Source organism: Roseibium sp. MB-4, assembly GCF_053005265.1.
Genome location: NZ_JBRKQB010000001.1, coordinates 1,079,646 through 1,137,316 on the forward strand (window position 1 = coordinate 1,079,646; position 57,671 = coordinate 1,137,316).

At 56.7% G+C, this 57,671-nt stretch carries 49 protein-coding genes (2 of these 49 cut by a window edge); 22 read left to right on the plus strand and 27 right to left on the minus strand.

Annotated features, from left to right (window positions below; translation table 11 throughout):
* A protein-coding gene (locus tag ACVDG4_RS05065; RefSeq protein WP_447234238.1) for an amidohydrolase family protein crosses the window boundary here: on the minus strand, positions 1 to 155 show its start. 733 nt of this gene lie to the left of the window's left edge; 155 of the gene's 888 nt are visible here — the first part of the coding sequence; it begins with the start codon at positions 153 to 155; its stop codon lies off the left edge, out of view.
* A gap of 178 nt (positions 156 to 333) precedes the next feature.
* On the opposite strand from ACVDG4_RS05065, the gene ACVDG4_RS05070 reads away from it, so the two are divergent.
* Positions 334 to 1,728, plus strand: a complete 1,395-nt coding sequence (locus ACVDG4_RS05070) for an aminotransferase-like domain-containing protein (RefSeq protein ID WP_447234239.1) — start codon at positions 334 to 336, stop codon at positions 1,726 to 1,728.
* A gap of 154 nt (positions 1,729 to 1,882) precedes the next feature.
* A complete protein-coding gene (locus ACVDG4_RS05075) occupies positions 1,883 to 2,308 on the plus strand; it encodes a DUF983 domain-containing protein (RefSeq protein ID WP_209176019.1) in 426 nt (141 codons plus the stop codon).
* Between the two features lie 207 nt (positions 2,309 to 2,515).
* Here ACVDG4_RS05075 and ACVDG4_RS05080 read toward each other — a convergent pair whose 3' ends face one another.
* Both ACVDG4_RS05080 and ACVDG4_RS05085 read right to left on the minus strand, forming a co-directional pair.
* Positions 2,516 to 3,718: an HlyD family secretion protein gene (locus ACVDG4_RS05080; RefSeq protein ID WP_447234240.1), complete on the minus strand. Its 1,203-nt coding sequence runs from the start codon at positions 3,716 to 3,718 to the stop codon at positions 2,516 to 2,518.
* Positions 3,711 to 4,298 (minus strand): hypothetical protein, encoded by a 588-nt coding sequence (locus tag ACVDG4_RS05085; protein WP_447234241.1) that lies wholly within the window; start codon positions 4,296 to 4,298, stop codon positions 3,711 to 3,713. The genes ACVDG4_RS05080 and ACVDG4_RS05085 overlap by 8 nt, the downstream gene beginning before the upstream one ends.
* 324 nt (positions 4,299 to 4,622) lie before the next feature.
* Here ACVDG4_RS05085 and ACVDG4_RS05090 point away from each other — a divergent pair, with 324 nt between their 5' ends.
* Positions 4,623 to 5,675 carry a hypothetical protein gene (locus ACVDG4_RS05090; RefSeq protein WP_447234242.1) on the plus strand — a complete coding sequence of 351 codons (1,053 nt, stop codon included), beginning with the start codon at positions 4,623 to 4,625 and terminating at the stop codon, positions 5,673 to 5,675.
* Positions 5,676 to 5,684: 9 nt separating this feature from the next.
* Here ACVDG4_RS05090 and ACVDG4_RS05095 read toward each other — a convergent pair whose 3' ends face one another.
* From ACVDG4_RS05095 to ndk, 5 genes are all read right to left on the minus strand, one after another.
* Positions 5,685 to 7,781, minus strand: a complete 2,097-nt coding sequence (locus ACVDG4_RS05095) for a molybdopterin-containing oxidoreductase family protein (RefSeq protein WP_447234243.1) — start codon at positions 7,779 to 7,781, stop codon at positions 5,685 to 5,687.
* Between the two features lie 109 nt (positions 7,782 to 7,890).
* Entirely contained in the window at positions 7,891 to 8,328 is a 438-nt protein-coding gene (locus tag ACVDG4_RS05100; RefSeq protein ID WP_306146910.1) for an EF-hand domain-containing protein, read from the minus strand.
* A gap of 86 nt (positions 8,329 to 8,414) precedes the next feature.
* Positions 8,415 to 9,548 carry a YHYH protein gene (locus ACVDG4_RS05105; protein WP_447234244.1) on the minus strand — a complete coding sequence of 378 codons (1,134 nt, stop codon included), beginning with the start codon at positions 9,546 to 9,548 and terminating at the stop codon, positions 8,415 to 8,417.
* Between the two features lie 545 nt (positions 9,549 to 10,093).
* Positions 10,094 to 11,308 (minus strand): hypothetical protein, encoded by a 1,215-nt coding sequence (locus ACVDG4_RS05110; RefSeq protein WP_447234245.1) that lies wholly within the window; start codon positions 11,306 to 11,308, stop codon positions 10,094 to 10,096.
* 533 nt (positions 11,309 to 11,841) lie between these two features.
* On the minus strand, positions 11,842 to 12,264 hold the full coding sequence (gene ndk, locus ACVDG4_RS05115; RefSeq protein WP_133950293.1) for a nucleoside-diphosphate kinase: 423 nt from the start codon (positions 12,262 to 12,264) through the stop codon (positions 11,842 to 11,844).
* A gap of 233 nt (positions 12,265 to 12,497) precedes the next feature.
* Here ndk and ACVDG4_RS05120 point away from each other — a divergent pair, with 233 nt between their 5' ends.
* On the plus strand, positions 12,498 to 13,373 hold the full coding sequence (locus tag ACVDG4_RS05120; RefSeq protein WP_447234246.1) for a DUF4344 domain-containing metallopeptidase: 876 nt from the start codon (positions 12,498 to 12,500) through the stop codon (positions 13,371 to 13,373).
* Between the two features lie 120 nt (positions 13,374 to 13,493).
* Complete coding sequence (locus ACVDG4_RS05125) at positions 13,494 to 15,377, plus strand: ABC-F family ATP-binding cassette domain-containing protein (protein ID WP_447234247.1); 1,884 nt, start codon at positions 13,494 to 13,496, stop codon at positions 15,375 to 15,377.
* 22 nt (positions 15,378 to 15,399) lie between these two features.
* On the opposite strand, the gene ACVDG4_RS05130 is transcribed toward ACVDG4_RS05125, so the two are convergent.
* Positions 15,400 to 17,346, minus strand: coding sequence for a DUF1963 domain-containing protein (locus ACVDG4_RS05130; RefSeq protein WP_447234248.1), 1,947 nt, complete (start codon positions 17,344 to 17,346; stop codon positions 15,400 to 15,402).
* Positions 17,347 to 17,642: 296 nt separating this feature from the next.
* On the opposite strand from ACVDG4_RS05130, the gene ACVDG4_RS05135 reads away from it, so the two are divergent.
* Positions 17,643 to 18,347, plus strand: coding sequence for an HAD family hydrolase (locus tag ACVDG4_RS05135; RefSeq protein WP_447234249.1), 705 nt, complete (start codon positions 17,643 to 17,645; stop codon positions 18,345 to 18,347).
* A 262-nt stretch (positions 18,348 to 18,609) separates the two neighbouring features.
* On the opposite strand, the gene ACVDG4_RS05140 is transcribed toward ACVDG4_RS05135, so the two are convergent.
* From ACVDG4_RS05140 to ACVDG4_RS05155, 4 genes are all read right to left on the minus strand, one after another.
* Positions 18,610 to 19,005, minus strand: a complete 396-nt coding sequence (locus tag ACVDG4_RS05140) for a rhodanese-like domain-containing protein (RefSeq protein WP_447234250.1) — start codon at positions 19,003 to 19,005, stop codon at positions 18,610 to 18,612.
* Between the two features lie 9 nt (positions 19,006 to 19,014).
* Positions 19,015 to 19,725, minus strand: a complete 711-nt coding sequence (locus tag ACVDG4_RS05145) for a class I SAM-dependent methyltransferase (protein ID WP_447234251.1) — start codon at positions 19,723 to 19,725, stop codon at positions 19,015 to 19,017.
* Positions 19,722 to 20,174: a DNA polymerase III subunit chi gene (locus ACVDG4_RS05150; protein ID WP_447234252.1), complete on the minus strand. Its 453-nt coding sequence runs from the start codon at positions 20,172 to 20,174 to the stop codon at positions 19,722 to 19,724. Before ACVDG4_RS05150 ends, ACVDG4_RS05145 begins: the two co-directional genes overlap by 4 nt.
* 457 nt (positions 20,175 to 20,631) lie before the next feature.
* Entirely contained in the window at positions 20,632 to 22,131 is a 1,500-nt protein-coding gene (locus ACVDG4_RS05155; protein WP_447235085.1) for a leucyl aminopeptidase, read from the minus strand.
* 236 nt (positions 22,132 to 22,367) lie between these two features.
* On the opposite strand from ACVDG4_RS05155, the gene lptF reads away from it, so the two are divergent.
* From lptF to rsmA, 6 genes are all read left to right on the plus strand, one after another.
* Positions 22,368 to 23,555 (plus strand): LPS export ABC transporter permease LptF, encoded by a 1,188-nt coding sequence (gene lptF / locus ACVDG4_RS05160; protein ID WP_447234253.1) that lies wholly within the window; start codon positions 22,368 to 22,370, stop codon positions 23,553 to 23,555.
* Positions 23,552 to 24,646: an LPS export ABC transporter permease LptG gene (gene lptG / locus ACVDG4_RS05165; RefSeq protein ID WP_133950320.1), complete on the plus strand. Its 1,095-nt coding sequence runs from the start codon at positions 23,552 to 23,554 to the stop codon at positions 24,644 to 24,646. Before lptF ends, lptG begins: the two co-directional genes overlap by 4 nt.
* 5 nt (positions 24,647 to 24,651) lie before the next feature.
* Positions 24,652 to 27,024, plus strand: coding sequence for an LPS-assembly protein LptD (locus tag ACVDG4_RS05170; RefSeq protein ID WP_447234254.1), 2,373 nt, complete (start codon positions 24,652 to 24,654; stop codon positions 27,022 to 27,024).
* A gap of 154 nt (positions 27,025 to 27,178) precedes the next feature.
* Positions 27,179 to 28,099, plus strand: a complete 921-nt coding sequence (locus ACVDG4_RS05175; RefSeq protein WP_447234255.1) for a SurA N-terminal domain-containing protein — start codon at positions 27,179 to 27,181, stop codon at positions 28,097 to 28,099.
* A 5-nt stretch (positions 28,100 to 28,104) separates the two neighbouring features.
* On the plus strand, positions 28,105 to 29,139 hold the full coding sequence (gene pdxA / locus ACVDG4_RS05180; protein WP_447235086.1) for a 4-hydroxythreonine-4-phosphate dehydrogenase PdxA: 1,035 nt from the start codon (positions 28,105 to 28,107) through the stop codon (positions 29,137 to 29,139).
* Positions 29,140 to 29,154: 15 nt separating this feature from the next.
* Positions 29,155 to 30,006, plus strand: coding sequence for a 16S rRNA (adenine(1518)-N(6)/adenine(1519)-N(6))-dimethyltransferase RsmA (gene rsmA, locus ACVDG4_RS05185; RefSeq protein WP_447234256.1), 852 nt, complete (start codon positions 29,155 to 29,157; stop codon positions 30,004 to 30,006).
* Positions 30,007 to 30,046: 40 nt separating this feature from the next.
* On the opposite strand, the gene gmk is transcribed toward rsmA, so the two are convergent.
* From gmk to fabD, 7 genes are all read right to left on the minus strand, one after another.
* Complete coding sequence (gene gmk, locus ACVDG4_RS05190; RefSeq protein ID WP_447234257.1) at positions 30,047 to 30,742, minus strand: guanylate kinase; 696 nt, start codon at positions 30,740 to 30,742, stop codon at positions 30,047 to 30,049.
* 7 nt (positions 30,743 to 30,749) lie between these two features.
* The gene (locus ACVDG4_RS05195) at positions 30,750 to 31,643 is read right to left on the minus strand and encodes a YicC/YloC family endoribonuclease (protein WP_447234258.1); all 894 of its coding nucleotides are present in this window, start codon (positions 31,641 to 31,643) and stop codon (positions 30,750 to 30,752) included.
* Between the two features lie 69 nt (positions 31,644 to 31,712).
* A complete protein-coding gene (mltG, locus tag ACVDG4_RS05200; RefSeq protein ID WP_447234259.1) occupies positions 31,713 to 32,816 on the minus strand; it encodes an endolytic transglycosylase MltG in 1,104 nt (367 codons plus the stop codon).
* A 112-nt stretch (positions 32,817 to 32,928) separates the two neighbouring features.
* Entirely contained in the window at positions 32,929 to 34,194 is a 1,266-nt protein-coding gene (fabF, locus tag ACVDG4_RS05205; protein WP_447234260.1) for a beta-ketoacyl-ACP synthase II, read from the minus strand.
* 89 nt (positions 34,195 to 34,283) lie between these two features.
* Positions 34,284 to 34,517, minus strand: coding sequence for an acyl carrier protein (locus tag ACVDG4_RS05210; RefSeq protein WP_008194310.1), 234 nt, complete (start codon positions 34,515 to 34,517; stop codon positions 34,284 to 34,286).
* 248 nt (positions 34,518 to 34,765) lie between these two features.
* Positions 34,766 to 35,503, minus strand: a complete 738-nt coding sequence (fabG, locus tag ACVDG4_RS05215) for a 3-oxoacyl-[acyl-carrier-protein] reductase (RefSeq protein WP_447234261.1) — start codon at positions 35,501 to 35,503, stop codon at positions 34,766 to 34,768.
* 79 nt (positions 35,504 to 35,582) lie between these two features.
* Positions 35,583 to 36,527 carry an ACP S-malonyltransferase gene (gene fabD / locus ACVDG4_RS05220; RefSeq protein ID WP_447234262.1) on the minus strand — a complete coding sequence of 315 codons (945 nt, stop codon included), beginning with the start codon at positions 36,525 to 36,527 and terminating at the stop codon, positions 35,583 to 35,585.
* Between the two features lie 224 nt (positions 36,528 to 36,751).
* Here fabD and ACVDG4_RS05225 point away from each other — a divergent pair, with 224 nt between their 5' ends.
* The 10 genes from ACVDG4_RS05225 (at position 36,752) to ACVDG4_RS05270 (ending at position 46,710) form a co-directional block, all read left to right on the plus strand.
* A complete protein-coding gene (locus ACVDG4_RS05225; RefSeq protein WP_447234263.1) occupies positions 36,752 to 37,486 on the plus strand; it encodes an MOSC domain-containing protein in 735 nt (244 codons plus the stop codon).
* 245 nt (positions 37,487 to 37,731) lie between these two features.
* Positions 37,732 to 38,181 carry a 30S ribosomal protein S6 gene (gene rpsF / locus ACVDG4_RS05230; RefSeq protein ID WP_133950344.1) on the plus strand — a complete coding sequence of 150 codons (450 nt, stop codon included), beginning with the start codon at positions 37,732 to 37,734 and terminating at the stop codon, positions 38,179 to 38,181.
* 6 nt (positions 38,182 to 38,187) lie between these two features.
* A complete protein-coding gene (gene rpsR / locus ACVDG4_RS05235) occupies positions 38,188 to 38,436 on the plus strand; it encodes a 30S ribosomal protein S18 (protein ID WP_133950346.1) in 249 nt (82 codons plus the stop codon).
* Positions 38,437 to 38,566: 130 nt separating this feature from the next.
* Complete coding sequence (gene rplI / locus ACVDG4_RS05240) at positions 38,567 to 39,151, plus strand: 50S ribosomal protein L9 (RefSeq protein ID WP_447234264.1); 585 nt, start codon at positions 38,567 to 38,569, stop codon at positions 39,149 to 39,151.
* A 358-nt stretch (positions 39,152 to 39,509) separates the two neighbouring features.
* Positions 39,510 to 40,994, plus strand: a complete 1,485-nt coding sequence (locus ACVDG4_RS05245; RefSeq protein WP_133950350.1) for a replicative DNA helicase — start codon at positions 39,510 to 39,512, stop codon at positions 40,992 to 40,994.
* Between the two features lie 177 nt (positions 40,995 to 41,171).
* A complete protein-coding gene (gene alr, locus ACVDG4_RS05250; protein ID WP_447234265.1) occupies positions 41,172 to 42,314 on the plus strand; it encodes an alanine racemase in 1,143 nt (380 codons plus the stop codon).
* A gap of 15 nt (positions 42,315 to 42,329) precedes the next feature.
* A complete protein-coding gene (gene radA / locus ACVDG4_RS05255; RefSeq protein WP_209173612.1) occupies positions 42,330 to 43,724 on the plus strand; it encodes a DNA repair protein RadA in 1,395 nt (464 codons plus the stop codon).
* Positions 43,725 to 43,793: 69 nt separating this feature from the next.
* Positions 43,794 to 44,408: a CvpA family protein gene (locus ACVDG4_RS05260; RefSeq protein ID WP_133950356.1), complete on the plus strand. Its 615-nt coding sequence runs from the start codon at positions 43,794 to 43,796 to the stop codon at positions 44,406 to 44,408.
* Positions 44,409 to 44,492: 84 nt separating this feature from the next.
* Entirely contained in the window at positions 44,493 to 45,965 is a 1,473-nt protein-coding gene (purF, locus tag ACVDG4_RS05265; RefSeq protein WP_133950358.1) for an amidophosphoribosyltransferase, read from the plus strand.
* A 16-nt stretch (positions 45,966 to 45,981) separates the two neighbouring features.
* The gene (locus ACVDG4_RS05270) at positions 45,982 to 46,710 is read left to right on the plus strand and encodes an SDR family NAD(P)-dependent oxidoreductase (protein ID WP_447234266.1); all 729 of its coding nucleotides are present in this window, start codon (positions 45,982 to 45,984) and stop codon (positions 46,708 to 46,710) included.
* Positions 46,711 to 46,734: 24 nt separating this feature from the next.
* On the opposite strand, the gene ACVDG4_RS05275 is transcribed toward ACVDG4_RS05270, so the two are convergent.
* From ACVDG4_RS05275 to ACVDG4_RS05305, 7 genes are all read right to left on the minus strand, one after another.
* Positions 46,735 to 50,505 carry a LamG-like jellyroll fold domain-containing protein gene (locus tag ACVDG4_RS05275; RefSeq protein ID WP_447234267.1) on the minus strand — a complete coding sequence of 1,257 codons (3,771 nt, stop codon included), beginning with the start codon at positions 50,503 to 50,505 and terminating at the stop codon, positions 46,735 to 46,737.
* A 1,177-nt stretch (positions 50,506 to 51,682) separates the two neighbouring features.
* Positions 51,683 to 52,483 (minus strand): inositol monophosphatase family protein, encoded by an 801-nt coding sequence (locus ACVDG4_RS05280; protein WP_306146876.1) that lies wholly within the window; start codon positions 52,481 to 52,483, stop codon positions 51,683 to 51,685.
* A gap of 85 nt (positions 52,484 to 52,568) precedes the next feature.
* A complete protein-coding gene (gene der, locus ACVDG4_RS05285) occupies positions 52,569 to 53,996 on the minus strand; it encodes a ribosome biogenesis GTPase Der (RefSeq protein WP_209173605.1) in 1,428 nt (475 codons plus the stop codon).
* A gap of 160 nt (positions 53,997 to 54,156) precedes the next feature.
* Positions 54,157 to 55,509, minus strand: coding sequence for a BamB-related PQQ repeat family beta-propellar protein (locus tag ACVDG4_RS05290; RefSeq protein ID WP_447234268.1), 1,353 nt, complete (start codon positions 55,507 to 55,509; stop codon positions 54,157 to 54,159).
* On the minus strand, positions 55,506 to 56,183 hold the full coding sequence (locus ACVDG4_RS05295) for a tetratricopeptide repeat protein (protein WP_447234269.1): 678 nt from the start codon (positions 56,181 to 56,183) through the stop codon (positions 55,506 to 55,508). The genes ACVDG4_RS05290 and ACVDG4_RS05295 overlap by 4 nt, the downstream gene beginning before the upstream one ends.
* A 208-nt stretch (positions 56,184 to 56,391) precedes the next feature.
* Positions 56,392 to 56,967, minus strand: a complete 576-nt coding sequence (locus ACVDG4_RS05300; RefSeq protein ID WP_447234270.1) for an NnrU family protein — start codon at positions 56,965 to 56,967, stop codon at positions 56,392 to 56,394.
* Positions 56,968 to 57,088: 121 nt separating this feature from the next.
* Positions 57,089 to 57,671, minus strand: the 3' portion of a protein-coding gene (locus tag ACVDG4_RS05305; RefSeq protein ID WP_447234271.1) for a Gfo/Idh/MocA family protein. The gene runs 551 nt beyond the window's last position; 583 of the gene's 1,134 nt are visible here — the last part of the coding sequence; its start codon lies beyond the right edge, outside the window; its stop codon occupies positions 57,089 to 57,091.

Sequence of the window (57,671 nt, forward strand, 5' to 3'; positions counted from 1 at the left end):
CTTTGCCATGCCGGTTCCTTGTAATGGACATGCGCATCGAACAGCGGAACATCCTTGATCGCTGCACCGATTGGCGGCCCATCGGGTCCAGCTGCATATGCCGTTGAGAATGCGCAGAGCGCCAGGATGGCAGTGGCAGTCGATTTGAATCCCAAAACGTCTTCTCCCGGCGTTATCAATCTGGCCCTTCAGTATAGAGCCCTGACGAAATGCTGGAAGGCGCACCGCGTTCGAAAAACATCTCACCCCGTTTCACCGAACTACCGCGGGATGACAAAAATGATGGGCTGCGCTATACAGTCAATATGCAGTCAATTTGGAAAGTGATCGACAATGACCGACTGGTGCCCCGACCTCAGCCGCAGCGCAGCGCCCCGCTATCTCGCGCTTGCCGACAGCATCGAGGAGGACATTGCATCGGGCGTCTTGAAAACCGGAGACCGGCTGCCTGCACAGCGGCGGCTGGCCGTTCAGCTCGGGCTTGACTTCACCACGGTTGCGCGAGGTTATAATGAAGCGCGCCGCAGAGGCGTCATCTCCTCGCTCGTTGGCAGCGGCACTTTTGTCTCAGGTGACAAGAACACGCTCCCGATCGGCGTGCTGCCGCAAAATCCGACGCGGTTGGCTGCTCCTGATTTTTCCATGAACCTGCCGCCTGAGCCCAATGCCCCCGAGCTTCAGGCGAAGATGCAGAAGAGCCTTTGCGTGCTCTCTGCCGATCTTCCTAGCCTGATGCGCTATCAGACCTTTGAGAGCTCAGAGCAAGACGTAGAAGCGGCCAGTCTCTGGCTGCGCCAGGCTGGCCTGGCGCCAGACACTGACTGCATTTTGATTGCCCCCGGAGCCCAGGCAGCACTTGCCGTGATCCTGACGACATTGACAAATTCGAGCGATCATATCGCGTGCGAGACTATCACCTATCCAGGCATAAGATCTCTTGCGGCCCAAATGGGTCTGCATCTGACCGGGCTGGACATGGATGACGACGGAATTGTGCCGGATGCATTGGAAAAGACGTGCAAAACAGGTGACCTGAAAGCGCTTTACCTCAATCCAACGATCCAAAACCCGACCACATACACAATGCCGGAGGAGCGGCGCCGCGCAATCGCAAGTATCGCGGCCCGGTATGGTGTGCCGATCCTGGAAGATGATCCTTACAGCCCCTTGCTGCCCTCCGCTCCATCGCCGCTGGCGGCACTCGCCCCCCGGAACACATGGTACATCGGCTCCTTGTCGAAGACCCTCGGCGCGGGTCTTCGTCTTGCCTACGTGCAAGCGCCGACAAAGAAGGCCGGTTGGCACGTCTCCCGTGCGTTGCGCACAAGCCAGGTGATGCCTGCCCCGCTCACCGTTGCGCTTGCAACGCAGTGGATCCTGGACGGAACAGCGACCGAAATCTGCGCAGCTGTCGCAAGCGAAAGCGCGGAGCGGCAAAAGCTTGCCGCGCACTGTTTTCAGGACCTAGCGCATCGCACAGACCCAAACGGTTTTCATCTGTGGCTCTCACTTACCAACGGCTGGACCCGCTCAAGTTTTGCAAGCCAGCTGCGCAGCCTCGAGATCGGCGTGACGGAAAGTGATGCGTTTACAGTCGCCGGCTCATCGGCAGAGGCTGTACGCCTGTGTCTGGGCGGCCCTGTTCCGCGCGCCAATCTGAACACGGCACTGGAGACGATCGCGAGCCTCCTGGACAGCTCCCCGGAACAGGCGTCCGCCTATTTCTGACTGGTCGAGTTCCCGGCAGAACCAAAATGCCGCACCGGCCCTGCTTGCGAAACAGGTTCATTTTTGAGATATTGACTGCAGACAAAATGGCGTCAATTTTAAAATTGACTGCATATAGCGGACAGGAGAAGACCTGACCGGAAAGGCTTCAAACATGAGCACACAGCATCACTGGCCCAAACTGCCACCGCTTCAAACCGGCATTCGTGGCCGCTGCCCCCGCTGCGGTGAAGGCAAGATTTTTGACGGCTTTCTCACCATGGCCAAGGGCTGCAAGGTGTGTGGTCTCGACTACAGTTTTGCCGACCCGGCCGATGGCCCGGCCTTTTTCGTGATCTGCTTTGGTTGTATCCCCGCAGTGGCCTTCGGCATTTGGCTGGAAATCGCGTTTACCGCGCCATACTGGGTGCACCTCGTCACAACCTTGCCTCTGATCCTGTTGACCTGCATTCCCATGCTGAGACCGCTCAAGGGCTGGCTGATCGCAAGCCAGTATTTCTACAAGGCCCAGGAAGGCCGCCTGGTGACGGCCGACGACGTCGAACCAGACACCAACTCGACCAGCAAAGCCACGAGCTAAAAAAGATATGCAGCGGCGCTTGGCCTCCCGCATTCAAAGGTGGCCATGCGGCCGATTTAACTGCGTTTCCTTAGAATACATCACGATCGGGAATGCCGTTTCGATACCTTCCCACAGGCATTGAACCGGCTGCACCGCCCATCCGGCCCCGCCCCACCCCTCAATCCCGAGGGAGGGGGCCGGACGGGATTTTATGCTGTTCAATCCCTAGTGTCCGCCGCCGGCCAATCCGACACCGGTGACCAAAGCGATCCAAACTTTGATCCGCAGTCCCCAAGCCTTGATGATCCCGAGCCCGCTCAACACGTGGCCGGCCAGACCATGACCAAAATTGCGATCATAGGTCTGCACGATACATCCACTGCCGTTGACCAGAAGTTGCTCGTGTTCCGGGTGAACCATCTCAAGAAGCACAGTGACTTCGCCCCGGACCGAAAACTGGGAAGGTTCCAGCAAACGGCCGGTTGCTGTTATCTGGCCCGCAGCGATCTCCGGCTGGATCGCGGCAATTCGCGCGGGAAGAACGGAATCGACCATCGCAACATTGAAGTTCGTGTCACATGCAACCTCTGCCGGCATGCCGACATAAAGGACCGATCGAGCAACCTGAGAAAAGCCGGCAAGGACACGTCTCGGATGCTCCGGATCCCGGTCCGGTATAATGATCATGGCCGGGTTGGTCGCGATCTGGGACGCTCTGGCTCCCACATGCAGGGTCAATTGATCGATCATTCCGTCTACCTGAGAGCGGACAACGGTTTTCTCGAGTTCGACTTGCGCCTGCTTTAGCGCCGCTTCGGCACTGGCCCGCTGAGCCGGGATAACTTCTTCAAGCTGAAGGTTGGCCTCGTCGAGCATCGCCTGCGCCTGGGAAACCTTGGCCTGAGCCGCATCCCTGTCGGCAACAGCCGCTTCATAACGGGTCGCCGTATAAGCAGCAGACTGGCGGACCCGCAGCTCCTCCTGATCTTCAAAGACCTCGATGGCCTGCTGCAACACCGCCTCTTCGCGATCCAGAGAAGCCTGTGCGGACCGAACCTGCGCTTGCGCAAGAGCAAAAGCCTTGTCAATTTCGGCCAACTTCAGCTCAGCGGTCCGAACCGCAGCCTGTTCCGTTTCGTCGCTCACGGTAAAGAGAACCTGTCCCGGCTCCACCCTGGTTCCGTTGTCGACGGAAATCTGGGTCACGGTACCGCCATTCTCGCTGACAACGGGAACTGTGCGGAACGGTACAAACCCCGTGTAGGACTTTGGGTAATAATAAAAGACAGTGAAGAACACTGCGAACGCCAATGCCAGCCAGGCAAAGAGCGCAATGTGAACATTGTAGAGTGTGATCGGAATGCCGCGCCAGCGCAAATAAAGGATCCGCAGGACGAACGGGATTGAGGTAACGGTCAACTCAATCATTGCCAGTTCCTCCTTTGGATTTACCTGAAGGTGTTACTGGTGTTGGGGGCGGTGTATCTGGCCGTTCAGGTTCAAGATCATCAGCCTCTGCTGTCACTGTTTGGCCGGCGGCTTGTTTGGGGGCGGTTCGGACCCGTTTTCCATCCCGGTCGTGCTCACCAAGATGCTCATGCTGCAGCTCTTCGAGCATGATTCCCTCAAGCTCCCCCTTCAGCGTGTGTTCTTTCATCGGCTCAAACCAGAGCATCAGATCCCGTGCGAGAGCCGTCGCAATCAAGGAGAGCGGCAGGAGAATACTGAAATGGCTCAAAGGCGGAAAAATCTCGTACGCAAACGCAATCATCAAGAGGGTCGGAATTGTGGTCTGAAGGGGTGTTCCTTCATTGTGCTTCTCCGCGAACCGATCGAACCGCGCGTACATATGGAAGACAGCAAACAACAAAAGAAACAGGAGCACGAGCGCAGAGAACGCCGTTGTGTCCGTCTCACCGGGGCTTGACCACCATGGAACTGTCTGCCCCGCGACATCAGACGATGATGCCCTGGCTGGAATTGAAAGAAGTGCAATAAAAAGCAGCAAAAATACCCTGCAAATGAGTTGGCTTGGTTTCATATATTGCCACTCCAATCAGATAAAAAACGTTCGGTATGAAATCGGCAAGCCTCGTCCTTTAGGCCTTTCTAGACAATGACTCTGAGAGTTTGAAAATCAAGATTGTATTCTTGGTTTTACAAACCGTTTATCAGTCTTTTGGTGTCTTCCGCGCCTAATTCTGAATAACGAGACCCAATAAGTACGTTCGCGATTTTCAGATGAACGCTTTCGTGTGAAACAGCAAACACATGACTCTTTGCTACTTTAAGTTATATTATATTCGCAGCTCGCCTCTTTATGGAGACAACTATGGCTCGACTTATAACCGCCTTCATTTTCCTAATGCTCGCCCCACAACCGATTTTCGCGCAAGAAATAATCGATCGTGAGTTTTACCGAGGGTACTTCAGTGACCCAAGCATCATTGTATTGAACACATTCCGACCCATGAAAGCTGGTGACTTAGTCAAAATATTTGGACCTCAAAACTATCGAGTTCACAGTCTTTCCAATTGCATCAGATCAAATCGTAGCACTTCACCGCTTCGGCAAAAAAGAACACTCGCTGTCAAAACAACTAGTCAAAACATCGATTGGTATGAGAGTTTTACCATAAATGGCGGAGTTCTCGGTTTAGGAGGATCCTACGAAAACACTATTTCCCGGCAAGACACCGCAACTTATTCGGGTTCAGGAAACCAGTCCGCATTCCGAGCTTATGCTAGCGATCTGGCGATTGGTCTCTTCGACATACCAACAGTCATAGATGCATCCAAGTGCCCCAAATATCTTAATTGGGCAGGTGCTACTGGTGGGTGGGTAATACCGGAGACGGTGTACTGGTTCGAAGGAGATCTCGGAGTTTCCTCAACAATTACGCTTAAGGCTCAGCAAGAGTTTTCGCTAACGCTGGATGCAATTGCACCACTGGTTCGACAGGTCCCCTGGGCATCAGCTGTACTCAAGTCGACATCATTGAGCGGGAAAAACGTCGACGAGTTTTCATTCACCACAGATATGAACGCGAATTTTCCGGGATCTGATAAAGACGTGGAGCCGACTGCTCTTGCACTACGTCCGCTATATATTAACCCCGAAATCGCATCGGAAATCAGTCGATTGTTCCGAAAACATCTTGAAGAAAACATTACGGATACCGAGAAAGTAAAGGCCGTGATTCAAGAACTTCCCGAGCTGAACACTAAAAGCGAAGGAAGCCTCATCAATCGCGTTTTCGCACCAAGTGACACCATATATCGCGAATGGATCTCCGAAACGAATGAGCAAGTCGAACAAAATCGGCAAATTGCTTATGATGTAAGAAGAACTCTTGTTATGAACTATCTACTGTACGAAGGGTAGCTTGAGCATCTAAACCGCTCGCACCCACACGGCTGTGTCGTGATAGGCTGCGCCACCGTAAGGGGCGACCGGGTCGGCACCGGTTAGCGTATTGATGCCGCGACCATCCTCAAAAGCCTCGTTCGGCCAGATGCCTTCCGAAATCACCGTGCCCGGGGCGACCGTCTCAACAAACCGCGCGTGCAGCGTGACCGCGCCGCGCGTATTGCCCATCTTCACCTTGGCGCCATCAGCTATTCCGAACCTTTCGGCATCCTGCGGCCGCAGCCAGACTTCCGGCCGACCCTCCTTCTTGCGCGAGCCATCGGTCTCGTTGAAGCTGGAATTCAGGAACGAGCGCGCCGGCGCCGTCACCAGTCGCAGCGGACATTCTTCGTTTGCGGCTTCAATTGCATCCCACTGATCCGGAAATTCGGGCATCTGCTGCCACGGACCGAAGGGATCGCCAGCGGGCTTGTTGGGGGCAGCGGAGCGGCCCCAGTCCGGTTTAAAATGAAATTTCTGATCCGCATGACCGAAGCCGTTCAGGTAATGCGCCTCGGCAAAATCGGGTTGCAGATCGATCCACTTGTTTGCTTCCAGATTTTCCAAGGTGCCATAGCCGGAGTTTTCCAGCATCCAAGCGATATGGTCGCGCGCGCTCTTCTCAAATCCTGCATGAGGTTTTGAATCAACGCGTGCTGCGATCTCGTTCAAAACAAACAGGTTTTCCTTCGGCCCTTCAGGTGGCTCGACCACCTTTGGACCAAGCAGAAGATACTGATGGCCGCCGCCTTTATAAATATCGTCGTGCTCGAGGAATTGCGTTGCTGGCAGGACGATATCCGCCATTTCTGCGGTTTCCGTCATGAATTGCTCGTGGACGACGGTGAAGAGATCCTCACGCTCGAACCCCTTGCGCACAAGCTCCTGTTCCGGGGCGACCGACATCGGGTTGGTGTTCTGGATAAGCATGGCCTTGACCGGAGGCCCGCCCAACAACGCGTCCTGATCGCCCGTCAGAATACGCCCAATCAGGCTTTGATCCAGCGTCCGGACAGATGGATCGATCAGACTGTTCGCCTCGATCATCTCCTTGTTCAGTTGGTAGATCGCGCCGTTGTTGTGAAACGCACCGCCGCCCTCAACTTGCCAGGCACCGGTGACCGCTGCGATGGAGGCGGCCGCATGCATGGCCACCGCGCCGTTGCGTGCGCGGGTGAACCCGTAGCCGAGACGGAAGAATGTCTTCTTGACCTCGCCGATCATCCGGGCAACCTCTTCGATCCGGGCCACCTCAAGACCGGTGATCGCGGCTGCCCATTCTGGTGTCCGCGTTTGAAGATGTGATTCCAGTTCCTTCGGGAAGTCCGTGTATTTGCTCAGATAATCCCAATCGGCAAAACCATCCCGGAAGAGTACATGCATGATTGCACAGGCAAGTGCGGCGTCGGTCCCCGGCTTCAAGATCAGGCCGACGTCCGCTTGTTTCATGGTCTCGGTCTTGTAGACGTCGATGACAACGATCTTGGCCCCGCGCGCCTTTCGAGCCGCAATCGCGTGGGTCATGACGTTGACCTGCGTTGCAACCGCGTTGGTGCCCCAGATCACGATTTGGTCTGAGACGGCCATTTCGCGCGGGTCAGGCCCGGCCAGTTTGCCGGTGCCTGCGACATATCCAGTCCAGGCCATGTTGGTGCAGAAGCTGTCGAACTGGCGGGAGTAGCCCTTGGCGTGGCGCAGGCGGTGAATGCTGTCGCGCTGCACCAGCCCCATGGTCCCGGCGTAGTGATACGGCCAGACGCTCTCGGCACCGAATTCGGCTTCTGCCTCCAGGAACTTTTGGGCAATCAGGTCCAGCGCGATGTCCCAGGAGATTTCCTCAAACCGCCCTTCCCCCTTCTTGCCGACCCGCCGCAAGGGCTTCAGCAAGCGCTCCGGGTGATAAAGCCGCTCGGCGTAGCGGGCGACCTTTGCGCAGATAACACCCGCGGTGTACGCGTTGTCCTTGGCACCGTTCAGCCGCTTCACATCGCCATTGGGATAGAAATGAACATCCAGCGCGCAGGTGGACGGACAGTCATGAGGACAGGCGGAAAAGGCAGATTTTGGCGGCTGCTGCGTCATGGATCATTCCGGTCTTTGAACACGAGCGATCCTTATCCCTTTTCGCGCGCACAACCGTCAAGCACAGCTTTGTTCGGGTGACATTTGCGAGAGAACAGTCCCGCATGTGTTAGCGCAACTTGATGCGTGCATCGCGGTCGTGCCATTTGGTCTGAAATTCCTCGGCACTGACCACACCATCCTTGTTTTCGTCCATCAGGTCGACCCAGGTGCCCGAATTCGACATGAATTCACCGGCTGACACTTTGCCGTCGCCGTCGACGTCGTTCAGGTCGAGCCCCATCAACATGGACGTGTCCTCGGACCCGGAAGCTGCCCCGGTTTCCGCGCTGACGGTAAACTCGTCGCTGTCCAGAAATCCATCCTTGTTGGTGTCAAGCTTTGCAAACAGAGCTTGCCTGCGTTTTTCGGCTTCTTCGAGGGAGACAGCGCCGTCGTTGTTTATGTCCCATCGTTCAAGAAAACTGGCCCCGGCATCATCAGCCGCCTGAACATGCGTTGCGCCCAACACGCCCGCAAAGAGTGCCGGTAAAAAAATTGATTTCATAAAAGCCCCCAGTTTCAATCCGTGGGCAGAGCACACTGTTCAAAAATGACAAGGGTGCGCATGCCCACGCACCCTTGTCTCCTTATTCAGCTGCCACTGCAAGGGCCGCGGCCACCTTGCCGGCGCTGACCATGGCGCGGCCCAGCCCCCGGGGGTGGCGGGCGGTGACCGCCCTGAAGGAACCGGGGCCGGTGGCCACCCTGTGCTTGGATTAGTGTCAGAGCCACTCCGCTGTTGTCCGCCATTGCCGTGAAATCGATTGTTGGCACATTGCTTTCGGGATCAGCTGCAAGCTCTGCAAACTGGCTTTCGGCATCATCAACTCCCCCATCCGCGCGGCGTTTCAAGCGCTTGAAACTGCTGTCCGCGGCCCCCATCCAGCAGCGGGGAATGTAAGGAAAACTGTCTGTCAGGACGTAGTGATAGGTGCCGTTCGGATATTCCGGGGTAACGGCGAAACGGCCGTTGCACTGGTCCAGATCCCCCGCCCCTGGCACATAGGTCCAGTCTTGGGTGAATTTGCCATTGTAACGCCCGCCCGGCCCGTTTGGACGGGTTCCGCTCTTAACCCGATAACTGCTTTTCAGCTTCTTCACCGCCGATTTCTGCTCAGAGTTCGAATAGCCATACGGCCCGTAGATCGGAAATCCATCCGCTGCCCATCCGATCAGCGCGGGAACGGAATTACCGCCTTCAGCGGCCAGAACCCCGATCGGAATGCCGTGGTAGTGGTACGTCCCGTCCGGCTGCACATGGGCATTGTACTTGTCGAGCCCCAGCTTGCAGGCCCCGCCCAGCGCCTCATAATTCCAGCCAGAACGGCGATCATTCTGCCAGTATTCCGCCGTACCGGGATCCATGACAACGCCATTGATCGCAATGCCGAACACAGCCCCTTGGGCGTTTGACGCACGGCCGGTCTTGCGGGGAGTGAGCGGAACCTTGAGATTGTAATTTTTCTTGGAAATTGAATGAGGATTGTTGCGGTTCGGGAAGGTGCCCGGTTTTTTGATCGGATAACCATCGGCGCGGATCCGCCGTGTGTTGCCATCCACCGTGATGTTCGCTGAGGCTTCGGCTTCCGGAACTAGAAGCTCCAAAACATCCTCTCCGAAGTGGTGATGTTCAAGCGCTTCTTCACCTGTCAAAGGCGCCGAACTGTCGTGCGCCGCGGCTGGTGAGGCAGCGAGTGCACACATGAGAAATGCCGTTCTGCGCATTTCCAAGTCTCCCGTGTCGTGGGGTCTGTAGACATTTGGGATTTGGCCTTGGTTTGGCTCAAGGGGCGCCAGTTCAAGAAGAAAAGGCGCGGGAAGGATACCCCTTTCAAGCCTTTGCGACGCCGAAATGAGCCCTTTGAGCCAAATCCGCTCCGGACGCGGTGAATTTCGGCCTCGCGGGCGTCGAAAAGTCCTTGTGGTGTGCGGGCACCACCGCAGGCTTTCCTTCTACTCGAGGGCCGGAATTCAACACGCGCCAAGACCGAAACCCAAATGTCTACAGACCCAAAGCCCAAGACACACTCAATATGGCTGCATCGTCAAGCAGATGCTGTCCCAAACCGGTATGGAAGTGTAACGGAATGTAACGGTGGCACTTTTTACGCCTCCGCCGTCCCGGCCTTACGCCGGGACCGGAAACGCATCGGCAACTCCTCGGCCCCGGGTTTCTTTTTCGCTGCACCACGGGTGACCCGCGGGCGAGCGCCGAATGGGAAAGGCCGCACGAGGGTACGCAGGCAATGGCCAGCCAACTTGTATGGTGGTCATTCTTTCCACCCTTTGACAACAGGCTCATCGATAGATCCGCCCACCGACAGCGTTCGGAATCGGAAAACTGAATCGAGTTCGGGAACAAAGACGGGGAGATCGAAAAACACGGCCCCGAATTGATCTCCTTGGAGACTGAACGAAAAGCCACCGTTGGGCGGCAGATCCTTTAAAAATCGCCCCCCCCCGCGCGCGGATACCCGATCCGGAAACTGGACGTCATGGTTGCAGCCGAAGAACCCGAAGCGGCTCAGGTCGACATAGGCACCCTCGTCGGTCGGGATCACCGGATGGATCTGATCGACGGTTGCAAACCGGCCGGATACCTTGCGTTTGTAATCGCTCACTGGGCTGACCGGCATCAGGCGGACGTCGTGCGATGGTCCTCGGACAGTGTCATGGTAGGGAGGCAACAGTTCTACAGGAAGCCTGTACCCCACCCCCTTGGCTGGCAGCGAGGCAGTCCACGCCTCCATGCCCGGCACCTTCGACCACTCGTCCCTCGGAATGTGCCAGGCGGCATGGCATTGCGCTCGAACCCTTTTTCCGGGCGCGTGCCCACGCTCCTTGTAAAGCTTGAGCTCGCGCGCTGCTCCCTGGTCACGCGGATAAATGAACGGCGTCAGGTCCGGGCTTTCGGTTGCGGCACGGACTTCAGAAGCTCGAAACGCCTGTTCGTCGGCGATCTCCGGCGGATGGGCCTTGACGAACTCCACGTGGCTGTCGACCCCGGACAAGGTCCGCTCGCTGACGTAGTATTCCATCTGATCGAGCGTTTGATCGTCATTGACCCAGAGCACGGGCAGGATGGAGTCTGGTGGCAGAGAGTCGTGTTGATCGGTGAATGGCCGATCGAGGGACCGGCGCAGTTTCTTCGCGTCTTCTTCGCGCTCTTCCGCCGTAGAGGACGCCCAGCGGCAGGCATGCACGACAGGCGTATAGACGGCCTCGCCCGTATCGTTCACATAAGCGCCCATAAGTGGAGGATTTCTATAAGTCCCTCCGGATGTGACGCTGGGTGCAACGGTCGAGCCGCTGACAAGCGTTCCGGTACACTTGATCACCCGTTGGATGGTGACCGGCACGCCATCGACTTTCACGTCAACCCGGTAGCTGTAATAGACCGGATAGCGAGGATCGTCTTGAACGCAAGCGGCGAGCAGAAGCGGTGCCAGAAAGGCAAGAAAAACAATACGGGACAACACGCGCACGCAACGCCACCTTTGAACAACAACAATGTAAAAACCCTACTGCACAACCTTTAAGGGTTACTCAATAGGATTGTCAAAACACCGGATGTTCCCGGCATCTGCCGTCTGCAACACGCCTCGGATGTCTCAATGAGCTCAGATCATTCGCACAGCGTCATCCCCGCCCCAGTGCGGGGATCTACTCGCTGCCAGAGCCTATGGGCTGGACCTCATCCTTTGCAGCTCGGCTTCACCCATTCGGTGCCTTCAGCACATCGCACAGGGAATTGGATCCCCGCACATTTCCGCTTCGCGGGGCGGGGATGACTTCACAGAATGGACTAACCGCTTGTGAGTCCGATCCCACTCCTTGCCGTCCCGGCCTAGAGCCTAGAGCCTAGAGCCTAGAGCCTAGAGCTGTCACCGGCATTCAAGTCCAGCCCCGGATCAAGCCCGGGGCAGCGCGGAAGGAGTGGCAAGAGGTTTCACAAACACAAAAAGGGCCGGCCACTATTCGCGGCCAGCCCTTTCATATTCAACCAGCTAAAGAAAAATTAGCCGACCAGCTCGGTGCCGGAGAACCAGAAAGCGATTTCTTCTGCAGCTGTTTCCGGAGCATCGGAGCCGTGAACAGAGTTTTCGCCGATGGACAGCGCGAATTCCTTGCGGATGGTGCCTTCGTCAGCATCTGCCGGGTTGGTTGCGCCCATGACTTCACGGTTCTTCGCGATAGCGTTTTCACCTTCCAGAACCTGAACAACAGTCGGGCCGGAAGACATGAATTCAGTCAGTTCGCCGAAGAACGGACGCTCCTTGTGAACAGCGTAGAACGCTTCTGCTTCGCGGATGGACATCCAAACGCGCTTGGAGGCAACAACGCGCAGGCCGGCATCTTCGAACTTCTTGATGATGGCACCGGTCAAGTTGCGCTTGGTTGCGTCCGGCTTGATCATGGAAAACGTGCGTTCAATCGCCATAGTCTTGTCTTTCTCGATTTTGAGGAAAGGACCGGCAACACCGCCGTATCCTGCATCTTTTTGAAATTTCGCGGCCTTAATAACGGGGCCTTGCCCTGCCCGCAAGGGGGACATGGCATGACATTTTCATGTCGATGACCGTTTGACTGCGCCTTTTGCCCGCTGGCCATCAGTTGGATTGCCGCCTAATCTGGTGAAATCTCAATCGTGTCTGCCCAAACAAGGTTCGCAAAATGCGCCAATTTCTGCCCCGTTTTCGTCCTTGGCTTTGGGCGCGCCGCGCAACAGCGGGATTGGTTTTGCTTAGCGGCATTGCAGCTGTCGCGCCAACCACTGGGGTCCACGCCAACAGCTTCTCCACCCAGGATACACGGCTGGCAGAACTGCCTTCAGAAGATCTGGAAGACCTCTTGGTGTTTGTCGGCGGCAATGCGCTCTTTGCGGCCTATCACGAAGCCGGGCATATGCTGGTTTCCGAACTCAACATCCCGGTCCTTGGCCAGGAAGAAGACGCCGTCGACAATCTCGCGACCTTGTCTATGCTGGCTGCTGACGATGACGAGACGGATCTTCTGCTGATCAATGCGATGATCGGCTGGTTCCTGGTTGCCTCACTCGGCAGCGACGATCTTGTCTTTTACGGCGAACATGATCTCGATGAACAACGCGGCTACCGGATCTTGTGCCTGATGGTCGGCGCGGATGAAGACGCATTCCTTGATCTTGCCCGTGATCTTGATCTCCCGGAGGAGCGCATCGAGACCTGCGCCTTCGATTATGAGCAAACGGCCGCCTCCTGGGAGGCCGTCACCGATCCCTATCTCCGCGATGGCGATACACCGGCCGGCCGGATCACAATTGTGCACGACCCGGCCCCCAAGGGTCTGGAAAGCGTGGCCTTGTTCCTTCGGGAAGCGGAAATTCTGGAACAGGTCGCCGATGAAATCGACACATTTTATGATTTGCCAGAACGTGTCACCTTCCGTGCGGCGAGCTGCGGGGTCGAAAATGCCTTTTGGGACCCGAACACGCGGGAAGTGATCTTGTGCCATGAGTTTCTCGGCGGGCTGGCCGAGCTTTATCTCACCGATCTGAAGTACGACAATTAGGAAGCAATTCGCTCTCAACCACCGCCGGTCTTGCAGCTTTGCCACAGGTTGCAGCCTGCAGACCCTCCTCATCCGCTTTCCACTTGCATCCGCTGCGCTGCTCGGCCATTGATCCGGCCCATGTTGCAAATATCGGATCTTACCTACCGGATCGGGGACCGTCTCCTGATCGACAAAGCCAGCGTAACCCTGCCCGCCAAGGCCAAGACCGGCCTTGTCGGCCGGAACGGGGCTGGCAAATCGACGCTTTTCAAGATCATCACCGGGGACCTTTCGTCGGAAACCGGCTCTGTCCAGATCCCGAAACGCGCCCGCATCGGTCAGGTGGCCCAGGAAGCCCCGGGGACGGAACACACCTTGATGGAAGTGGTGCTCGCCGCCGACACGGAACGCACCAAACTGTTAGCCGAGGCAGAGACTGAGACCGATCCGGAGAAGATCGCAGAAATCCATACCCGGCTTGCCGACATCGGTGCGCATACGGCCGAAGCGCGGGCCGGCGCCATTTTGTCCGGTCTCGGCTTTGACGCCGCCGCCCAGCAGCGTCCCTGCTCGGCCTTTTCCGGCGGCTGGCGCATGCGGGTGGCGCTCGCAGCGGTTCTGTTCTCCGAGCCCGATTTGCTGCTGCTTGACGAGCCGACCAACTATCTGGATCTGGAAGGCACGCTTTGGCTGGAAAACTATGTCGCGCGCTATCCGCACCAGGTGCTGCTGATCTCTCACGACCGGGATCTCCTGAACAAGGCCGTGGACAGCATCGTCCATCTCGACCGGGGCAAGATGACTTATTACTCCGGCGGCTATGACAGCTTTGACCGGCAGCGGCGTGAAGCGATGATCCTTCAAGAAAAAGCGAAGGAAAAGCAGGACGCTCAGCGCAAGCACATGCAGGCGTTTGTTGACCGCTTTCGCTACAAGGCCTCCAAAGCCCGCCAGGCACAGGCCCGTCTGAAAATGCTGGAAAGGATGGAGCCGATCGCGGCGCTGACGGAAGAAAGCTCCAAGCCGATCCATTTCCCGGATCCGGAAGGACGTCTCGCCCCGCCGATCATCAAGCTGGAAGGTGTCTCGACCGGATACGGAGACACCAAGATCCTGTCCCGGGTGACGCTGAACATCGACACTGATGACCGGATCGCTCTGCTGGGTGCCAACGGCAACGGCAAGTCGACCTTCGCCAAGCTGATTTCCAACCGGCTCGTCGCCATGGACGGGGAAATCACCAAGGCAACCAAGCTGAAGATTGCGTTTTTCGCCCAGCATCAGCTCGATGAATTGCGCCCGGAAGAAAGCGCTGTGGCCCATGTGCGCGCCCTGATGCCGGACGCGCCGGAAGCCAAGGTCCGCGCCCGCGTTGCCCGCTTTGGTCTGCCGACCGACCGGCAGGAAACACCGGCAAAGGATCTTTCGGGTGGTGAAAAGGCCCGGCTGTTGCTTGGGCTTGCAACCTTCGACGGTCCGCATCTCCTCATTCTCGATGAGCCGACCAACCACCTCGACATCGACAGCCGCGAAGCGCTGGTCATGGCCTTGAACGAGTATCAGGGCGCGGTCGTTCTCATCAGCCACGACCGCCATCTGGTCGAAGCTTGCGCCGACCGGTTGTGGCTGGTGGCGGGCGGCAAGGTCGAGCCCTATGACGGTGACATGGAGGATTACAAGCGGCTGATCCTGCAAGGCCCCGAAGCGGCACAAAAGGCGCGCGACAAGGCGACGGCCGAGGCCGACGCGGCCAGCGCCCAGGAAAAACGCCGGGAAGCTGCCCAAAAACGCAGCCAGTTGAAACCGCTGAAACAAAAGATCGATGCGGCGGAAAAGGAAATGGCCCGCCTGCAAGAAAAGATCTCCAAGATCGACGACATGCTTGCCGATCCGGAGTTCTTCCAGACCGACCCGGAGCGCGCCGCCAAATTCGCCAAGGAACGCGCCTTTTGCGAAAAGAAATTGGTCAAAACGGAAGAAGACTGGCTGGAGCTGTCAGCCGAGTTTGAAGAGGCGGGATGAGGTTTCTACTGCTTCAATTGTCTCAGTGACCTTCGAACGTCACTGAGACTTTGTCCCAACGTCTCTTTTTGAGGTTCTTCGGCGAAATCCAGAACTGAAACACTCCAACATCACCAAATCGCCAGCCCATTATGTCATCGTAACAAAGCTGCAGGAGCATATGATCGTTTGCATGTTCGAATGACGCATTGCCTTGAATATCAAATCCAGCACCAAACATCTGGTGCCAGTACCCCGCAGGAAGACGACGATTTTCCGATAGTTCGCTCTGAATTGTCTTGGGAAGCAGCCTAAATACGTCGTCTGAAGACGCATAAAATGCGAAGTAGGTTGACAGCAAAAGGTCACCCTTCAGAAGTCGATTACCTTGCATGAAGGCATCAAACTCGTTTGCTTGAAGCTTTATAAAATACTCTTTGAGACGTTCGACATCTTCGGTAGTCAATATTGAATAGAGCGGTATTGCCTTCGACCAGAGGTCAATTTCCCGGCACAGACTGATGAACCTCGGTTCTGCTTGCTCGAGCTCAATTCTTTGTTCTTCGCTAACATACTCAGTCTTTTTCTTTACTAGATCGCCCGCTCTCTCGGCAGCAATCCGCAGAACTGCTGCGAAATGCTGAACCGTGTGACCAAAAAAAATCGCTGTTTCGCTTGTGGCTTCATTAACAAGAGTTTTGGAAGGACCATTCGACTGAAGCGGAGCATGCATATTTATGGACGCAATCGCAGTCTGAATATCTGAATTGGGACACAGTCCAGCTTTTATCAGATCAATAGAAAAATATGGCAGTTCAAATTTCGTGGGAGGACCATATAAGAAATCAGTTGCGACACCATGCCGCCCAAACCAATGCCAGTCTCGTATTGCATCTGGGGGTGGCGGCGTTCGCGCAGGCAAATCGGCACCTTCAATATGCAGCACAGAACATTCACGCCCGTCGCCATCCAGGAAAAATGCCAACCACCCGTCAGCTGGTAACAAATCCGACCCGCCAATTTCTCTGAAATGAGCAAGATCAATCTGCGTCAAAAAGGCCATTGGAGTTTTTGTTTTACCCGTTCGTGGCCAGGCTTGATTACCCAAGCGCGGCAATCCACCAAACCAGCTCCGCGCCTCTTCCCACGAAGACCCATCAAATCTGGACGCGCGCAGTAGTGTTACCGGTTCAGTTGACTTGATTTCAGTGTTAGTGGTTTTGCTCTCTTCAACACTTGGCATTCCGCCTTCAGAGACAATGATTTCGACGATCTGCATTGCACATGCAACGATACCGCCCGCTCCATGAAAATTGGACGTATTGAAAACGTGAACAGGCTTTTTGTTTTCCGAAATGACACGCTGAAGAATCGACGCATCAGGAACGGATCTTGTCAGCCCCCAATACTGTTCCGCTTCGCAGAACAACATAAACATCGGCTCAAACAACTTGGCACCAATAATGGTCTCCAATACCGCATTCACTTCCTTCAGACTGCCGAATAAGCACGTGTAGATTAACGCAACAGCATCCTTCTCAGCTTTTGTGAGGTCTTCATACGCTGGCGGAGATTGGAATTTCCCAGGATCGCCCTCGCTACGCGTCAAACACACACCGACTACTAAAGCGAAAGCTGGCCCGGCTGGTGCATCTCCTACATTCCCCCCATTTGTTAAATCAATGGCACCTGTTTTGTACGCTTGGGCTGGATTGGATAACCCACTGATATCAATTTTACTTTTCGGATTTCTTGATTTTCCATTCCGCGGCTGTTGGCTATACTTTTTCCGGGAAGAGGTCTTTGTCAGCGCCGCGGATCGCGAGAGGTACTTCAATCCGTAACCCAGAACAGCCATTAAAAAAGAAAACGCCAAAGCCTGAAATGCCAACTCCCAGTCCCGAGGCTCCTTGATTTCCCAAGCATAAAAAACAATGCCTATTGCCGCCAACCCAGGAACTGCAATCAGCAAACTAACCAACTTCAACAAGTTACAAAATCCCTCAGCCTGAAACGTGACCACTCACAGCGGTTTATGCAATTATGAATATAAGTTTTTGCTAATCCGCCTACGTATAATTGCATTCAATCATATTAGGCTCCGGATCACGTCAGGCGTGACTAATCACCCTCCCTTGAACCTAAGCCTCATGCCTAACAAATCCTTGCCGCAAAGCCTCTAATCCTCCTCACCCGGCACACGTCATTTTGACGGCGCTGCCTTAGGATCATCGCGCAATGGGATCGGCTGCTGCCAGGCAGCTTTTGGGATGAGACGAGACAACCGTGCGCGAAAAAATCACCACGCTGGGGTTTGATGCAGATGACACGCTCTGGCACAACGAGCACCTCTTCCGGCTGACGGAAGACCGGTTTGCCGAGTTGCTCGCCGATTACACCGATCCACAAGGCCTGAAAGACAGGCTTTTGGCGGCGGAAAAGCGCAACATCCTGCACTATGGCTACGGCATCAAGAGCTTTACCCTGTCGATGATCGAGACCGCGATAGAGGTCACCGACCGCAGGGTGCCGGCCAGCGTGGTGGCGCAGATCCTGGACGCCGGACGGGAGATCTTGAGCGAACCGGCAACGCCCCTGCCCTATGTGCTGGAAACGCTGAAGGCGGTCAAAGGCCGTTACAGGTTGATCATGATCACCAAGGGCGATCTGTTCGATCAGGAGCGCAAGGCCACCGGGTCGGGGCTCGACCGCTATTTCGACGCTCTGGAGATCGTCTCGGAAAAGACGCCGGAGACTTACGAGACGCTGTTCCAGCGCCACGGCACAGGGGCGCAAGAGGCCATGATGATCGGCAACTCGCTGAAATCCGATGTGCTGCCGGCGCTCGCCGCGGGCTCTTATGGAACGCATGTGCCTTTTGGCCAGACACGGGCGCTCGAAGTAGCCGACGTTCCGGAAGCCTCTGACCGTTTTTACCAGATTGACCACATCGGCAAGGTGCCGGAACTGCTGGAGAAAATCGCTGCTTGACAGGCTGCGGCTTTTGAAAAAGCCGTACCCTATTGTCTACGGTCATCCACGACTTATGCGGGGATCCATTGGCACCCGTGTCCGCCGGAGCGAGCACAATCCGAGTGGGTATTCTTCATCCGGATAAAAATTCGGTATGCGCAGAACTGTATAGTGGATCCCCGCGCAAGGCGGGGATGACCTCAGAAAGTTTTTGCCATCAGGTGCTTAACTTCACTCGCCGAGTGACCGAGCCTCAGGCGCGGAAGACGGCCGCCCGCCCTCAATCGTCTTTTTCGACCGGACCGCCCTGTTTGACCCAGTCGGCAAAGCCATCGGTGATGTGGGCAGCTTCAAACCCCATGGCTTTCAGGGTCGCAACTGTCAGCGCAGAACGCCAGCCGGCGGCGCAGTGGAAAACGAACTTCTTGTCCTCGCCGAAAATCTCCTTGAAATAAGGACTTTCCGGATCGACCCAGAATTCGGTCATGCCGCGCGGACAGTGAAAACTGCTCGGGATATAGCCAGAGTGCTTGCGCTCCCGGATGTCCCTGAGATCGACGAACTGCACGCGCGGGTCTTCGACAAGTGCAATGGCGTCCTTTGCGTCGATTTCCTCGATTTGTGCCCGCGCCTGGGCGACAAGCTCGGCGGATGAGATTTTCAAGTTTTTCGGCATGCCGCCTCCCTAAATTTTTCGTTCGAACACTGCACGGACATGCGGAATGATCCGGCCCGGACGCTCAATTTCATAAAACTCTTCCCGGACCATCGTCAGATCGAACGTTTCAAAACGCCGCCATTCGGATGGTTTCATCGGCCACGGCGGCCCCTTGGCATCGCCGTCCTCCTCCTGGCAGCGGTTGATCAGAAGGAGCCGTCCCCCCGGGGCAACCAGATCGGCCATGACCTCAACCGCGTTGGTGCGCAAATCGCCATCGAGCGCCTGAATGGTATAGCACTCCTGAACCAGATCAAACGCGCCGTGCCACTCGTCCGGCAACTGAAAGAGGTCTGCGGCACGGTAGGAAACAGAACTGTCCGGAAACCGCTTTTGCGCCCACACAATAGCGTCTTTTGACAGATCGAACGCTTCCGTTTTGTAGCCCGCCGCTGCAAGAGCTTCGGCATTGTCGCCAAGGCCGCACCCAATATCGAGGGCGCGTTCGCCATTCCCCGGATTTTCAGCCAGCCATTCGACAATCGCCTGCTTGGGCGCCAAATCCGCCCAGGGAACGGCGGCCGGATCGCCGCCAGCTTCGCGGTAGACCGTATGGAACCAGGCCAGCCGGTCATCGGCCGCGCCGCCCTTGGCGCCGGTCAGTTCGTCAATCCGGTCCCGCGCCGCATCCCGGCGGGCCATGAATGCACTGTCGGAGTGAACCGTCTTGTCGCTCATGCCTTGCGCTCCCAGCCGCCCGCTTCCGTTTGCTGCCAATAGGCGATCTGAAACCCGGAGGATTTGGCTTCCTTCCAGCGCATGCGCGCCTCTTCGACCGCTCCCTGATCATTGCCGTCAAACATGTAGATCGCCCGTTTGTAGGGGTCGAGCGCCGGCGGTGCGGCCCGGTCCACGAGAAACCGCACATCCGCCTCGTTCGGATTGTCCTGCTCGAAGGTCAGATAGATCGGCTGATGTTCCGCATATCCATCGGCCTTGGTGCCATGCGGCAGGAAGCTGTCGTCCTGATAGGTCCACAAATGGGCATCGAGCGCATTGCACCGTTCCTGTGATCCGGTTTGCACAATCACTTTCCAGTCGCGGTCCAGACACTTTTGAAGAAGTTCCGGCAGGGCCAACTCCAGCGGCTTGTGCAAGAGATGATAAAAGACAACTTCAACGCTCATAAGGTTTCAACAACACCTCTTTGAAGACCCAAATCAGTCACCATGCACAGCACTATCATGCGCTGGCGGTCATAAGTGATGCAGCTCAGCCACAGGAGGGACGGCAAATTGCATCCACACAAATCCGACCGTGGACACCTTAGCCGAGTCGTTGCATTAACCTTCCGAAAATAACCGTTCGTTAGGCTTACCGCCGGGGACGATCTTTCAAGATCTGGCGTTATGGCTGGGGTGCGGTTTCCCGACCCGGCCGAGATGGGGATTGTGTATGCTTGCACGAGTAGTTGTGTTTTGCGGATTGGTGGCCTGTGTAGCTGGAGCCACTGTCGGCATGGGTTTCCTGGTCGAACCTGCGACCGCATGTCAGGCCTATAAGACCTGCTGATTTTCCGGACTTCTCAGTCCATGAAAAACCCGCCAATTCGGCGGGTTTTTCTTTGTTTTCAGCTCTGTTCAATCAGCTCTCGTAGTGGTCGGCCACCAGCTGGTTTAGCAGGCGCACGCCGTAGCCGGACGCCCAGCTCTGGCACGTGTCATCCTTAGGCGCTCCAAATGCTGTGCCGGCAATGTCCAGATGCGCCCATGGCACATCGTTGGAAAAGCGCTGCAGGAACTGCGCAGCGGTGATAGATCCGGCCCACCGCCCTCCGGTGTTTTTCACGTCAGCATTCGGTGTGTCGATGAGCTTGTCGTAATCCTTCGACAACGGCAGACGCCAAAGCGGCTCGCCACTGGCCTTGGCCGCATCCAACAGCTTGTCGGCAAGCTCATCATTGTTTGAGAAAAGTCCCGCATTCAAATTGCCGAGTGCAACCAGGACCGCACCGGTCAGTGTTGCAAGGTCGATCATGATTGCCGGTTTGTATTTTTCCTGCGTGTACCACATGGCATCCGCCAGAACGAGGCGCCCCTCGGCGTCCGTATTCAGGATTTCGATGGTCGTTCCAGACATGGCAGTCACAATGTCGCCGGGCCGTTGTGCGTTGCCGTCCGGCATGTTTTCGACAAGACCGATGACACCCACCACATTTGCCTTGGCCTTGCGGGCAGCAATTGCATGCATGGCCCCAATTACGGCCGCGGCACCACCCATGTCGCCCTTCATATCTTCCATACCGCCAGCCGGTTTGATGGAGATCCCGCCGGTATCGAAAACCACGCCCTTGCCCACCAAGGCGACGGGCGCTGCACCTTTCTTGCCGCCGTTCCAGCGCATGACGGCAAGGCGCGGCGGACGGACCGAGCCTTGAGCAACCCCTAAGAGCCCGGCCATCTTGAGCTTTTTCATCTCTTTTTCGCCGAGGATTTCGACCTCAACACCAAGCGCTTCCAATTCCGAGGCCTTGGCGGCGAATTCGACCGGGCCAAGATTGTTTGCCGGTTCGTTGACCAGATCGCGGGCCAAGATCACCCCATCGGCAATGCCTTCGGCCGTTGTCCAGGCTTTTCGCGCGGCTTTGGGATCTGCAACTTGAAGGGTCAATTTGAGCGTTTTCTTGGCCTTGTCGTCGTCCTTTTTGGACTTGTACTTATCGAATTCGTAAGCGCGCAGTTTGGCACCCATTGCAAATTCAGCTGCAAGCTCCGCATCCAGCTCCTCGCCTTCCGGGGCTTCAAGAACGACTGTCGCCGCCTCTGCCTTGGCAGACTTAAGGGCCGCAAACACTGCACCGCCGAACGCGCGCCAATCATCGCGGGTGAGCCCGTCCATCGCACCGGTTCCAAAGACAATCAGCCGATCGAGAGAAAGACCACCAGGTGCGACAAGGTCGAGGCTGGTCTTTTTCTTTCCGGAGAACCCTCCGATCTCCGCGACATTCGCAAGTCCACCCGTCAAATCACCGACGAGTCCTGCAGTGGCAGCTCCAGTTGCCAATGCCTCGCCTGCCAAAGCGACCACAATCCCCTTTGACGGAGCGTCGATTTTCGAAAAGGAGATCTTGTTCAGCTTGGTCATCATTTGTCCTTGCAGGTCGGTCAAAGTCATCAGGGTGTAAAACAGGACAGCGTTGTGTCCTGGCCGGGAGATATCCCTAGATTGCTAAATCATGGCGTTTTAAAGCGTTTTCGGCAAGATCAGTTGCAAATTAATGTATATTAACCATCTTCTTTCATGGGCCATTCACCACATCCCGTGTTATTGGACATAAAGTCAAATTTTATGAGATTTGTACGGAGTATCCGGCAGCTGCCATGAACACGCTGGAACGCTATATTATTCGGCGCACCGCCTATGCGTTCACGCTCACACTCGCCGCCATGACGGGGGTTGTTTGGGCAACGCAGGCGCTCCGGCAGCTGGACCTCGTGACGTCCAAAGGGCAGACAATCGTCCAGTTCATCGGCATCACCATGTTGGCCTTGCCGTTTCTGATCGTCACAGTCGCGCCCTTTGCGCTCATGCTCGCGCTCATCCTGGTACTGAACGCGCTCTCCGGTGACAGCGAGCTGATCGTGATTGATGCAAGCGGTGGATCCAGATTTCTGGTGCTCAAGCCCGTGCTTGTGTTTGCCACAATCATCATGCTGCTGGTCTCGGCCTTTTCGCTCTATGTGGCGCCCGCCGGCCTTGCCCAGCTTCGCACGGAAATCACGCGTGTGCGGGCAGATCTCGTTGCCAACATCGTCAAACCGGGGCGTTTCATCAACGTGGAGGAAGGGTTGACCTTCCACATCCGAAACCGGTCTGGCAAAGGCACACTCGATGGTCTTTTGATGCATGACACGCGGGACCCAGACACGGCCTTTACCTATCAGGCTGATACCGGAAATATAATTGAGGCAGCCGGCCGGACATTGCTGGTGATGCAGAACGGCACGATCCAGCGGCGGCCGAAACAGGTCGGCGATATGTCGATCGTCCGATTTCAGTCCTATGCTTTCGATCTGTCCAACCTGATCCCGGAAGCGAGCGAACCGGTCTTCAAGCCGAGCGAGAGAAGCACTGCAAACCTCCTTGGCCCGCCCGGAAATGATTATTTTGCTGTGACACACCCGGATCGGCTTCGGGCAGAAATTCATGAGCGGTTCAGTTTGCCGCTCTATTGCTTGTCCTTCGCCCTGATTGTTTTTGCTTTTCTCGGTGTTGCACGGACGACCCGGCAGGGGCGCGGCATGGCGATTGTGGGCGCGATCACCTGCTGCGTTCTTTTGCGCACTACCGGCTTCGGGATCACGGCAATCTCCAATGATACCGCTGTGCTTTATGCGATGCGGTATGTGGTTCCCGTTTTGGGCGGTAGCATCGCCCTTGTTTCGATCCTCCGCGGGCACCAGGGCAAACAGTCTCAAGCCCTCCAACGGTTCCAGCTCATGATCGGAGACTGGGTTGAAGCAATCACCGCAAAATTGACCAAGAACCGTGCCGGGAGCGCTTCATGATCCTGGGGCGAACGCTTTCTGTCTACTTCTCCGGCCGCTTTATAAAAGCGATCCTTGGCCTTTTCCTGTTCGCCGCGGTGCTGCTCTTCCTGTTCGATGTGCTGGAACTTGTCCGGCGCGGCAGCGACAGAGAGGGCTTCACAGTGATGCGGGTCGCCTACATATCGCTCCTGCGGGTCCCTCTCCTTCTGGAGCAGGTCATCCCATTTACGGTTCTGTTTGGCGCAATCGCAGCCTTCGTCACACTCAGCCGCGCCTTGGAACTGGTCGTAACCCGGGCGGCTGGCATTTCGGTTTGGCAGTTTTCAACTCCCGCCGTTTTGGTTGGTCTTTTCCTCGGGGTGTTCTCAATCACGGTCTACAATCCCGCTGCGGTCTACCTTCAGCAAAAATCAGAGGAAGCTGCTGCCGGATTGTTCGGGGCCGATCAGACCTTCTTGTTGCAGAGCTCCGGAGAGGTCTGGGTCCGTCAAGACGGCCTCGATGGAGAGTCTGTGCTGCGCGCTTCTCAGCTTCTGGACAACGGGACACGTCTTTTGAGGGTCACGGTTTTCACCTTTGACGAAGACGGCACGTTCCGTGAGCGGATCGAAGCAGAACAGGCACGGCTTGGAAACGAGACCTGGTATCTCGACAATGCCATCGTCTACACCACTGAAAACGATCCACAGTCTTACAGCGTCTATCAAATCAGTACGTTCCTGACAGCGACAGAGGTTCGAGAGAGCATCGGGTCGCCCGAATCGATATCATTCTGGAACCTGCCCCGGTTTATCGAACTGGCGAGAAACGCGGGTTTGCCAGCCTATCGTTACAATCTACAATATCAATCGCTGCTCGCGCGGCCATTGTTGTTGATTGCAATGATCCTGATCGCAGCGGCGGTTTCCCTAAAAGTTTCGCGATTTGGTGGATTGGGACGGATGATTCTGGGTGGAATCCTGTCCGGGTTCGTGCTTTACGTTCTTACGGAACTGGCCAAGGACTTCGGAGGGGCGGGAATCGTGCCTCCGTTGGTTGCTGCGTGGGCGCCAGGAATATTTGGGGTACTTATGGGTTTGACAATTCTCTTGCATCAGGAAGACGGGTAAGGCGCATGACGTTTCCGTTTTTTCTGAACACAGAGACTTGGGCCGGACGTGCATGCCTTTTGGCAGCCGTCAGCGCTCTTGCCGTGTCAGCTGGAATATTGACGGCCCCGCATTCTGCATCCGCACAGAACCTTGATTTTTTCAACAGCGAAGCCCCCTCCGTTGACGAAGATCTTCTCCTTGAGGCCAACAACCTCACTTACGATTTCGACCGTGACATCATCACCGCGCGCGGCGATGTGCAGGTCTACTACGACGGCAACACGGTTCAGGCAGCTCAGATCGTTTTTAACCGTGGCACGCAGCAGCTAACGGCTACAGGCAACGTCATCTTCCTCGATACCGAAGGCAACATTCTTCGGACCGAAGAGTTGCAAATGTCGGAAGATTTTGCGCAGGCCTTCGCCCGCTCGCTTCAAATCGACATGCCGAACAGAACGCGGCTGATTGCCGAGCAGGCAACCCGTGAAGACGGCAACGTTACAGTCGTGGAAAATGGTGTGTACACCGTCTACACGAATCCGACGCGCCCGGCTGGCAAAGCACCGCTCTGGCGCATCCGTTCCAAAACGATTGTCCATGACAAACAGGAAAAGGTGATCCGGTTCGAGCAGCCGTCGCTCGAATTCTACGGACAGCCGGTCCTTTATGCACCGTTCCTGTCGATGCCTGACCCAACCGTCAAGCGTCATTCCGGCTTTCTAATCCCGAACTGGGTGATTGCGGACAAGCTCGGGTTCGGGGCGAATATTCCATACTATTGGGCCTTGAGCCCGCATCGCGATCTAACGACAACATTTACTCCGCTCACGCGGCAAGGGCTGTTCGTCGACGTTGATTTCCGTCAGAAGTTCCGGCGGGGCGACTTTTCGCTGTCAGCTGGTGGCATCTATCAGCTTGATCCTGACCAGTTCAAAACCCAGCGCGCCGACAGCGATATGCGCGGTGCTTTCCGCACGACGGGCACATTCAATGTAACCGGTGCCTGGAACCTCGGCTGGGATGTCACCTACAAGAGCGACCGGGCCTTCTTCGAAGACTATTCCTTCACAAGCTGGGGCGGGAACGAAACCTCGAGGATCTACTTCGAGGGCCTGACTGAGCGCAACGCTCTCAGTTTCAACACCTACGGCTTCCAGATCGCTCAAGCAGATTATACGTCGAGCAACTTCAACGCGGATGGTTTCTCGCCCGTTGGAAGCAACTTGCAGAGCAAACAACCCCTGGTGCTGCCGGTCGTCGACTACGATTTCGTGTTTGCAGACCCTGTGTTGGATGGCGAGCTTTCACTCGCTGCGAACTTCACATCGTTGACCCGCGAAGAAACCGACGCGTTCTCCATTGATGGTGGGACCAATGCCCGCTTCCGCGGAGTGGACGGCACGTTCTCGCGTCTGTCGGTCGACGGCACCTGGCGCCGGACCTTTGTCGACCCACTTGGTCAAACATTTACGCCGTTCGCGTATATGAAGGGCGATCTGTTCTTCCTGGCCTCCCCGGATGCGGATGTTACAGCTCTCGCAGGTGAGAGTTTTGTGGGCCGTGCCATGCCGGCGATCGGTCTGGAATACAGCTATCCGATCATCGCAAGCTTCAACGGCGGCAACCAGATTTTCGAGCCGATCGCTCAGATCATCGCCCGCCCGAACGAACAGCGCATCGGCGAACTGCCGAACGAGGACGCACAGAGCATCGTCTTCGACACGACCACCTTGTTTGATACGGACAAGTTTTCGGGTTTCGACCGCGCTGAAGGCGGCACCCGCCTCAATGTGGGCTTGAACTACAAGCTTCAACTGAACAGCGGCCACTATCTAACCGGCCTTTTCGGCCGGTCCTATCATCTCGCTGGCGAGAACTCCTACAAGGTCCCGGATATTCTTGGCGCGACACAAGATTCCGGACTTGAGTCCGATCTGTCCGACTATGTCGGCAGCTTGTACCTGGATACCAAATACGGTGTGAAACTCGGCACGCAGGCACGGTTCGATAAGGACGACTTCTCGATCAACCGTTTGCAAGCTCAAGCCAGTGCTATCTACGGACCGGTGGTCTCATCGGTCGCCTACGCCTTCCTTGATGCCCAGCCGAATGTTGGCATTGACGATACGCGCGAAGAATTGCTCGGCTCAGCCAGCCTGCGGCTGCAGGAGAATTGGCGTGTGTTCGGCTCCATGCGCTACGATCTTCAGAACAGCAACATTGTTCAGGACGGCGTCGGCGTCGGCTATGACGACGAGGGCTTCTCGCTTTCATTGTCTTATTCAGAAGACCGCAGCCGCAACGATGGCGACACGACCGATCGCCTCTTGTTTTTCCGGGTTGGCTTGAGAACACTCGGAAATACTCAGATTCAAAGCAACGCGATTAACAACTAGTGATTTTGCTTTAAGAACGGCTATTATTTCACTGGCATGCCACCAGAATGCCCCAAATAAACCAGATGCTGTGAAACATCGGGTTTCTCTTTTATTCTGACGTGCACTTTGTTATCCAGTGTCGTCAAACATGGCCAAAACTCACGGAAGTTCCATGCGCAATCGCTTCGTCATCTTGTCCGCACTCGTGGCTCTACTCTTGGCAGCGCCAATCGCACCGTCTGCCAATGCGTCAATCAAGGTGATCGTCAACGATGTGCCGATAACCGACTATGACATCACCCAGCGCGCCCGGCTCATTACGCTCACTCAGCGGAAAAGTGCCTCGGTTGCCCGGCGTGAAGCCGTTCAGGAACTGATCGACGACCAAGTCAAGGTCGGTGAGGCCACCCGCATGGGCATGAGCGTCAGCGACAGTGAAGTCGACAACGCCTATGCAAACATCGCCCGGAACGTGAAACTTACCCCTGCGAGACTGACACAGGCGCTCGGACAGGGCGGTGTCAGAGCAGAGACCCTGAAGAAACGCCTGCGAGCGCAGCTCATCTGGGGCAAGCTGGTCCGGGCCCGGTTCAGCGGCGGTGTCGATGTGGACGAGTCCGATATCATCGCGGCTCTTCGCAAAACCGATGAAGAAGACCGGGCCACGTCCATTGAATATGACCTTCAGCGCGTGATCGTCGTTGTTCCGAAAAACTCCTCCAACGGTTTCAAATCCCAGCGCCGCCGGGAAATCGCTCAGATCCGCAAAGCTGTCTCCAGCTGCGAGGACATGGGCTCCGTCCTTGGTCAATATAAGGAAGTTGTTGTCCAGCCAATCGGACGGCGGCTTGAAACCGAAATTCCGCCGAACATCATTGATCAGGTGAAAAAGTTGGGGCCCGGCAAGCTAACCAACCCAAACCCGACCCCGGTCGGCTTTGAAATGATTGCCATTTGCGGGAAACGTGAGATCCAGTCCGACATTGCCATGCGCACCAAGCTGGAAAACGAACTGCGAGCCAAGGAAGGCGAAAGCCAAGCCCGTCGTTTGTTGATGGATGCCAAGCGCCGGTCAACGATCATATATCGTTGACCAATATGCCGCTCTCCAAGATGCGAAGTTCAGGAAAACCTGTCGCCATCACGCTCGGCGAACCAGCGGGAATTGGCCCGGACTTGACACTGCAGGCTTGGTTCAATCGGAAAAAGCTCGGGCTTCCTCCCTTCTACATACGGGGTGACGTCGAACTCTTAAGTCAACGGGCTGAAAAACTCGAACTTCCGGTCCACTTCGAAAGCTGCTCACCAGACCAGGCTTCGGATCGGTTTTCTCATGCCCTGCCCGTGGTTCAAACGGGACCCAGCCTAACCGACACGCCAGGCGAAGAGGATCCGGCGGCTGCCGCTTCCGTCATCAACTCGATTGAAGCGTGTGTGCAAGACGTTTTTGACGGTGTTGCGATTGGTGTCGTTACCAATCCGATCAACAAGGCAGCGCTTTATAAGGCTGGTTTCAAACATCCCGGCCATACTGAGTTTCTGGGTGCATTGGCCGAAGGGTTTTGGCCCGGCCAGCCGTCCAAACCTGTCATGATGATTGCAGGACCGGATCTGATGGTAGTACCGGTCACCATTCATATTCCGCTTTCCAATGTCCCTCAGCGTTTGACAGAAGACTTAATCGTCGAGACAGCAGAAATCGTTTCAAACGATATGACAAGCCGGTTCGGCTTTAAAAATCCGCGCCTCGCTTTGTGCGGCCTCAATCCGCATGCGGGCGAGAATGGTGCCTTGGGCACTGAAGATCAGCATGTCATCTTGCCGGCTGTTGAACGATTAAAGGCAATGGGAATTGCAGCCTCAGGCCCGCACCCGGCAGACACGATGTTTCACCCGGAAGCCCGTCTGAAATATGACTGTGCACTCGGCATGTATCACGACCAGGTTCTGGTGCCTGCTAAAACCATCGGCTTCGATGACAGTGTCAATGTCACGTTGGGCCTTCCTTTCATCCGCACGTCTCCTGACCACGGCACAGCCTATACGCTGGCCGGCACCGGGATGGCGCGGATCGAGAGCTTTTGTGCAGCTATTCGCATGGCGCATGCGCTGGCGCATCCTGAAACGCTTTAGGACACCAACTGCGGCATGGCCCAAATAGACGACCTTCCACCGCTTCGCGACGTCATCGCGGCTCATGGACTGAATGCAAAAAAGTCACTCGGACAGAACTTCCTATTAGACCTCAATCTGACGTCCCGGATCGCCCGATCGGCTGGGAGCCTGGAAGATCACACGATCCTGGAAATTGGCCCAGGCCCGGGCGGCTTGACCCGGGCGCTGCTGGCTGCGGGAGCCAAGAAAGTTGTCGCGATCGAAAAAGACAGCCGATGCCTTCCGGCACTGGCCGAGATCGCGGATCATTACCCGGGACGCCTTGAAGTCATCGAGGGTGATGCTCTTGAGATAGATCCGGTTGCTGTCACCGGCGGTGAGAAAGTACGGATTGCGGCCAACCTTCCCTATAATGTTGGCACTCAATTGCTGATCAACTGGATCACAACGCCCGACTGGCCGCCCTTCTGGTCATCGCTGACCTTGATGTTTCAAAAGGAAGTCGGGGAACGGATCGCCGCAGCACCTGGCTCAAAAGCCTATGGCCGGCTCGGGGTCCTTGCCGGTTGGCGCTGCAAGGGCGGTATCTTGTTCGACATCAGCCCGAAAGCGTTTACCCCGCCGCCGAAAGTCACATCCGCGGTCGTGCATCTCACCCCCAATCCGGCCCCACTGCCCTGCGATCTTTCCAGCCTGGAGAAATTGACTGCAGCTGCATTTGGGCAGCGCCGCAAGATGCTGCGCGCCAGTCTCAAGTCTCTGTCTGCAGATGCAGAACGTTTGATTGAACAAGCTGGGATTAAACCAACTGCCCGCGCCGAAGAAATTGACATTGCCGGTTTTGTCAAACTGGCGAATACGTTTCACGCGGTAGGCGCACTCTAAGGTACCTTGCGCTTCTGAGCGCGCTGGAACTGCGGTCGGGTTAGCCTTTGGGGTCCAATTCGACTTCTAGGTCGTCAACCATGCCTTGAATCAAGGAACCGATTTTTGGCGACCTTGCCTGCTTGAGGCGTTCTGCTTTCAGGATGGCCCGGACATTTTCGTAGGCCCGTTCCAGATCGTCGTTCACGACGACATAGTCGTACTTCGACCAATGCCGCATTTCGCCAACGGCGGTTTTCATACGCTTTGCAATGACATCATCCGCGTCTTCCGCGCGGCGGTAGAGACGGGATTTCATTTCGGCGATGGAGGGCGGCAGAATGAAGATCGAGACGACGTCGTCACGCATCTTTTCATAAAGCTGAAACGTGCCCTGGATATCGATATCGAACAGAATGTCCCGGCCGTTTTCAATGGCGTTTTCAACGGGCCCGCGCGGCGTCGCATAATAATTGCCGTGCACTTCCGCCCATTCCAGCAACTCGTCATGGGCCCGCATTTGTTCAAAACGGTTTGGATCGAGGAAGTGGTAATGCACCCCGTCCACTTCGCTCGACCGGCGTGGCCGGGTCGTCACAGAAATGGAAAGTTCGAGGTTGTTTTCCTTTTCCAGCAACAGCCGGGCAATGGTCGACTTCCCGGCGCCAGAGGGCGAGGATAATACAAGCATCAGCCCGCGGCGCTGCTGCTCGGCTTCATCCGCACTCACACGCGTTCCAACTGCCGTGTCCGTCATGACCGTTTCACTCCAGGTTTTGTATCTGCTCGCGCATTTGATCTATGACGGCCTTCAAGTCCAGCCCGATTGCCGTTAGGTCCACATCATTGGACTTTGAACAGAGTGTATTGGCTTCCCGGTTAAATTCTTGTGCAAGAAAATCAAGACGGCGGCCAATAGCGCCGCCGGTGTCGAGCAGCTCCCTCACCGCGTTCACGTGGGCATGCAGGCGGTCGAGCTCTTCCCGGATATCGGCTTTTGTCGCCAGGAACACAGCTTCTTGATGCAAGCGTTGCGGATCGAGCTTTGTTTCCGATGCATCAAGGAGCTCCTCGACCATTTTCTTCAGCCGCGCCTTGATGGCCTCCGGCTGGCGTGCCGGCAGGTCTTCTGCAGCCTGTGTCAGACTCGCAATCGTATCGATCTGCTGGTGAACGACCCTGCCGATCGCCGCGCCTTCAGAATGGCGCATGTCGACAAGATCAATCAGCGCCGCGTCAAGTGAGGTCAAAAGAGCGCTGTGCAAAGCTTGCTGCGCCGCCTCATCGTCTTCCTGCTCCTTGAGCTCGAAAACACCCTTTTGCGCCAAAATGCCATCGAGAGTGGGAGGGGCGACGTTTGGAATTCTGGTTTCAAGCAAATTGATCGCGGACAAGACAGACTCCAGGGCGGCTTCGTTCACCTGAAGCTGATTTTCGGCCTGATCCCGCTGCATGGACAAGCCAATGGAGATGTTGCCCCGGCGCAGAACCTTGCTGCACCGCTCCCGGATCTTTGGCTCAAGGGCTTCCAATCCTGTCGGGATGCGAATTCGGAGGTCGAGAGATTTTCCGTTTACGGACCTCAGTTCCCATGTCCAGCGAACGACGCCGGATCCACCGGGCGCGCGCGCGAACCCTGTCATGCTGGCAAGTGCCATATGCCCCTCCGGATCTCTGCCGGTTTTGACCGCTAAATCTACGGTGCCCCAAAAGGTGTCAGCGTGCGGTCAGTTTTGTTCTGCCTGACGGCGCTGCCGCTCTATCTCACGCCATTTGCGTACGTTGGCGCGGTGCTGATCATATGTTTCTGCAAAAATGTGTCCGCCCGTCCCGTCGGCGACAAAGAACAAATCCTTTGTCCGGGACGGATTGGCAACGGCCTCCATGGCAGCCCGGCCCGGATTGCCGATCGGCCCCGGCGGCAAGCCGTCAATTTGGTATGTGTTGTAATTGTTTTCAGCGTCGATTTCTGACTGCTTGATCGCAGACCTATCCTTGAGCCACGCTTCCCCGCCATAAAGGCCGTACAATATCGTCGGATCCGACTGCAGGCGCATGTTTTGGTTCAAGCGATTGACAAAGACCCCGGCGACCCGGGGCCTCTCGTCGGCGAGCGCAGTTTCCTTTTCAACGATGGACGCCAGGATCACCAGTTCTTCCGGTGTATCCACTGGCAGATCTTCTACTCGTCGCTCCCAGATTTCTGCCAGGAGTTTGTCCTGTGCAGCCTGCATCTGGTTCAGAACTGACTGCCGGGTTGCTCCCCGCGCAAAGGTATATGTTTCAGGCAAAAGTGCGCCTTCGGCAGGCACGTCCGTGATCTCTCCAACGAGAATCGGATGTTCGCGAACCCGCTCGATGATTTGAGCGGTAGTCCAACCTTCCGGGATCGTGACGGAGTGCGTTACGGCTTTGCCTTCGACCAGATCCGTCATGACGTCTTTCATGGAGACGCCGGGAGCGAATGCGTATTCACCGGCTTTCAGCTTGGTCGCACTCTTGTAAAACCGCGTGCCAAGCTGGAAGACCCACTCATCAAGCATGGTGTCGTCGATCACGCCTTTTGCTGCGAGGCGGTCGGTGATCCCGGTCAGACCGGAACCTGACGGAATGATGATGGTCGTCTCTTCGGCGAGCGGTCCGGTCTGTTCGAACTTGTGCTTGCCGAAATACAGCGCGCCCCCGACTGCGGCCAGTCCGAAGACTGCCAGCGATATGACCATATTGATCAGGATAACGATTGGGTTGCGCACATGACGGGAGCGTTGCGGAGGCGCTGGAGCCGGCTCTGGTTGCAATGCTTCGCGCGGACTTTTCGGCTTAATGCCCATGGCCTATCGCACCTCCTGACAAGATCTCACGGGCCTGTCAAACTGCAGTCACGTGTAAAACAATCGGGCCGAACGAACGAATCGGCTTTCGGCCCGATGAACTGTGATTGCGTTATGCGGCAACTTTACGGAAAACAAGCGACGCATTGGTTCCACCGAAGCCGAAAGAGTTCGACAAGGCAACATCAATGTTCATTTGTTTCGCCTTGTGCGCCACAAGGTCGATTTCGGTTTCAACCGATGGATTGTCAAGGTTGATCGTCGGCGGAGCCATTCCGTCGCGAATTGCCAAGACTGAGAAAATCGCCTCAACTGCACCCGCAGCCCCCAACAGGTGACCGATGGAAGACTTGGTGGAAGACATGGTCAGGTTGGATGCGTGTTCACCGGCAAGCCGGGTTACGGCGCCCAGTTCGATCTCATCCCCAAGCGGCGTGGAGGTGCCGTGTGCGTTGACATAATCCACATCGGCCGCCGTGATGCCAGCGCGGTTGAGCGCGGCTTCCATGCAGCGGTAGGCGCCATCGCCATCTTCGGACGGTGCCGTGATGTGATAGGCATCGCCGGACATGCCGTAACCGATGACTTCGGCATAAATTTTCGCACCGCGTTTTACCGCGTGCTCGTATTCTTCGAGGATCACGATGCCCGCGCCCTCACCCATGACGAATCCGTCGCGGTCCTTGTCATAGGGACGCGAGCCTTTTTCAGGCGCGTCGTTAAATCCGGAGGAAAGTGCCCGGCAAGCAGCAAAGCCGGCCAGGGCCAAACGTCCAACCGGAGATTCCGTCCCGCCGGCAACCATGACGTCGGCATCACCAAATGCGATGAGACGCGACGCATCACCAATTGCGTGCGCGCCGGTAGAGCAAGCCGTGACAACCGCATGGTTCGGACCTTTGAGCCCATGACGGATAGAAACGTATCCACCAGCCAGGTTGATCAGGCGGCCAGGGATAAAGAACGGGCTGATCCTGCGCGGACCCTTCTCAACGAGCATGTGGGCACCCTTTTCGATGCCCTGCAAACCGCCGATACCGGAACCTATGAGAACACCGGAGCGGACCTGTTGTTCGTAAGTTTCAGCCTTGAAACCGGAATCAGCAATCGCCTGATCGGCTGCGGCCATCGCGTAGACGATGAAGTCATCGACCTTGCGCTGTTCCTTGACGTCCATCCAGTCGTCAGGATTGAACGCGCCTTCCTCGGCCGGATCGCGCGGGATTTGGCAAGCAATCTGGCAAGCCAGATCGTCCACTTTGAAGTTCGTGACCTTATTGGCCCCGCTTTTTCCTGCCAGGATATTCTTCCAAGTGACATCGGCAGAACCGCCCAGCGGCGTTACCATGCCCAACCCTGTTACGACTACTCGCCTCATACACCCGCACTTACGTTAGAAGGGCCTGGCGGGATACAACACCCCGCCGGCCCGATCTTCGAATAAGGTTCAAGTTAAGGGGGATGCCCTTACTTGTTTGCTTCCAGGAACTTAACAGCGTCGCCAACGGTCAGGATGGTTTCAGCTGCAGTGTCCGGGATTTCAACGCCGAATTCTTCTTCAAAAGCCATGACCAGCTCAACGGTGTCGAGGCTGTCTGCGCCCAGATCGTCGATGAAGCTTGCGCCTTCAACAACCTTCTCTGCGTCTACGCCGAGGTGCTCGACAACGATTTTCTTAACTCGATCCGCGATATCGCTCATCTTTTACTTCCTTGGTTTTCGTCTGTTCATCACTCGCGGCACGGCGCCGGACCGGTTGACTTGAAACGCGGCGGACCGAACTCGCTGAACTCAAGTGTGTCTTTGCACACCCCGGCCTGAGACCGGGCCAAGATGTGCAATTTGTAACAATCGGCGGGTAGGTAACACACTTTGTTGACCATTACCAGCCGGTCAGAGCCGCTTCTTTGCAGCCGGGATTATTTTTGCCTGCTCGGCAAATCATCCTTTTAAATCATTGCCATACCGCCGTTGACATGCAGCGTTTGCCCTGTGACATACGCAGCCTCGTCGCTGGCAAGATAGGTTGCGGCCGACGCAATCTCGGCAGCGGTGCCCAAACGGCCTGCCGGCACGCTGGTCAAAATCGAATCTTTCTGCTTGTCATTGAGCGCATCGGTCATCGCGGTTTCAATGAAACCCGGTGCGATACAGTTGACGGTGATGTTGCGGCTAGCCACTTCACGCGCCAAAGACTTGTACATCCCGATCATGCCGGATTTGGCCGCTGCGTAGTTGACCTGGCCCGGATTGCCGGTCACGCCAACAACAGACGTGATGCCGATGATCCGGCCATTGCGGCGCTTCATCATGCCCTTGATCGCGGCGCGGCACAAAAGGAAGCCGGACGTCAGGTTGACTTCCAGCACCTGATCCCACTCTTCGTCCTTCATGCGCATGAAGATGTTGTCGCGGGTGATCCCGGCATTGTTTACCAGGATGTCCACCGAGCCCATCTTTTCTTCAGCCGCCGGCAACAAACCCATGACAGCTTCACGGTCCGACAGGTTTGCTGGCGTCACGAAAGCGCGTTCTCCGAGATCGGCCGCCAAAGCTTCCAGCTTTTCGGCGCGGGTTCCGGACAGGGAGACAGTTGCTCCTTGTGCATGAAGCGCCCGGGCAATCGATTCCCCGATCCCACCTGTCGCACCGGTGATCAGCGCATTCTTGCCTTCCAAGCTGAACATATAACGTCCTTCCTTGCGTTTCGCGCCGTATGGCACAGGCCCTGGCCGGGCCGGGTTCTTAGTTGTTGCTTTTTGGATCTTAGCTGGACAGCTTTTCGATGACCGCGTCAATGTCGTCCGGCGAATTGACGGCCATGCCGTCGGCTTCCTTGGCAATCCGCTTGACCATGCCGGTTAGGACCTTGCCGGTTCCAACCTCAACAAATGTGTCGACGCCTTCTCCTGCGAGCCAGGAAATGCTTTCCCGCCAGCGCACGGTACCGGTTACCTGCTCGACCAAACGATCGCGGATATCTACCGGGTCGGTGATCGGCGCTGCGAGAACATTGGCAACGAGCGGCACGACTGGCGCCTTGATATCGGCGTTGTTCAGCGCTTCGGCCATGGCCTCTGCAGCTGGGCCCATCAGCGAACAATGGAACGGTGCACTTACCGGCAGAAGCACAGCTCGGCGCGCGCCGCGTGCCTTGGCGATCTCAACGGCGCGCTCAACGGCGGCCACATGACCGGACACAACCACCTGGCCGGGCGCATTGTCGTTGGCAGCCTGACAAACTTCACCCTGCGCTGCATCCTTGGCAACTTCGGCAGCAGCCTCGAAATCCAGACCCAGAAGCGCCGCCATCGCGCCCTGCCCGACCGGAACTGCATTTTGCATGGCGTCACCGCGCACGCGCAGGAGTTTCGCAGCTGTCGCAACATCCAGGCTGCCAGCTGCCGCAAGAGCGGAGTATTCACCCAGCGAATGACCCGCGACGAAAGAAACGGACGCTTTCAAATCCAGGCCCTTGGCTTCCAGAACCCGCATGGTGGCGAGACTGACAGCCATCAGAGCCGGCTGAGCGTTGGCGGTCAGCGTCAGATCGCTTTCCGGACCGTTCCACATGATGTCGGAAAGTTTTTGGTCCAACGCATTGTCCACCTCGTCGAAGACAGCCTTGGCTTCTGGAAAAGTGTCGGCAAGAAGCTTGCCCATGCCAACAGCCTGGCTGCCCTGGCCCGGGAATGTGAATGCGGTGGTCATCTGGATAAGTCTCCGAATTGGCCTCAGCCAGCGGTGTTTTTTGTTTTTGCCGCGAGCTGTTGCTACAAGGAAGAGCGTTTTTGAGCGGGCATTTTTAGAATGAGCCCACGTGCCTTGGCGGCAGGCTATGAAACGGACGGGGGTAAAGTGTCAAGAGCGATGAGGGAAGTTTTGAGGGAATTGGACGTTCTTCAAAGGCAAAAGCGCACGTGGCGGCTGCAGGCATGAATATCCAGTCCATCTGGCGATATCCCGTCAAATCCCTTTTGGGAGAACCCTTAAATAAAGCGCTCATAGAAGACCGCGGCTTGTCAGGCGACAGGGCGTATGCCGTGGCGGACGCGAGCGGCAAACTTGGCAGCGGCAAATCCACCAGCCACTTCCAACGCATCGACAACTTGCTGTTTCTCCGGGCAGAAACACAAAACAATGAAGTTCACATAGGACTGCCCGGGGAGACCTTGGAACCCATCAGCTCCAAAGATTTGCCGAACCGCCTCTCAGACTATCTCGAACAGCCGGTGACGCTCGTTGAAGACCAAGACGTGGCGCATTTTGACGACGGCGCTGTCCACATAATCCTGTCCTCCGATCTAAATCGGCTCCAAGCGCGGTTTCCGCATCTGGATTTCGACCCGCGCAGGTTCCGCGCAAACCTTTTGCTGAACACGCTGGACCACATGAGCGCCGAAGATTTGTTGGGGCGCGTCCTCACCATTGGCGATGTCCGGCTCAAAATCACCCACCCGACAGAACGCTGTGTCATGGTCACAGCGAAACAGGACGGGCTGTCTTCAGAACCGCTGATCCTGAAAGCACTCTCCCAAGGCTACGACGTCAATTTCGGCCTCTATGCTTCGGTTTTGAAACCGGGGCGAATTGAGGTTGGGCAAGACGTTGAGATATCTGCCGAGATCGGTGGGCGCGATAGGTCTGGGCGGCAAGAATTTGGTTTCTGACGCTGCAACGCCTTGAAGCGGAGGATTTCCGGGTCCGGCCCTTGCATTTCTCCCAAATCGGAGTATACACCGCGCTTCATCCGGGTTTGGCCGGGGGCTGAACGGAAGGGCGTTTGCCAGGATATCGTAGAGAATATCCGACTTCCCGTGTTCCCACTCCCGTAAGATTTCTCGTAGCCTTTCCGGGCTTACGAGGAGGCTTTGCGCCAAACCTGAGTTGTCAACCGAAGGAAAGGCAAGTTTCCATGCCTCATTACGAGCACGTGTTCCTGGCCCGCCAGGACGTTTCGGCCCAACAGGTCGAAGCCCTCGTCGAACAGTACAAAGGCCTCATCGAAGGCGCTGGTGGCACTGTCGGCAAGGTGGAAAACTGGGGTCTGCGCACCATCGCATACCGCATCAAGAAAAACCGCAAGGCACACTACACCCTGATGAACATCACAGCACCGCATGCAGCGGTTGCCGAGATGGAGCGTCAGATGGGCCTCAGCGAAGACGTTCTGCGCTTCATGACCTTCAAGGTCGACGAGCTGGACGAAGAGCCGTCTGCAATGATGCAGAAGCGTGACCGCGACGATCGCGGCGGCCGTGGTGGCCGTTTTGGCGACCGTGGTGGTGATCGTGGCGGCCGTGGTGGTGACCGCGGCGGTGATCGTGGTGGCGACCGCGCTCCGCGCCGGGCTGAAGGGGAGTAAGAGATTATGGTAGACATTTCACAGACCCCAAGCCGCCGTCCGTTCTTCCGCCGCCGGAAGACCTGCCCGTTCTCTGGCGCCAACGCGCCGAAGATCGACTACAAGGACATCCGTCTGCTGCAGCGCTACATTTCTGAGCGCGGCAAGATCGTTCCAAGCCGCATCACCGCGGTCTCCGCGAAGAAGCAGCGTGAACTGGCCCGTGCGATCAAGCGCGCCCGCCTGCTCGGCCTGCTGCCGTTCGTCATCAGCTAAGCACCTCCTCAACGTCAGGAGATGCCTTCTGCCGGGTCCGCCCGGCAGAACCCGAATTGGGACCGCGGGCAAACGGTCTCTAACCGTCATCACACATGAAAGACGATGACGGGACAGTAGGAGAAAATCCATGCAAGTTATCCTTCTTGAGCGTATCGCCAAGCTCGGCCAGATGGGCGACACCGTTAAGGTGCGCGACGGCTACGCACGCAACTTCCTTCTGCCGCAAGGCAAGGCTCTGCGCGCCAACAAGGCCAACCTGGAGCGTTTCGAAAATGAGCGCGCCCAGCTTGAAGCCCGGAACCTTGAGCGCAAGTCCGAAGCTGAAGCTGTTGCCGCCAAAATGGACGGTGAAGCTCTCGTCATGATCCGCTCCGCCGGTGAAACTGGCCAGCTCTACGGTTCAGTATCCACACGTGACATTGCCGAAGGTCTGACGACTGCAGGCTTCTCGGTCACCCGTGGCCAGGTCGAACTTCGCAGCCCGATCAAAACCATCGGCATGCACGCCGTTCTCGTTCAGCTGCACCCGGAAGTCGAAGTTGGCATTTCCGTCAACGTCGCACGCTCTGAAGACGAAGCCGTTCGTCAGGCAGCCGGTGAAGATCTGACCGCGCCGGAACAGGACGTCTTCGAATTTGAAGAAGACGAAGAAGAGGGTGAAGGCGAAGAAACTGACGCAACTGAAGAAGCAGTTGCTGAAGAAGAAGCTTGAGTGCTTCGATCCAGCCTTTTGAAAAACTTCTCGGAAACGGCGCTCATTCGGGCGCCGTTTTCTTTTGCCAGCTTGCTTTTTGAAAGCCGCCTCGCGTGCCAGCTTCACATATCCAGCCAACGCATTGAAAGTGCTGGATTTTCCATTAACTAATCATTAACTATTTAAAAACATATTGAATATCAACGACTAATAGCCAACCCCTGAGTCCTCAAAGGCGGTTTGAGTCAAGTGCGTTTTCAATCTTTCCCCGTTGATCTGTGGACGCCGGTGGGAATCTGCGTCAAGCTTTTTTGCAGCTTGAGCCCATACCGGTCTGAGGCTATTTCCGATGACAACACGGTCATCGGGGGCAGGCATGAAGGGTACTTTGCAGAAGGTCGAGACAGAAGAAGACGTCCAGCGTCTGGCACCGCATAACGCGGAAGCCGAGCGGCAGCTTCTTGGCGCGATCCTCGTCAACAACGAGACGTTCTACCGCGTGTCCGACTTTCTGGAACCGCACCACTTCTTCGTGCCGCCGCATCAGGATGTCTATGAAAAAATCGGCCACCTGATCCGCGCGGGCAAGACCGCCTCCCCGATCACCCTCAAGACGTTTTATCCGGCCGACGCGAAAATCGCTGACCTGTCTGCGACCCAGTTTCTGCTGCGTCTTGCTGGCGATGCGGCGTCAATCATCAACGCGGAAGACTATGGCCGCACCATTTATGATCTTGCCATCCGCCGGAACCTGATCCGGATCGGCGAAGACATGGTCAACATCGCTTTTGACGCACCGATCGATGTCCCGCCGGAGCAGCAGATTGACGACGCCGAGCGCCGCCTTTTTGAACTGGCTGAAACGGGGCGCAGCGAAGGCGGATTTGTCTCCTTTGGCGATGCGCTGACTGAAACCATTGAAATGGCCCACGCGGCCTACAATCGTGAGGGCGCCCTGTCCGGGATTTCCACCGGCCTGCGCGAACTCGACAAGCTGATGGGCGGTTTGCAGCATTCCGACTTGATCGTTCTCGCAGGGCGTCCCGCGATGGGCAAAACCTCGCTTGCGACCAACATTGCCTACAACATCGCACAAAGCTATCAGGCCGAAGAACAGCAGGACGGAACGATCAAGACCGTCAACGGCGGCGTGGTTGGTTTCTTCTCGCTCGAAATGTCGGCCGAACAGCTCGCAACCCGTATCATTTCCGAACAGGCTGAGATCTCATCTTCGAAAATCCGCCGCGGCGACATTTCAGAGGCTGAGTTTGAAAAGCTGGCCGCTTGTGCGCAAACAATGCAGTCCGTTCCGCTTCATGTCGATCAGACCGGTGGTATTTCCATTGCCTCGCTGGTAGCCAAGGCCCGCCGCTTGAAACGTCAGCGCGGTCTTGATCTGCTCATCGTTGACTATATCCAGCTCCTTTCCGGCTCGGCCAAGAACCAGGGCAACCGCGTTCAGGAAATCACAGAGATCACAACCGGGCTGAAAGCGCTCGCAAAGGAGCTCAATGTTCCGATCATCGCGCTTTCTCAGCTTTCGCGCCAGGTGGAATCGCGCGATGACAAGCGCCCGATGATGTCCGACTTGCGTGAATCCGGCTCCATCGAGCAGGACGCCGACGTGATCATGTTCGTGTTCCGTGAGGAGTATTACCTTTCCAAAACGGAACCGGATGAAGGCTCGCCGGAATATGAGATCTGGCGGGACAATATGGAGCGGCTGAAAGGCAAGGCGGAAGTCATTGTCGCCAAGCAACGTCACGGACCAACCGGAACCGCGAACCTTCACTTCGAAGGTCAATACACCCGCTTCTCCGACTTGGCTGAGGACGACCACCTGCCCGAGCGCTACGAGTAGGATTGCACTTCCAGGCCGGGTTGGATCTTTAACCAAGCAGGGCCGGCTTGACCGTTTTGGCTATCGGACGGGCACACTCTGCCCAAACCAAACGCTTTGCAGGCAGCGGCGAACCTTCTAATGTCGGCGGGTTGATGCACTGCGAAATCCGATTCTGTCCGGAGACCTGTCAGCCTCGTGTCCGAAACGCTCCTAAATGCCTATCCCTCCGCCCTCTATGGCGGCCGTCTGACCGTTGACCTGAACGCGATTGCCGCGAACTGGTCTCTCTTGAGGTCCAAGTTGGCGCCGGGCAGCGAGTGCGCGGCGACAATCAAGGCAAATGCATACGGAACGGGGCAAGCGGAAACGGCAAAACGGCTCTTCGAGGAAGGTTGCCGGACGTTCTTTGTGGCGGTTCCAACAGAAGCCATTGCGCTGCGCCAGACACTTCCAAGTGCCACCATCTATGCGCTCGACGGCTTGTTTCCGGACACGGCTGATCTGCTTCTTCAACACGATGTTCGGCCGGTCCTCGGTTCGCTGGACGAACTGAAAGAGTGGGCCGCACTATGCAGGACAGCCGGCAGGAGTTTTCCAGCGGCTGTCCATGTCGACACCGGAATTCATCGGCTTGGCTTGTCTGGCGACGAATTTGGAACAGCGCTCGCCGATCCAGCACTTATGGCCCCCTTTAAACCGAGCCTCCTCATGTCGCATCTGGCTTGCGCCTCGGATCCGGATCATCCGATGAACAAGGAGCAGCTTGCCCGGTTTATCGCGCTCACCTCGCCGTTCAAGAGTGTTCCACGGTCCCTTGCCAACTCCGCCGGCGTCCTGATGGGGCCGGACTATCACTTCGATCTGGTTCGTCCCGGCATTTCTCTCTACGGCGGCCGGGCCGTCGACCATGGCGACAATCCGATGCAGCCGGTCGCCAAAGTAGAAGCCCGCATCATGATTGTGCGAAACGTTCCGAAAGGCGATGCGATCGGCTATGGCGCCACCCAAACCGCGAAACGGCCGCTCCGCAATGCGGTCGTCGCGGCCGGTTACGCGGACGGGCTGTTGCGGCGTGCCAGCTCCTCAGATGACCGTCCTGGCGGTTTTGGAATGATTGGCGGCCACAAGGCCCCAATTCTTGGACGGATCTCCATGGACATGATCACGCTCGACGTCACCGACATTCCAGAACACCTTGTTCAGCGCGGCGGGCTTGTGGAAATGCTGGGGCCGAATGTTGCGGCGGCTGACATGGCGGCCTATGCGGAGACCATCGACTACGAATATCTGACAAGCCTCGGACGGCGCTTTGAGCGCATCTACGGCCCGTTGGGTTGATTGGAGTTTTATTAGATGGCCCGCCGGTCCACATCTTTCGTTTGCCAATCCTGCGGCGCGGTCACCGCGAAATGGGTCGGCCGCTGCGAATCCTGCGGTGAATGGAACACCATTGTCGAAGAGCAGACGGGTGGCGGCATTGGCGGAGGTCCGAGCCGGGCTTCAAAGTCCAAGGGCCGTGTTGTCCCACTTGTCGGCCTGACCGGGGACACCAAGGAAGCGCCGCGCATTCAGACCAAGGTTGCCGAGCTTGACCGGGTCACTGGCGGCGGCTTTGTCCGCGGCTCCGCCCTGCTTGTCGGCGGTGATCCCGGGATCGGAAAGTCGACGCTCCTGATCCAGGCGGCAGCTCAACTTGCCAGCCTCGGTCACAAGACCGTTTACATCTCCGGCGAGGAAGCGATCGGCCAGGTGCGGTTGCGCGCTGAGCGACTGGGACTGGCAGAAGCTCCGGTCGCCCTTGCTGCAGAAACCAGCGTTGAAGACATCCTGGCGACCCTGGAAGCTGACACGGCCCCGGCGATGTTGATCCTGGATTCCGTCCAGACGCTCTGGACAGATCAGGCGGACTCACCGCCTGGCACTGTTACGCAGGTGCGGGCGTCAGCTCAGGCCATGGTCCGCTATGCCAAGAAGAATGGCACCACTTTGGTGCTCGTCGGTCATGTCACCAAAGACGGGCAGATCGCCGGCCCACGGGTCGTCGAGCACATGGTGGACGCGGTTCTTTATTTTGAGGGCGATGGTGCCCATCAATACCGGATCCTGCGCTCGGTCAAAAACCGGTTTGGTGCAACTGACGAGATCGGCGTTTTTGAAATGACCGGCAAGGGTCTTCAGGAAGTGCCCAACCCGTCAGCGCTTTTCCTGGGAGACCGCAATACCACGGCGCCCGGCGCAGCGGTCTTTGCAGGCCTTGAGGGCTCGCGGCCGCTCCTCATCGAAATCCAGGCCCTGGTGGCACAATCCTCCCTTGGAACGCCCCGGCGCGCTGTGATCGGCTGGGACACTGCGCGTCTATCCATGATCCTTGCGGTTCTAGAGGCGCGCTGCGGTGTGCGTTTCTCGCAGCATGATGTCTATCTGAATGTCGCCGGCGGGCTCAAAATCAACGAGCCCGGTGCTGATCTTGCCGTTGCTGCTGCCCTTGTCTCTTCGCTCAGCGGGCTTGCCCTTCCGGCCAATTGCGTCTATTTCGGCGAGGTCAGTTTGTCGGGGGCCATCCGGCCCGTGGCGCAAGCTCAATCAAGACTGAAAGAGGCCGAAAAACTTGGCTTTGATCAGGCTTATTGTCCAGAGGGTAACCTCAAGGACGGCGCCGCGTCTCCCTTCAAGGCAACGGGATTGCCGGAACTTGGGGACTTCATCGCTAAACTGACAGCGGAGACTGGTGCACAAGGGGCAACCTGACGCATCATCAGACCCGCTAGAGAGTGTAATTTTCGCGCTTCGGCGCCAGACAGAGGACTTATCGGAAACATGCCGATTACGCTGCTGGACGGACTGCTTCTGGTCATCATGCTCATCTCGGCGGTTCTGGCGATGATCCGCGGGTTTGTCCGCGAAGTCCTGTCGATCGTTTCCTGGGTCGCTGCGGCCGTTGCCGCGTTCATGCTCTATGAGCGCGTCATGCCATACACCCAGCAGTACATCTCACAAGATCTGGTCGCTATGGGTGTGTCCGCGGCTGCCGTCTTCCTGGTGACTCTGATCGTTGTCAGCTACATCACCATGCGCATTTCCGATTTCATTCTGGACAGCCGCATCGGTGCGCTTGATCGCACGCTCGGCTTTGTTTTCGGCGCCGTCCGCGGCCTTTTGCTGGTCGTTGTCGCAATGATGTTCTTCAACTGGTTCGTCCAGCCGGAACAACAGCCGCGCTGGGTGCAAAACGCTAAGTCGCTGCCGATCCTGTTGTCGGTGGGCGAACGATTGGTCGCGGTCTTGCCAGAAGACCCGGAAAAAGCGATTCTGGACAAGATCCGGGAAAATGAGCTAACAGGCGGACAACGCTCTAGCGCGCCTGCAGAAGAGCCCACTTACAGCGACTCTGAGCGTCAGGGCCTGGAACAGCTGACCACGGACAGCAACTGACGCCGAAAACCGGCGCCCGTTTAGACAAACGACACAATATCCGGACCGGCCCGCAGACCGGCCAGAATGTAAGGAGTGGTCGCCATGACTGGCGGAACCGATTTCCATGAGCCGTTCGACATCAATGACGACACATTGCGCGAAGAGTGCGGTGTGTTCGGCATTCTGGGCCATGAAGATGCCAGCGCGCTGACCGCGCTCGGCCTGCATGCCCTGCAGCATCGCGGCCAGGAAGCGGCCGGTATCGTGACCTTCGACAATGAGCAGTTCCGGGCGGAACGCCATTTGGGTCTTGTCGGGGATCACTTCTCCGACGCAGAGACGATCGGCCGCCTCACCGGCCGTGCCGCCATCGGCCATGTGCGCTACTCCACGACTGGCGAAACCATCCTACGCAACGTGCAGCCGCTGTTTGCCGAGCTGGAAGGCGGCGGCATCGCAATCTGCCACAACGGCAATTTCACAAATGCGCTGACCTTGCGCCAACAACTGATCCGCGACGGCGCGATCTGCCAGTCCACGTCGGACTCAGAGGTTGTCCTACAGTTGGTCGCCCGGTCCCGCGAACAGAAAATCGTCGATCGGTTTGTTGAAGCGATCACCCAGATGGAAGGGGCTTATGCCCTTGTTGCGCTGACGTCGAAGAAGCTCATTGGCGCGCGGGATCCGCTTGGCATCCGTCCGCTGGTTCTGGGCGACCTGAATGGTGCTCCGATCCTCGCGTCTGAAACCTGCGCGCTCGACATCATCGGTGCAAAATTCATCCGGGACGTGGAAAACGGCGAAGTCATCGTCTGCACATCCACCGGTATCCAGTCCTTCTTCCCGTTTGGCAAGCGCCCTGCCCGACCGGACATCTTCGAGTATGTCTACTTCTCCCGTCCTGACTCCATCGTTGGCGGCCGCAGCGTCTATGATGTGCGCCGGGACATGGGCCGGGAACTCGCGCGTGAATCCCACGTGGACGCTGATGTGATCGTACCGGTGCCGGACAGTGGTGTACCAGCCGCTATTGGCTACAGTCAGGAAAGCGGCGTTCCGTTTGAACTCGGCATCATCCGCAACCACTATGTGGGCCGGACCTTCATTGAACCGACCCAGCAAATCCGCGCGCTTGGCGTGAAGATGAAGCATTCCGCCAACCGATCACAGATCGAAGGCAAGCGCGTTGTGCTTGTGGATGACAGTCTGGTCCGTGGCACAACGTCCGTGAAGATCGTGCAGATGATCCGTGATGCCGGCGCCAAGGAAGTGCATTTCCGCTTGGCAAGCCCGCCGATCAAGCATTCCGACTACTACGGCATCGACACGCCCGTTCGTGAAAAGCTGCTGGCAGCGAAGTATGGGCTTGAAGAAATGTGCAACTACATCGGCGCCGACAGCCTTGCCTTCCTCTCCGTGGACGGAATTTACCGGGCCGCAGGTTATGACGGCCGGGACAACGAAAACCCGCAATTTACAGACCATTGTTTTACTGGCGACTACCCGACACCGCTTACCGATCTGTCCGAAGATCAGGATTTTGTCAGTGCGCCGCGTCTGGTGGAAGTCGGCTAAGGAATTAGCGAGCAACATGACACAGGATTTTGAAGGCCGGGTCGCCCTGGTGACCGGTGCATCGCGCGGTATTGGATATCAACTCGCCAAACAACTGGCAGCGCGCGGCGCGCATGTGATTGCGATCGCCCGCACCGTTGGTGGTCTCGAGGACCTCGATGACGAAATCCAGTCTGCAGGCGGCCAGGCAACACTTGTTCCTGTCGACCTCACGGACCATGATGCCCTGGATCGTCTTGGCGCCGCGATCTATGAGCGCTGGAAGAAACTCGATGTCTTTATCGGCAATGCCGGGATGCTGGGTATCCTGTCTCCGCTCGGCCATATCAGCCCGAAGGACTTCGAAAAGGTCATGTCGGTCAACGTGACCGCAAATTGGCGTTTGATCCGGTCTTTGGATCCACTCCTGCGCCAGTCCGATGCAGGCCGCGCCCTCTTCCTGACTGCGGTGCAGGCCAGCACCTGCCCGGCTTTCTGGGGGCTGCAGTCCGTCTCCAAGGCCGGAGTTGAGGCAATGGCCCGCACCTGGGCGAATGAAAGCCTCAAAACCAACATGAAGATCAACTTGGCTGATCCCGGCCCCGTCCGGACCGGACTTCGGGCCAAGGCGATGCCGGGCGAGCCGCCGGAAAACCTGCCACATCCACGGGACATCGCGCCCGAGCTGGTCGAGCTCGTAAAGACCGATGTCCATGAGACCGGCAAACTCTACGATCGCGTCAGCCGCGAGTGGGTTTCATACTAACGCATGCGCTAGTGACACCGCAGATCAAACAAGGACGCTGTCCGAAAACAGAGGTTTGATCTGTGCTTCGTCGAGTTGTTGATCAAGCAGTGTGAAATCTTTGATGGTTCCGTCAAACCGGTTGCCAATCCAGCCAATCTCACCGGTCTTGCTCCCCCACCCATTGCCGCCCAGTATCAAATACTCCTTGTTTGCAGCAAGGTTTGTTTGGAACTCTGCATCTGAGGCGACAACTGCACCATTTAGGTACAAATACACACCATCATCACCAAAAGTGGCCGCAAAATCATATTCTTGGCCCGCGACAATGGAGTTCTTGGCATACAGCCAGGTTTCATCCTCCGCGGTTTGAAACCGGACCTTTAGCGTTCCGCTTTCGGTAACAAAGGCCGTCACATGGCCACCATCACCGTTTCCCTTGGCATCTTTGGAAAACAGGGCATCGTGAGAGGTTATGGCGTCTGCCTTGAAGGTGAAGGCGATTGTTCCTTCCGAAACTGCCATTTTTTCTTGGTGCTCAATGGCGAATTGATCATTGCGGACATTATCGAAGTTCATCGCCCCCGGCACCGCCACGACAACATTTGCTCCTGGGGGAGGCGTCAAGGAAATACCCCCCGGCAGGTTTGATGGTGGTGTGTATGGTTCTCTGTCTTCGGCGATTTGGATGGGCTGGATCGCTTCGCTGAGATCGGCAATGGACGTCACGATGCCGTAAGCCGGTTTTGATGTTGTCGAGATGTCGGTCAGCTTGACCAGATCCCCATAGACCGTGATCGTGCCCAGATCATCCTGATTGTGCGCGCCGCCACCCCTGCCCTGATCGGAGTACAACCGGATCACCGAATGGTCCATCACACCGTCGGCATTGGCATCGCCATAGCTGATCGACCGGATCTTTGTGGTATGTCCCTCAATCAGGATCCGGTCGCCCTCCCCCCGGTTGAAGTCCATGATCACGTCATGGCCGATGATATCGACCCAGTGGTCATGCAGCTTGTCGTTTTCACCGGCCACACCGTGCCAGCGGATCGTGCCATCATTCTGTGTATGCTTTTCGATGTAACGCTGCTTGGCGTTGATCAGGGTCTGGAAGTAGAACGTGTCGGCCCCAAGCCCGCCCGTCAGGATGTCATCGGCGGGGATTGGCTGGTTTGGGTAAACCTTGCCGTTGATCAGTTCATTTTCCGGATCTCCCTCGTCACGGCCCTCGATATAGGCAATCGCCCCCTCCCGGCCATCTGACTGCGAGATCAAAAGATCATCGCCAGCCCCGCCGTTGAGGACATCTTCTCCATGACCGCCGTCGAGAACATCATTGCCCTCGCCGCCGTCCAGGTGGTCATTGCCATAACCGCCTTGCAGCACATCATTGCCGGCCGCGCCATCAATCGTGTCATTGCCAAGCCCGCCATCAATCGCGTCAGCCTCACCAGACCCGGTCAGTGTGTCTGCTCCGTCTGTTCCGGTCTGCACGGCCGCACCGGTAGTCAGGGCACCATCATGGGAGATGCCATAGGCCATCGCCAGCGCCTTGGCCTCATCAGAGCCGTGATGCAACTGCTGGAAAGCGGGGAGCAGGTCTTGCTGCACCATCGCTTTCAGGGCAGCGCTTTCAAACGAGGCATCCACCACACCGGCCAGCGCTGCGACATCCATCTGACCCAACTGGCTGTCAAACACCATCACATCGGAGATCGTGCCGTCGAACTGAGAGGACGCCCGCTGACTGTCGTCCGACCGCCAGGCGCCCGAAGCACCAACGACAAACGCCCGGGTGTTTAACTCCAGCCCTTGCTGGAAATCGGGTTCCGACGCAGCTAATTGACCATTCAGATAGACATTGAGGCCATCTGCTCCAAAGGACACAGCCAGATGATAGGTCTGACCTGCGGCTATCGTCACGTCCTTGACCTTCAGATACTCGCTTTCCGTGCCCGACTGCTGGCGGACAATAAGAGCGCCCTTGCGCAGGTACACCGTCAGGTGGCCGCCGGCGTCGTATCCCTTGCCGTCCTTGGAAAACAACGTCCGGCTTGCCTCAACATCATCGGCATTGAAGGCCAAAGCCACCGTGCCATTGGAAAGAGACAACGCAGGCGTATGAGCCGCCTGAAGATAATCACCCTTCTCACCTGAAAAACTCGTGAAACCCTCAAAGGCAAACACAGGTGTCATTCCAGATGGAAGCGGCAGATCGCCAACCCCCGGCAGGTTTGCTGGCGGTGTGTATGGTTCTCTGTCTTCGGCGATTTGGATGGGCTGGATCGCTTCACTCAGATCAGCAATGGACGTCACGATGCCGTAGGCCGGTTTTGATGTTGTCGAGATGTCAGTCAGCTTGACCAGATCCCCATAGACCGTGATCGTGCCCAGATCATCCTGATTGTGCGCGCCGCCACCCCTGCCCTGATCGGAGTACAACCGGATCACCGAATGGTCCATCACACCGTCGGCATTGGCATCGCCATAGCTGATCGACCGGATCTTTGTGGTATGTCCCTCAATCAGGATCCGGTCGCCCTCCCCCCGGTTGAAGTCCATGATCACGTCATGGCCGATGATATCGACCCAGTGGTCATGCAGCTTGTCGTTTTCACCGGCCACACCGTGCCAGCGGATCGTGCCATCATTCTGTGTATGCTTTTCGATGTAACGCTGCTTGGCGTTGATCAGGGTCTGGAAGTAGAACGTGTCGGCCCCAAGCCCGCCCGTCAGGATGTCATCGGCGGGGATTGGCTGGTTTGGGTAAACCTTGCCGTTGATCAGTTCATTTTCCGGATCTCCCTCGTCACGGCCCTCGATATAGGCAATCGCCCCCTCCCGGCCATCTGACTGCGAGATCAAAAGATCATCGCCAGCCCCGCCGTTGAGGACATCTTCTCCATGACCGCCGTCGAGAACATCATTGCCCTCGCCGCCGTCCAGGTGGTCATTGCCATAACCGCCTTGCAGCACATCATTGCCGGCCGCGCCATCAATCGTGTCATTGCCAAGCCCGCCATCAATCGCGTCAGCCTCACCAGACCCGGTCAGTGTGTCTGCTCCGTCTGTTCCGGTCTGCACGGCCGCACCGGTAGTCAGGGCACCATCATGGGAGATGCCATAGGCCATCGCCAGCGCCTTGGCCTCATCAGAGCCGTGATGCAACTGCTGGAAAGCGGGGAGCAGGTCTTGCTGCACCATCGCTTTCAGGGCAGCGCTTTCAAACGAGGCATCCACCACACCGGCCAGCGCTGCGACATCCATCTGACCCAACTGGCTGTCAAACACCATCACATCGGAGATCGTGCCGTCGAACTGAGAGGACGCCCGCTGACTGTCGTCCGACCGCCAGGCGCCCGAAGCACCAACGACAAACGCCCGGGTGTTTAACTCCAGCCCTTGCTGGAAATCGGGTTCCGACGCAGCTAATTGACCATTCAGATAGACATTGAGGCCATCTGCTCCAAAGGACACAGCCAGATGATAGGTCTGACCTGCGGCTATCGTCACGTCCTTGACCTTCAGATACTCGCTTTCCGTGCCCGACTGCTGGCGGACAATAAGAGCGCCCTTGCGCAGGTACACCGTCAGGTGGCCGCCGGCGTCGTATCCCTTGCCGTCCTTGGAAAACAACGTCCGGCTTGCCTCAACATCATCGGCATTGAAGGCCAAAGCCACCGTGCCATTGGAAAGAGACAACGCAGGCGTATGAGCCGCCTGAAGATAATCACCCTTCTCACCTGAAAAACTCGTGAAACCCTCTATCGAATAGATCGCTGGACGCGAAAGCGTATTGCCTGTCGACTGCATGGTTCTGCCCTCCCCGCAGTATTTCAACAAAACCAGCCCCAATGGCGCCCAGGAATGGCGCTCGCCATTTGAGATTAAGTTTCCGAAGTTGCTTCAACGGGCTTAAGGTAACGATCCGAATTTGACGAAATAATTGAGCAAATATGGCTCAAATTAATTGAAAATCAGATCTTAATAAGACTGAATTTTCTAATTATCGAAATCATCTTTGATTTCATCACTTAAGAAACCGTCAAATAATATTGATTTTGCTCGAACTAACTCGAACGAACACTTCAAAGCCGAAAACATATGTTTTAATAATAAGATATATTCGAAAATAAATATTCAAATACGCATGAGAAAACGCTGTAGCTGAATTCACTCCCAGAACCGAATATTTCGACTCACCAAATTCGCATGTGAAATTATGTCAGCACCTCTTGGAGTATGCTCCGCTGACACTCAAACCGGGCTAGGAACTCCAGACGGGATGTAATCCCCGTGTCTCCCCAGGCGCTGTGGCCTCATTGACCGCGGCAACCTTGTCGATTTCAGATCCAAGAATAGTGACGGCATGCGGCGGCACAAAAATGAACAGCACCCGGGCCCTGATCGACTAGCATGTTTGAGGACCGAAGAACCGCTTTAGACCTATCTCACAATGAAAAGAGATTACTATCAATCACGAATTTTTCTGCGTAGTTGTATGGTTCGCTGCCTATGAAGGCGAACGCGAAGGCTCCGGCTGCGCTCGGAAAAATAAGCAACTGTATGTGACTGACAGATTGGTGTTTTCTTATAATACGGATGAACAGATAGGACACAGATAGAATCGTTGCCGTAACGACAAGGAAAATAACCAAGTCAAAAGTCGGCCCTAGCCACACTGAAAGCGCGCATACAAGTTTTGCGGCACCTCCGCCCAAATATCCCCGATAAAACAAGAATACAAACACAACTAGCAGAAATAAAGAAACCGTCGTGTTTGCAAGTACAATTGAAATTGGCACCCCAACTACAGCAGCGAACGGGTAAAATGTCAAAAACAACGACAAAGAAAACCAATTAGATATCTGCTTCATAGCGGATAACTCCAAAAAAATTATTTTAATACTTAATTTTCAAACCCTAACCCAGTATTAATCAATCATTTATAATATATAATGAATCTTACAACTACATAACTTAAGATACATTACTCCGCCGCTTGCAGCGGGGCGAAGGAGCTTTCGGCAATGTCGGTCAACTCCGCAAAAACACCCGGTGCACCGGTCACCACACGGGTGCCGTGATAAAGGGCATGGGCGACGTCCTGCTCCAGAACCTTTCCGCCGGCCTCCTGGATAAGCAGCATGCCTGCGAGGCAATCCCAGGCGTTCATGTGTGACTCGATGTAACCGATTAGGCGTCCGGCACCGGTATAGGCGAGCATCAGGCCGCCAGAGGCATTGCGGAAGAAAACCCCGCCCTTGGACACCAGCGCCCCGACTGCATTGACAGCATCGGTCACGGATGTGCGGCCATTGAAGCCGACGCCGACGGAGCCGACAGACACGCTTTCGCTGTCCGATACCTTGATCGGCTTGCCGTTCAAAAAGGCACCGCCGCCTGCCAACGCTGAGAATGTCTCCCCGGCGACCGGATCATGGATCACTCCGAGAAGGGTCTGGCCTTGCTGAACACATGCGATGATGACGCACCATTGCGGTATGCCGGTGACGAAGTTCGCCGTGCCGTCGATCGGATCAATCACCCAGGTGAACCCGCTCTCGCCTTCTTCCATGCCATGTTCTTCGCCCAGGATCCCGTCGTCCGGATAGGCTTCAGACAGCGCGTCGCGAATGAGTGTCTCAACGTTCTGGTCCGCTTCGCTTACAAGGTCCTGATGACCCTTTTGCGTGATCGTCAGGGTGTCGAGTTTTCTGAAATAATCCAGCGCGACAAGTCCGGCCTTTTGTGCAAGCGCTTCGGTAAAGGCAAGCCGATCGGATGACATGGAAGATCTCCTTGAAAATCAATTTATCTGAACAAAAGGGTCCCGGTAGACCACCGGGACCTGAGACAAGGCTGCGCAGCAGCTGCTATTGGATTTTGCGCTTTTTCTTCGGCGCATAGGGATTGTCGCCCTTGCGGTAAGACAACCGGATTGGCGTGCCCTGGATATCGAATTTCTCACGCAGGGAGTTGATCAGATACCGGGTGTAGCTTTCCGGCAGCTGCTCCGGACGGGAACTGAACGCCACGAAGTGCGGCGGCCGGGTTTTCGGTTGCGTCATGTAGCGGATGCGAACGCGCCGGCCTGCAACGGCGGGCGGTGGATGCGAAGTGGTTGCCCGCTCCAGCCACCGGTTCAGACCAGCTGTCGACACGCGTGCATTCCAGGCATCATAGGCGGCAAAAACACCTTCTACCAACCGGTCAATGCCCTGCCCCTGAATACCGGACAAGGTCACAATGCGGACGCCGCGGATCTGATTGAAATACCGTTCATTGGCGTCGCGGATCTTCTTCCAGGCTTCTTCGCGGTCTTCGATCAGATCCCATTTGTTGACGGCAATGACCAGCGCCCGGCCTTCGCGAGCCACCAGATCAATGATCTGCAGATCCTGCTTTTCAAACGACATCGTCGCATCCAGGGTGACAACAACAACCTCGGCAAACTTGATGGCCCGCAGGGCGTCGGCGACAGAGAGCTTTTCCAGCTTCTCCTGAACACGCGCTTTCTTGCGGATCCCGGCAGTATCGAACAGCTTGATGTGCCGGTCGTGCCAGGTCCAGTCGACGGAGATGGAATCCCGCGTGATACCGGCCTCCGGACCGGTCAACATGCGATCTTCCCCCAGCATCCGGTTGATCAACGTGGACTTGCCGGCATTCGGACGGCCAACGATGGCAACGCGCAGAGGCCGCTCTTTCGTGCCAACCGGATCTTCATCGTCGACAATCTCACCGTCCTCGTCGACATCGACGTTGGTGACGGCTTCCTCGCGCTTTGCGTCCTCTTCCTCACTCACCCGGTCAACATGCGGTTTCAGAGCATCGTAGAGATCAGCCAAGCCTTCGCCATGCTCGGCAGAGATCGCGATCGGCTCACCAAGGCCAAGCGAGAAGGATTCGTAAAGGCCGCTTTCCCCTGCCCGGCCCTCAGCCTTGTTGGCGAGTAGGATTACGGGACGGGTTGTCTTGCGCGCAACATCTGCAAAGTGCGCATCGAGCGGCGTAACCCCTGCGCGCGCATCAATGACAAACAGCACAGCATCAGCGGTTTCAATGGCTTCTTCGGTCTGACGGCGCATACGGCCTTCCAAGGACGCCTTGTCGGCGTCTTCAAGCCCCGCAGTGTCGATAATCGTGAATCGGAGGTCGCCAAGGCGGGCTTCGCCCGGACGGCGGTCACGGGTCACACCCGGTGTGTCATCGACCAACGCCAGGCGCTTACCGACAAGACGGTTGAACAATGTGGACTTGCCGACATTCGGCCGTCCAACGATGGCGACGGTAGCGCCCACGGCATTCACTCCTAAGAGGCGGATCAACCAAAGGATCCCGCCCTTGAACAAACTCAAAGCACCTCATCCTTGCCCGGCAGGCAACGATAAGGTGCTCAGATACTATAGCTTGACCAGTTTTGAAACGTTGAGGCCCAACTAGAGCCTCAGCGCCCAATGATCAGTTAAACGCGGCAACGCCATCCCGGCCGGTCAGGACAACCACCCGGCCACCGGCGGCAATCGGTGTCACGAAGACATCGGTGTTGGTGCGCTGTGTTGTCATGATATTGCCCGAGGCGGCATCGACCATGGCGATCTGGCCATCACTGGAAAAGGCGACAAGAGCGCCATTGGCCAGGATCGGACCGGCCCAATTGCGGCGGCGCTTTTTCTTTTCCGGCTTCGGCAGTTGCGTCGCCCACATGGTTTCACCGCTTGAGCGGTCAAGCGCGACCATGCGGTCGTCAAGATCCACCATGAACACCGCGTTTCCGGAGACGACCGGCGTATGAACGCTGCCAAGGTTTTGATCCCATTGACGCTGTCCGGTGCGCACATCAACAGCCACCGTGCGACCGGCAACGCCGGTCGCGACAACTGTGTTGCCGGAGACAACCGGGCTTGCAGAAACATCTGCGAGACCAGACAGAGCAAGTGTCCGGAAGCCGCGGGAGACACCATCAATCCAATCCGGCTCACCGGACTTGATGTTGATGGCCATGATTTCACCGGACGAGAACGGCACAATCACCCGGTTGCCAGAGATGGCAGGGTTTGCTGCAGACAGAACACCGGCAGTCTCTTCGATCCCAGCAAATGTCCAGGCCACAGAGCCGTCTTCCTTGGAAAACGCATAGACTTCGTTGGACTGGCTCACGACAAAGACGTGACCGCCGCCGGCTGCCGGGGCACCGCGCGCCGGAGTGTCCATTTCAGCGGTCCAGATGACCCGTCCGGAACCCGCTTCAAGGGCCGCCACTTGGCGGTAACCGGTCGCAGCATAAACAACGCCGCCGTCAACTACCACACCGCCGCCTGGACCAACGTCGCGTTCGCCTTCAGGGCGCAGGTTTTGCGTCCACTGGCGGCCACCGGCGGTGGACAGCGCGACGACTTCACCATTCGGCTTATAGACATAGATGCGGCTGCCGTCGCTTACCGGACGGGAGGATACCCGCAAGGCTGACGACGTCAGGCCGCGGCCGGAACTGCCCACATTGGTCTGCCATGCACGGCTGCCGGAAACGGAGACAGCCACGTTGCCCGGATCGTTGGCCGGACCGCCGCCCGCACTCGTCCAGGTCTGACCGCCGGTCGCAGCGCCAATGCTCGCCGCCTTGCCAAGAGCTTGGGCAGCCGGGTCGACACCATCGAATACAGCCTGCCGTTCGCCCGGCAAGATCTCTTCCTTGCTGAACGGATTGAGCGAGCTGCCGAATTCACTGACTGATCCGCAACCGGCCAGAAAGACCGACAGTGCCAGCGTGCCAACCAATGGCCGGACAGATATGTTTTTAAGAAAACAGATCACTGTGCAGTGCCCTCTTCAGCCGGTGTCCCGGTCTGTCCCCGGATCAGTCCGCCCAGGAGTGTCACGCGCTGACGAATGTCTTGAGGCGTTTCGGCGTCATCGTCCAATGCCGTGATCCAGGTAAGCGCCGTCTCGGCATCGCCATTTTTCCAGGCGCTCAGAGCAAGCAGTTCACGAGCAGCTGCACGGAAGGCATCTGTGTCGCCGGTTAGGCTCTCGATCCGGTCTGCAATTGCATCATACGGTTCGCTGTCGACTGCAATGTAGGCAGCGCGGAGAGCTGCCACATTCTGCAAAGCCGGTGCGAGGCTCGAATCCCGTGACAGAGCATCGAACTCTGCAAGGGCGGCGGCGGCGTCACCGGAATTTGCCTTGTCGGTTGCCTGGCGCATCTGGGCAAGTGCCGGATAGCCGCCAATGGAAGATCCAAGTTGGGTATAAAGCTGCGCCGCTTCCGAGTACTGACCCGCCTCCGACAAGCTGATGGCCTCAAGGAATGTGTCACCCGCTGACTGAGACTGTGTGTCTTGCCAGTAGAGCCAGCCCCGGTAACCACCGGTGCCAACCACGATCAAGACAGCGACCGCGATCACCCAAGACCCGAAACGGTCCCAGAGACGGCGGTACTTCTCATGGCGGATGTCCTCATCGACCTCACGAAAAATATCAGACATACGTGGCTAGTTCCTGAATTTACTCTGCTGCGCCGGTCCGGAAATCCGGATTGGCTCCCAATCAAGGGGCGCACATTATCCATTTGATCCGGCTCGGGCAATTCCCCGACCGGGCTTTAAACCGCCCTTCGTGGCGCAAGTGGGGCAACTGCCCGTTTTTCGTTGTTTTTGTCCCGACCCGGGTGCGATTTACACGCTTCCGCGTGCCTTATGCAACCGGCACCCCGATCAAAAGCACATGCAGCTTGAAGGCAAACAGGACATAGAGACCAAGACCGATAAGAATCACGATGATGTCGGAGAACTTGCCGGGCTCTTTTGCCATCACCGCACCGCCGCCAAGGCCGCGCCGCTTCAGTGAGATGCGGTCTGCCACCGCCCAGACCAGGAAGCTGCCGAACAATAAAACAGATGCCAGATCGCCATTGGTGAGAAGGTGAGAAAACGCCCACAGTTTCACAGCAACCAGCATCGGGTGTTTCAGGGCCTTTTTGATCCGGCACGGAACATAGGCAGCCACAAGGAAGATGAAGACCGGAACCATGAACAGCATGGTGACGTGACGCAACCAGAATGGCGGGTCATAAATGATCGCGGGGCCTGCGGCGCGGGCAGCACCATACCCATAAATGATCATGACAAAGCCTATGGCTGAGATCACAGCAAACAGGCCCTTGTAGCCAAGAACACCGAACTTTTCTTCCAATGCCGACCGTTTGTCAGCGAACATAGGCAGGCTGTGTATTCCCAAAAACAGAATCAATCCGGCAATCAGCAAAAGCATGCCCGCTCTCCCTCAAGGCATTGGCCACCACTTGACGCATCAGCGCCTCTTCAAAGCCGGACAATAAGAGCGGCATCAAGGGCCTGCAACCGGAATTGCCATTGTTTTATCGCGAATTTTATCAGCGCAGCAGGGCGTCGGCCTGGTCCGGACTAAGCGGTTCCGGCCGTGTGGGCATTTCGCTGATCTGTACGTGCTGGCCGGTTGATGCTGCGGTCTGGATGGCCTCGATAACATCAACAGTGTGGAGTGCACGCTCCATGGAACAACGAAAGTCCTGTCCGAGGCGCACCGCATTGGCCATGTCCGCCAGACCAGCAGACCGGTAGTTGGCCCGCTCGCGCCCTTGGATCTTGAAGTTAGCTAGGCCAAACGGGTGGTTGTCCTGGTTCAGGACTTCCCGTGTTCCGTCCTTTAATACCCGAATAACGTCACCGCCAAAAAACACCGGATCCGGTAAAAAGAGCGTTCCCTCGGATCCATAAATTTCCATAGCGGAATGCGCATGGGCCTGGACGTCCCAACTTGCGGAAAACGCAACCAAAGGACCGCCCTTCACAGACAATGCAGCGTGGATTGTTGTCGGCGTTTCAACGTCGAAGACTTCGCCCTTGCGTGGACCCTGGCCAATTGTTCGGGTTTTGCTGGGCGTGCTGGACATCGCCGACACTTGCTCGATCGGCCCGTGCAAATTGAGGACGCTG

Coding starts and splice junctions, on each gene's coding strand:
- ACVDG4_RS05070 (WP_447234239.1), top strand. CDS start 334: ATGACCGACTGGTGCCCCGACCTCAGCCGCAGCGCAGCGCCCCGCTAT.
- ACVDG4_RS05075 (WP_209176019.1), top strand. CDS start 1,883: ATGAGCACACAGCATCACTGGCCCAAACTGCCACCGCTTCAAACCGGC.
- ACVDG4_RS05080 (WP_447234240.1), bottom strand. CDS start 3,718: ATGATTGAGTTGACCGTTACCTCAATCCCGTTCGTCCTGCGGATCCTT.
- ACVDG4_RS05090 (WP_447234242.1), top strand. CDS start 4,623: ATGGCTCGACTTATAACCGCCTTCATTTTCCTAATGCTCGCCCCACAA.
- ACVDG4_RS05095 (WP_447234243.1), bottom strand. CDS start 7,781: ATGACGCAGCAGCCGCCAAAATCTGCCTTTTCCGCCTGTCCTCATGAC.
- ACVDG4_RS05100 (WP_306146910.1), bottom strand. CDS start 8,328: ATGAAATCAATTTTTTTACCGGCACTCTTTGCGGGCGTGTTGGGCGCA.
- ACVDG4_RS05105 (WP_447234244.1), bottom strand. CDS start 9,548: ATGCGCAGAACGGCATTTCTCATGTGTGCACTCGCTGCCTCACCAGCC.
- ndk (WP_133950293.1), bottom strand. CDS start 12,264: ATGGCGATTGAACGCACGTTTTCCATGATCAAGCCGGACGCAACCAAG.
- ACVDG4_RS05120 (WP_447234246.1), top strand. CDS start 12,498: ATGCGCCAATTTCTGCCCCGTTTTCGTCCTTGGCTTTGGGCGCGCCGC.
- ACVDG4_RS05125 (WP_447234247.1), top strand. CDS start 13,494: ATGTTGCAAATATCGGATCTTACCTACCGGATCGGGGACCGTCTCCTG.
- ACVDG4_RS05140 (WP_447234250.1), bottom strand. CDS start 19,005: ATGCCGAAAAACTTGAAAATCTCATCCGCCGAGCTTGTCGCCCAGGCG.
- ACVDG4_RS05145 (WP_447234251.1), bottom strand. CDS start 19,725: ATGAGCGACAAGACGGTTCACTCCGACAGTGCATTCATGGCCCGCCGG.
- ACVDG4_RS05150 (WP_447234252.1), bottom strand. CDS start 20,174: ATGAGCGTTGAAGTTGTCTTTTATCATCTCTTGCACAAGCCGCTGGAG.
- ACVDG4_RS05155 (WP_447235085.1), bottom strand. CDS start 22,131: ATGACCAAGCTGAACAAGATCTCCTTTTCGAAAATCGACGCTCCGTCA.
- lptF (WP_447234253.1), top strand. CDS start 22,368: ATGAACACGCTGGAACGCTATATTATTCGGCGCACCGCCTATGCGTTC.
- lptG (WP_133950320.1), top strand. CDS start 23,552: ATGATCCTGGGGCGAACGCTTTCTGTCTACTTCTCCGGCCGCTTTATA.
- ACVDG4_RS05170 (WP_447234254.1), top strand. CDS start 24,652: ATGACGTTTCCGTTTTTTCTGAACACAGAGACTTGGGCCGGACGTGCA.
- ACVDG4_RS05175 (WP_447234255.1), top strand. CDS start 27,179: ATGCGCAATCGCTTCGTCATCTTGTCCGCACTCGTGGCTCTACTCTTG.
- pdxA (WP_447235086.1), top strand. CDS start 28,105: ATGCCGCTCTCCAAGATGCGAAGTTCAGGAAAACCTGTCGCCATCACG.
- rsmA (WP_447234256.1), top strand. CDS start 29,155: ATGGCCCAAATAGACGACCTTCCACCGCTTCGCGACGTCATCGCGGCT.
- gmk (WP_447234257.1), bottom strand. CDS start 30,742: ATGACGGACACGGCAGTTGGAACGCGTGTGAGTGCGGATGAAGCCGAG.
- ACVDG4_RS05195 (WP_447234258.1), bottom strand. CDS start 31,643: ATGGCACTTGCCAGCATGACAGGGTTCGCGCGCGCGCCCGGTGGATCC.
- mltG (WP_447234259.1), bottom strand. CDS start 32,816: ATGGGCATTAAGCCGAAAAGTCCGCGCGAAGCATTGCAACCAGAGCCG.
- fabF (WP_447234260.1), bottom strand. CDS start 34,194: ATGAGGCGAGTAGTCGTAACAGGGTTGGGCATGGTAACGCCGCTGGGC.
- ACVDG4_RS05210 (WP_008194310.1), bottom strand. CDS start 34,517: ATGAGCGATATCGCGGATCGAGTTAAGAAAATCGTTGTCGAGCACCTC.
- fabG (WP_447234261.1), bottom strand. CDS start 35,503: ATGTTCAGCTTGGAAGGCAAGAATGCGCTGATCACCGGTGCGACAGGT.
- fabD (WP_447234262.1), bottom strand. CDS start 36,527: ATGACCACCGCATTCACATTCCCGGGCCAGGGCAGCCAGGCTGTTGGC.
- ACVDG4_RS05225 (WP_447234263.1), top strand. CDS start 36,752: ATGAATATCCAGTCCATCTGGCGATATCCCGTCAAATCCCTTTTGGGA.
- rpsF (WP_133950344.1), top strand. CDS start 37,732: ATGCCTCATTACGAGCACGTGTTCCTGGCCCGCCAGGACGTTTCGGCC.
- rpsR (WP_133950346.1), top strand. CDS start 38,188: ATGGTAGACATTTCACAGACCCCAAGCCGCCGTCCGTTCTTCCGCCGC.
- rplI (WP_447234264.1), top strand. CDS start 38,567: ATGCAAGTTATCCTTCTTGAGCGTATCGCCAAGCTCGGCCAGATGGGC.
- ACVDG4_RS05245 (WP_133950350.1), top strand. CDS start 39,510: ATGAAGGGTACTTTGCAGAAGGTCGAGACAGAAGAAGACGTCCAGCGT.
- radA (WP_209173612.1), top strand. CDS start 42,330: ATGGCCCGCCGGTCCACATCTTTCGTTTGCCAATCCTGCGGCGCGGTC.
- ACVDG4_RS05260 (WP_133950356.1), top strand. CDS start 43,794: ATGCCGATTACGCTGCTGGACGGACTGCTTCTGGTCATCATGCTCATC.
- purF (WP_133950358.1), top strand. CDS start 44,493: ATGACTGGCGGAACCGATTTCCATGAGCCGTTCGACATCAATGACGAC.
- ACVDG4_RS05270 (WP_447234266.1), top strand. CDS start 45,982: ATGACACAGGATTTTGAAGGCCGGGTCGCCCTGGTGACCGGTGCATCG.
- ACVDG4_RS05275 (WP_447234267.1), bottom strand. CDS start 50,505: ATGCAGTCGACAGGCAATACGCTTTCGCGTCCAGCGATCTATTCGATA.
- ACVDG4_RS05280 (WP_306146876.1), bottom strand. CDS start 52,483: ATGTCATCCGATCGGCTTGCCTTTACCGAAGCGCTTGCACAAAAGGCC.
- ACVDG4_RS05295 (WP_447234269.1), bottom strand. CDS start 56,183: ATGTCTGATATTTTTCGTGAGGTCGATGAGGACATCCGCCATGAGAAG.
- ACVDG4_RS05300 (WP_447234270.1), bottom strand. CDS start 56,967: ATGCTTTTGCTGATTGCCGGATTGATTCTGTTTTTGGGAATACACAGC.